At 39.8% G+C, this 57,671-nt stretch carries 50 protein-coding genes, 8 tRNA genes, 3 rRNA genes and 1 pseudogene (2 of these 62 cut by a window edge); 52 read left to right on the top strand and 10 right to left on the bottom strand.

The genetic code is table 11. The annotated features are described in order from the left end of the window. Positions 1-525 carry the 3' portion of a GRP family sugar transporter gene (locus P3G65_RS11100; RefSeq protein WP_019292788.1) on the top strand. 372 nt of this gene lie to the left of the window's left edge, so 525 of the gene's 897 nt are visible here — the last part of the coding sequence; its start codon lies beyond the left edge, outside the window; it ends in the stop codon at positions 523-525. A gap of 41 nt (positions 526-566) precedes the next feature. After that, the gene (locus P3G65_RS11095; RefSeq protein WP_019292789.1) at positions 567-1,955 is read left to right on the top strand and encodes an APC family permease; all 1,389 of its coding nucleotides are present in this window, start codon (positions 567-569) and stop codon (positions 1,953-1,955) included. A gap of 29 nt (positions 1,956-1,984) precedes the next feature. Here P3G65_RS11095 and P3G65_RS11090 read toward each other — a convergent pair whose 3' ends face one another. Next, the gene (locus P3G65_RS11090; protein ID WP_019292790.1) at positions 1,985-3,271 is read right to left on the bottom strand and encodes a serine hydrolase; all 1,287 of its coding nucleotides are present in this window, start codon (positions 3,269-3,271) and stop codon (positions 1,985-1,987) included. 297 nt (positions 3,272-3,568) lie between these two features. Between P3G65_RS11090 and P3G65_RS11085 the strand changes: the two genes are divergently transcribed. The 8 genes from P3G65_RS11085 (at position 3,569) to P3G65_RS11050 (ending at position 11,656) form a co-directional block, all read left to right on the top strand. After that, the gene (locus tag P3G65_RS11085) at positions 3,569-4,189 is read left to right on the top strand and encodes a helix-turn-helix domain-containing protein (RefSeq protein WP_019292791.1); all 621 of its coding nucleotides are present in this window, start codon (positions 3,569-3,571) and stop codon (positions 4,187-4,189) included. A 313-nt stretch (positions 4,190-4,502) separates the two neighbouring features. Then, a complete protein-coding gene (gene rpsL, locus P3G65_RS11080; protein ID WP_003133552.1) occupies positions 4,503-4,916 on the top strand; it encodes a 30S ribosomal protein S12 in 414 nt (137 codons plus the stop codon). 19 nt (positions 4,917-4,935) lie between these two features. Further along, complete coding sequence (rpsG, locus tag P3G65_RS11075; protein WP_003133550.1) at positions 4,936-5,403, top strand: 30S ribosomal protein S7; 468 nt, start codon at positions 4,936-4,938, stop codon at positions 5,401-5,403. Positions 5,404-5,617: 214 nt separating this feature from the next. Next, entirely contained in the window at positions 5,618-7,558 is a 1,941-nt protein-coding gene (locus P3G65_RS11070) for an OPT/YSL family transporter (RefSeq protein ID WP_003133548.1), read from the top strand. Continuing rightward, positions 7,551-7,922, top strand: coding sequence for a PqqD family protein (locus P3G65_RS11065; RefSeq protein WP_003133546.1), 372 nt, complete (start codon positions 7,551-7,553; stop codon positions 7,920-7,922). The genes P3G65_RS11070 and P3G65_RS11065 overlap by 8 nt, the downstream gene beginning before the upstream one ends. A 169-nt stretch (positions 7,923-8,091) precedes the next feature. Next, on the top strand, positions 8,092-10,182 hold the full coding sequence (gene fusA, locus P3G65_RS11060) for an elongation factor G (protein ID WP_019292792.1): 2,091 nt from the start codon (positions 8,092-8,094) through the stop codon (positions 10,180-10,182). A 180-nt stretch (positions 10,183-10,362) separates the two neighbouring features. Continuing rightward, the gene (purR, locus tag P3G65_RS11055; protein WP_019292793.1) at positions 10,363-11,178 is read left to right on the top strand and encodes a pur operon repressor; all 816 of its coding nucleotides are present in this window, start codon (positions 10,363-10,365) and stop codon (positions 11,176-11,178) included. After that, positions 11,165-11,656, top strand: a complete 492-nt coding sequence (locus P3G65_RS11050; RefSeq protein WP_040087894.1) for a DUF2127 domain-containing protein — start codon at positions 11,165-11,167, stop codon at positions 11,654-11,656. The genes purR and P3G65_RS11050 overlap by 14 nt, the downstream gene beginning before the upstream one ends. Positions 11,657-11,670: 14 nt before the next feature. Here the strand turns inward: P3G65_RS11050 and lepB are convergent, their stop codons facing one another. Beyond that, complete coding sequence (gene lepB, locus P3G65_RS11045) at positions 11,671-12,345, bottom strand: signal peptidase I (RefSeq protein ID WP_019291501.1); 675 nt, start codon at positions 12,343-12,345, stop codon at positions 11,671-11,673. A gap of 10 nt (positions 12,346-12,355) precedes the next feature. After that, positions 12,356-13,234, bottom strand: coding sequence for a ribonuclease HIII (gene rnhC / locus P3G65_RS11040; protein ID WP_019291500.1), 879 nt, complete (start codon positions 13,232-13,234; stop codon positions 12,356-12,358). A 180-nt stretch (positions 13,235-13,414) separates the two neighbouring features. On the opposite strand from rnhC, the gene rplM reads away from it, so the two are divergent. Both rplM and rpsI read left to right on the top strand, forming a co-directional pair. Beyond that, positions 13,415-13,861 (top strand): 50S ribosomal protein L13, encoded by a 447-nt coding sequence (gene rplM, locus P3G65_RS11035; RefSeq protein ID WP_003133539.1) that lies wholly within the window; start codon positions 13,415-13,417, stop codon positions 13,859-13,861. Positions 13,862-13,877: 16 nt separating this feature from the next. After that, entirely contained in the window at positions 13,878-14,270 is a 393-nt protein-coding gene (rpsI, locus tag P3G65_RS11030) for a 30S ribosomal protein S9 (protein WP_284071204.1), read from the top strand. A 239-nt stretch (positions 14,271-14,509) separates the two neighbouring features. On the opposite strand, the pseudogene P3G65_RS11025 reads toward rpsI, so the two are convergent. Next, a pseudogene (locus P3G65_RS11025) lies at positions 14,510-15,180 on the bottom strand (MgtC/SapB family protein). A gap of 260 nt (positions 15,181-15,440) precedes the next feature. Here P3G65_RS11025 and cls point away from each other — a divergent pair. From cls to P3G65_RS10970, 11 genes are all read left to right on the top strand, one after another. Then, the gene (gene cls, locus P3G65_RS11020) at positions 15,441-16,889 is read left to right on the top strand and encodes a cardiolipin synthase (RefSeq protein WP_019291487.1); all 1,449 of its coding nucleotides are present in this window, start codon (positions 15,441-15,443) and stop codon (positions 16,887-16,889) included. A 302-nt stretch (positions 16,890-17,191) separates the two neighbouring features. Continuing rightward, positions 17,192-18,740 (top strand): 16S ribosomal RNA (locus P3G65_RS11015). Positions 18,741-18,850: 110 nt separating this feature from the next. Continuing rightward, positions 18,851-18,923 (top strand) — tRNA-Ala (locus tag P3G65_RS11010). 166 nt (positions 18,924-19,089) lie between these two features. Then, positions 19,090-21,989 (top strand): 23S ribosomal RNA (locus P3G65_RS11005). Positions 21,990-22,073: 84 nt separating this feature from the next. Continuing rightward, positions 22,074-22,189, top strand: a 5S ribosomal RNA gene (gene rrf, locus P3G65_RS11000). The 16S, 23S and 5S rRNA genes sit together here with 7 tRNA genes alongside, the layout of an rRNA operon. A 4-nt stretch (positions 22,190-22,193) precedes the next feature. Beyond that, positions 22,194-22,266 (top strand) — tRNA-Val (locus tag P3G65_RS10995). Between the two features lie 39 nt (positions 22,267-22,305). After that, positions 22,306-22,386, top strand: a tRNA-Tyr gene (locus P3G65_RS10990). Positions 22,387-22,393: 7 nt separating this feature from the next. After that, positions 22,394-22,464, top strand: a tRNA-Trp gene (locus P3G65_RS10985). Between the two features lie 11 nt (positions 22,465-22,475). Continuing rightward, positions 22,476-22,548: transfer RNA gene (locus P3G65_RS10980), tRNA-His, on the top strand. Positions 22,549-22,555: 7 nt separating this feature from the next. Continuing rightward, positions 22,556-22,627 (top strand) — tRNA-Gln (locus P3G65_RS10975). A 30-nt stretch (positions 22,628-22,657) separates the two neighbouring features. Continuing rightward, a tRNA-Leu gene (locus P3G65_RS10970) sits at positions 22,658-22,741 on the top strand. A 92-nt stretch (positions 22,742-22,833) separates the two neighbouring features. Here P3G65_RS10970 and P3G65_RS10965 read toward each other — a convergent pair. Further along, on the bottom strand, positions 22,834-25,440 hold the full coding sequence (locus P3G65_RS10965) for a cation-translocating P-type ATPase (protein WP_019291464.1): 2,607 nt from the start codon (positions 25,438-25,440) through the stop codon (positions 22,834-22,836). Between the two features lie 128 nt (positions 25,441-25,568). On the opposite strand from P3G65_RS10965, the gene P3G65_RS10960 reads away from it, so the two are divergent. The 6 genes from P3G65_RS10960 to P3G65_RS10935 all read left to right on the top strand — a co-directional run bounded on the left by P3G65_RS10960 (position 25,569) and on the right by P3G65_RS10935 (position 31,142). Continuing rightward, positions 25,569-26,045 (top strand): DUF536 domain-containing protein, encoded by a 477-nt coding sequence (locus P3G65_RS10960; protein ID WP_284071203.1) that lies wholly within the window; start codon positions 25,569-25,571, stop codon positions 26,043-26,045. Between the two features lie 217 nt (positions 26,046-26,262). Then, a complete protein-coding gene (gap, locus tag P3G65_RS10955; RefSeq protein WP_003133076.1) occupies positions 26,263-27,273 on the top strand; it encodes a type I glyceraldehyde-3-phosphate dehydrogenase in 1,011 nt (336 codons plus the stop codon). Between the two features lie 141 nt (positions 27,274-27,414). Then, positions 27,415-28,368: a DUF6287 domain-containing protein gene (locus tag P3G65_RS10950; protein WP_019291466.1), complete on the top strand. Its 954-nt coding sequence runs from the start codon at positions 27,415-27,417 to the stop codon at positions 28,366-28,368. A 48-nt stretch (positions 28,369-28,416) separates the two neighbouring features. Continuing rightward, the gene (locus P3G65_RS10945; RefSeq protein WP_003133078.1) at positions 28,417-28,758 is read left to right on the top strand and encodes a zinc ribbon domain-containing protein YjdM; all 342 of its coding nucleotides are present in this window, start codon (positions 28,417-28,419) and stop codon (positions 28,756-28,758) included. Positions 28,759-28,846: 88 nt separating this feature from the next. Continuing rightward, positions 28,847-30,853: an ATP-dependent DNA helicase RecG gene (gene recG, locus P3G65_RS10940; RefSeq protein WP_284071202.1), complete on the top strand. Its 2,007-nt coding sequence runs from the start codon at positions 28,847-28,849 to the stop codon at positions 30,851-30,853. 34 nt (positions 30,854-30,887) lie between these two features. Then, the gene (locus P3G65_RS10935; protein ID WP_019335734.1) at positions 30,888-31,142 is read left to right on the top strand and encodes a hypothetical protein; all 255 of its coding nucleotides are present in this window, start codon (positions 30,888-30,890) and stop codon (positions 31,140-31,142) included. 40 nt (positions 31,143-31,182) lie between these two features. On the opposite strand, the gene mnmE is transcribed toward P3G65_RS10935, so the two are convergent. Further along, a complete protein-coding gene (mnmE, locus tag P3G65_RS10930; protein WP_019291469.1) occupies positions 31,183-32,547 on the bottom strand; it encodes a tRNA uridine-5-carboxymethylaminomethyl(34) synthesis GTPase MnmE in 1,365 nt (454 codons plus the stop codon). A 130-nt stretch (positions 32,548-32,677) separates the two neighbouring features. Here mnmE and P3G65_RS10925 point away from each other — a divergent pair, with 130 nt between their 5' ends. From P3G65_RS10925 to rpiA, 4 genes are all read left to right on the top strand, one after another. Next, on the top strand, positions 32,678-33,388 hold the full coding sequence (locus P3G65_RS10925; RefSeq protein ID WP_019291470.1) for a pseudouridine synthase: 711 nt from the start codon (positions 32,678-32,680) through the stop codon (positions 33,386-33,388). 2 nt (positions 33,389-33,390) lie between these two features. Continuing rightward, entirely contained in the window at positions 33,391-34,107 is a 717-nt protein-coding gene (locus tag P3G65_RS10920) for an ABC transporter ATP-binding protein (protein ID WP_019291471.1), read from the top strand. Further along, on the top strand, positions 34,097-35,188 hold the full coding sequence (locus P3G65_RS10915) for an ABC transporter permease (protein ID WP_029346083.1): 1,092 nt from the start codon (positions 34,097-34,099) through the stop codon (positions 35,186-35,188). The genes P3G65_RS10920 and P3G65_RS10915 overlap by 11 nt, the downstream gene beginning before the upstream one ends. Positions 35,189-35,264: 76 nt before the next feature. Next, complete coding sequence (rpiA, locus tag P3G65_RS10910; protein ID WP_195917768.1) at positions 35,265-35,936, top strand: ribose-5-phosphate isomerase RpiA; 672 nt, start codon at positions 35,265-35,267, stop codon at positions 35,934-35,936. Positions 35,937-35,960: 24 nt separating this feature from the next. Here rpiA and P3G65_RS10905 read toward each other — a convergent pair whose 3' ends face one another. Further along, positions 35,961-36,413 (bottom strand): NUDIX domain-containing protein, encoded by a 453-nt coding sequence (locus P3G65_RS10905; RefSeq protein WP_019291474.1) that lies wholly within the window; start codon positions 36,411-36,413, stop codon positions 35,961-35,963. Positions 36,414-36,532: 119 nt separating this feature from the next. On the opposite strand from P3G65_RS10905, the gene mreC reads away from it, so the two are divergent. The 6 genes from mreC (at position 36,533) to P3G65_RS10875 (ending at position 42,767) form a co-directional block, all read left to right on the top strand. Beyond that, complete coding sequence (gene mreC, locus P3G65_RS10900; RefSeq protein ID WP_019291475.1) at positions 36,533-37,390, top strand: rod shape-determining protein MreC; 858 nt, start codon at positions 36,533-36,535, stop codon at positions 37,388-37,390. A gap of 2 nt (positions 37,391-37,392) precedes the next feature. Beyond that, on the top strand, positions 37,393-37,899 hold the full coding sequence (mreD, locus tag P3G65_RS10895) for a rod shape-determining protein MreD (protein WP_019291476.1): 507 nt from the start codon (positions 37,393-37,395) through the stop codon (positions 37,897-37,899). 141 nt (positions 37,900-38,040) lie between these two features. Then, positions 38,041-39,411 (top strand): CHAP domain-containing protein, encoded by a 1,371-nt coding sequence (locus tag P3G65_RS10890; protein ID WP_019291477.1) that lies wholly within the window; start codon positions 38,041-38,043, stop codon positions 39,409-39,411. A 179-nt stretch (positions 39,412-39,590) separates the two neighbouring features. After that, the gene (locus P3G65_RS10885; RefSeq protein WP_019291478.1) at positions 39,591-40,826 is read left to right on the top strand and encodes a CHAP domain-containing protein; all 1,236 of its coding nucleotides are present in this window, start codon (positions 39,591-39,593) and stop codon (positions 40,824-40,826) included. 211 nt (positions 40,827-41,037) lie between these two features. Next, positions 41,038-42,168, top strand: a complete 1,131-nt coding sequence (dnaJ, locus tag P3G65_RS10880) for a molecular chaperone DnaJ (protein ID WP_029343495.1) — start codon at positions 41,038-41,040, stop codon at positions 42,166-42,168. Positions 42,169-42,239: 71 nt separating this feature from the next. Beyond that, positions 42,240-42,767, top strand: a complete 528-nt coding sequence (locus P3G65_RS10875) for a YqeG family HAD IIIA-type phosphatase (protein ID WP_019291480.1) — start codon at positions 42,240-42,242, stop codon at positions 42,765-42,767. A gap of 174 nt (positions 42,768-42,941) precedes the next feature. On the opposite strand, the gene zwf is transcribed toward P3G65_RS10875, so the two are convergent. Both zwf and P3G65_RS10865 read right to left on the bottom strand, forming a co-directional pair. Further along, the gene (gene zwf, locus P3G65_RS10870) at positions 42,942-44,429 is read right to left on the bottom strand and encodes a glucose-6-phosphate dehydrogenase (RefSeq protein ID WP_019291481.1); all 1,488 of its coding nucleotides are present in this window, start codon (positions 44,427-44,429) and stop codon (positions 42,942-42,944) included. Between the two features lie 23 nt (positions 44,430-44,452). Further along, on the bottom strand, positions 44,453-44,632 hold the full coding sequence (locus P3G65_RS10865; RefSeq protein ID WP_019291482.1) for a hypothetical protein: 180 nt from the start codon (positions 44,630-44,632) through the stop codon (positions 44,453-44,455). Between the two features lie 109 nt (positions 44,633-44,741). Here P3G65_RS10865 and P3G65_RS10860 point away from each other — a divergent pair, with 109 nt between their 5' ends. The 5 genes from P3G65_RS10860 to P3G65_RS10840 all read left to right on the top strand — a co-directional run bounded on the left by P3G65_RS10860 (position 44,742) and on the right by P3G65_RS10840 (position 47,236). Next, positions 44,742-45,587, top strand: a complete 846-nt coding sequence (locus P3G65_RS10860; protein WP_019291483.1) for a sulfite exporter TauE/SafE family protein — start codon at positions 44,742-44,744, stop codon at positions 45,585-45,587. Continuing rightward, entirely contained in the window at positions 45,584-45,952 is a 369-nt protein-coding gene (locus P3G65_RS10855) for a DUF1634 domain-containing protein (protein WP_019291484.1), read from the top strand. Before P3G65_RS10860 ends, P3G65_RS10855 begins: the two co-directional genes overlap by 4 nt. Before the next feature lie 47 nt (positions 45,953-45,999). Beyond that, positions 46,000-46,082, top strand: a tRNA-Leu gene (locus tag P3G65_RS10850). A 52-nt stretch (positions 46,083-46,134) separates the two neighbouring features. Next, a complete protein-coding gene (locus P3G65_RS10845; protein ID WP_019291485.1) occupies positions 46,135-46,341 on the top strand; it encodes a hypothetical protein in 207 nt (68 codons plus the stop codon). 10 nt (positions 46,342-46,351) lie between these two features. Then, on the top strand, positions 46,352-47,236 hold the full coding sequence (locus P3G65_RS10840; protein WP_040086946.1) for an NAD(P)-dependent oxidoreductase: 885 nt from the start codon (positions 46,352-46,354) through the stop codon (positions 47,234-47,236). 38 nt (positions 47,237-47,274) lie between these two features. Here P3G65_RS10840 and argS read toward each other — a convergent pair whose 3' ends face one another. Continuing rightward, on the bottom strand, positions 47,275-48,963 hold the full coding sequence (gene argS / locus P3G65_RS10835; protein ID WP_019291972.1) for an arginine--tRNA ligase: 1,689 nt from the start codon (positions 48,961-48,963) through the stop codon (positions 47,275-47,277). Positions 48,964-49,337: 374 nt separating this feature from the next. Between argS and argR the strand changes: the two genes are divergently transcribed. From argR to ruvB, 8 genes are all read left to right on the top strand, one after another. Continuing rightward, positions 49,338-49,784, top strand: coding sequence for an arginine repressor (argR, locus tag P3G65_RS10830; protein ID WP_019291971.1), 447 nt, complete (start codon positions 49,338-49,340; stop codon positions 49,782-49,784). Further along, positions 49,774-50,115: a YlbF family regulator gene (locus tag P3G65_RS10825; protein ID WP_019291970.1), complete on the top strand. Its 342-nt coding sequence runs from the start codon at positions 49,774-49,776 to the stop codon at positions 50,113-50,115. The genes argR and P3G65_RS10825 overlap by 11 nt, the downstream gene beginning before the upstream one ends. 109 nt (positions 50,116-50,224) lie before the next feature. Then, entirely contained in the window at positions 50,225-52,732 is a 2,508-nt protein-coding gene (gene mutS / locus P3G65_RS10820; RefSeq protein WP_284071201.1) for a DNA mismatch repair protein MutS, read from the top strand. A gap of 69 nt (positions 52,733-52,801) precedes the next feature. Continuing rightward, the gene (locus tag P3G65_RS10815) at positions 52,802-53,467 is read left to right on the top strand and encodes a hypothetical protein (RefSeq protein ID WP_019291968.1); all 666 of its coding nucleotides are present in this window, start codon (positions 52,802-52,804) and stop codon (positions 53,465-53,467) included. 170 nt (positions 53,468-53,637) lie between these two features. After that, entirely contained in the window at positions 53,638-55,524 is a 1,887-nt protein-coding gene (mutL, locus tag P3G65_RS10810) for a DNA mismatch repair endonuclease MutL (RefSeq protein ID WP_019291967.1), read from the top strand. Between the two features lie 19 nt (positions 55,525-55,543). Then, a complete protein-coding gene (locus P3G65_RS10805) occupies positions 55,544-56,506 on the top strand; it encodes a glycosyltransferase (RefSeq protein WP_019291966.1) in 963 nt (320 codons plus the stop codon). Further along, a complete protein-coding gene (gene ruvA / locus P3G65_RS10800; protein ID WP_019291965.1) occupies positions 56,506-57,096 on the top strand; it encodes a Holliday junction branch migration protein RuvA in 591 nt (196 codons plus the stop codon). Before P3G65_RS10805 ends, ruvA begins: the two co-directional genes overlap by 1 nt. 37 nt (positions 57,097-57,133) lie before the next feature. Next, positions 57,134-57,671, top strand: partial view of a Holliday junction branch migration DNA helicase RuvB gene (ruvB, locus tag P3G65_RS10795; protein WP_019291964.1) — the 5' portion only. Its footprint extends 461 nt past the window's final position; 538 of the gene's 999 nt are visible here — the first part of the coding sequence; the start codon lies at positions 57,134-57,136; its stop codon lies off the right edge, out of view.

Raw genomic sequence — 57,671 nt, 5'->3', positions numbered from 1 at the left:
TTAGCTTTAATCGTTGGTTTCTATTTTTCTGCAAAAAGAGATCCTGAAAATACCATTGCTGTAGAAAAACATCACTATGTTAGAGGTTTGATTTGTTTAGCTTACTCGACTTTAGCTTATGTATCTTATGTGATTTTGTTTAATAATTTATCCGCTCTGTGGTTCAATATTCATTTTGATACATTAACAATTATTTTTCCAATGTCAATCGGAATGGTTGTAGGTGCTTTTGTTCTTTCTGGTGGTGATATAAAAATGGAAGCAGTTGTTTTTAAAAATATTTTTGTTGGACTAATGTGGGGCGTGGGTAATGTTTTTATGTTACTCGCAGCTTCACTGGCAGGGAATGCTATTGCTTTTTCCTTCTCCCAATTAGGAGTAATCATTTCAACAATTGGAGGTATTCTCTTTTTAGGCGAGAAAAAAACAAAAAAGGAGTTAGCCTACATTACTATAGGTACAGTATTGTTTATTATTGGAGCAATCTTACTTGCTATTGTCAAAGCAAAAGGTATCAATAATTGATGTGCTGAAGAAATGTAAAAATATGATGATAGAGGAGTGATATGAACATTTTTCGTAAAAGAGTAGTTCAAGAAAAAAGTGAAATGAAACGTACTCTTAATTCGATGGACTTAACTTTATTAGGTCTAGGATCAATGGTGGGAGCAGGTATTTTTACTTTTACTGGTGTTGGTGTAGCCCTGATTGCTGGGCCTTCGCTTATTATATCCATTATTATTGCAGGGATTGCTGTAGGGTTGTCAGCTCTAATCTTTGCTGAGTTTGCTTCACGTGTACCAAGCCGAGGTGGGCCTTATGGCTACATTTATGCTGTTTTTGGAGAATTTCCTGCTTGGATCGTAGGCTGGCTTTTGGCAATTGAATTTTTTACAACAATTGCAATCGTTGCAAAGTCATGGAGTGGTTATTTCAAAGGCTTGCTGCATTTGCAACTTCCTTCCAGATTTGAAGGCTCATTTGGCCATACTTCAGGTTTTTCTATTGATTTAATTCCAATGTTGGTAGTGGCTGCCATAACGGTGATGATTTTCTTAAACACCCGAACAGTGTCACATTTGAATAATACTCTCGTTGTTTTAAAATTTTCAGCATTAATTGTTTTTGCTATTGTTGGTCTTTTTTATCTGGAACCTGCAAATTGGTCTAACTTTGCACCTTTTGGCTTGGGTTCCTTAATCGGTGGTCAATCGGGTATCTTACCAGGTGCTTCGATGCTCTTTATTGCCTTTATTGGTTACGAAACAGTGTCGACAGCGGTAGATGAGGCTGAAAATCCCCGTCGAAATATTCCTTATGGCGTAATTAGTTCACTTTTTGTTGCTGTAGTCTTTTATATTATTGTGACATTGGTGCTTACAGGAACAGTGCCTTATTATAAGCTAAATGTCACAAACTCTATTGCATTTGCTCTTGCTTATCTTGGAGTTGAGTGGGCAGCGACTTATATTTCTATTATAGCGGTGATTACTTTGCTCAGTGTTGCTCTCACCATGTCCTATGCCTTATCACGCTTACTTTACTCTATGAGTCGTGATGGGCTTTTACCTCCAAAGCTCAGTAAAATTTCAGCTAAGCACCAAACACCAATTAATGCTACACTCGTTATTGGAGGTACTTCAATGTTGATAGCTGGCTTTGTTCCTATGTCTTATCTCAGTCAGTTTTTGAGCTTATCTACATTGTTATATCTGATTGTATTAGCTCTTGGTTTGTTAAAGCTTCGTAAGGAACAAGGGTTGCCACAACCTCATGAGTTTAAAACTCCACTAGTACCTTTGATTCCTATCTTATCAATTATTGTCAATGGCTTTTTAATCGTCCACTATCATACCCAAATATGGCTTTTTCTTCTAATTTTACTTATGTTTGCAGCTGGTTTCTACTTTGTTTACAGTTATCGTCATTCTAAACTAGAAAATTCTATAAAATAAAAAACTTTCTTGTACAAGAAAGTTTTTTATTAGAGTTTTTCGTTTACAAAACGGACGAATTTATTCCACATCACGACAAAGACATTTGCACGTTCCACATCTGTCTTAGCTGTAAGAGGAAAATGATAACCTGAAAAACCTGGGAGATAGCCGAGCTTATCTTTTTGTGTAGCTGTAGCCTGAACTAACTCTTCTCCTTTTTTGATGGGAGCCTCGATATTTGTTTTAGGATCGCGATCAAAGGTAATTTCAATTGCATTTATGTCGGCTGTACCATTTTTTAAGGGGACTACAGCGGAGAAGTTATCTTTAGCTATAAGATCAATACTGTTTTTCTTTCCGTCTCGTACAGGAAGTCTAGCGAAATCGCTGAGTTGCTCATCCTTACTAATAATATCTGCATTTGTCCAAGAAGCATAAACTTGGTTCATAAGATCATTAGTGAGTGTAAAAGGTGTTGAATTATCTACAGAAGGGTCTTTAGCTTCTAAAATAACCGTAATAATACGGAACCCATTTTGAACTGTTGTAGCAGCAAAGCAGTCGACATAAAATGAAGTTGAACCAGTTTTAAGGCCATCTACACCGGCACGTGTTGTTGTAAACCCAGGCAACATTTGATTAGTATTTGCTAAAGTAGTTTCAGATTGACCTCCCTTATCAAATGGAAGTTCTGTTTTTTCGGTGATTTTCAATATTTCGGGATAATCTTTGAGGAGATGTGTACACATGATGGCAACATCTTGAGCACTCATTGTATTGGCATCATTTTCAGTAGATCCTGGATAAATATTTTCACCGAGCTCGCTGTTTGGGAGGCCAGAAGAAGTATAAAGCTCAGCATCTGTAATGCCCCATTCTTTCAATTGAGCCATCATCATATCAACAAATTTCGGTTCCGAACCAGCAATTTTTTCTGCCAAGGCTATAGCAGCGGAGTTAGCTGAGGGTAAAAGCAAGGCATTAAGTAAATCTTTAACCGTGACTTCAGTTCCCTCAGCAAGTGGGATATTACTTGCGTTGCTGTTCATTGTTAAATTATAAGCATAGTCAGAAATAGGTACTTTTGTATCCCAAGCAATTTTTTTCTCATCGACACTCTTATAAACCAAGTAGGCCGTTAAAAGTTTAGTGATTGAAGCAATGCGCGTGCTTGAATCCGTTGCATTTTGGCTATAAAGGATTTTGCCACTGCTTGCATCTACGGCGATAGAAGATTTTGCTGCCACAGAAAAATCCTCAGCTTGAGCATTTATAGTAGCCAAAGGAGAGAATAAAAGCAGTAAGGAGAGGAAAGTGATTACGATTTTTTTCATGTTTCTATTTTATCATACCAGCGAAATAAGGTCTAATGTATTTCAAAAATAATATGTGTTAAACTCACACTAATAGATGCTTCAACAGCGAGTCAATGGTTTCACGTAAAACATTTCTTCTCTTTTAGGAAAATCTATGCAAATATTTATTATTTTACAGAAGTAAATGAAGTTTACAGTATCGGTAAACTTCATTTACAATAGCTCTTTTTACCCTCTTAGATAGGCATGCAAGAAATATTTGCTAGACATTCTATTCTTTTTAATATATCATGATGGGGCATGAAAGGAGTAAAGATGAATTTAGCCACTATTTTAGTAGAGGAACGGAAGAAAAAAGGAGAAACGCAACAAAAAGTTGCTGATACACTCTATATCTCAAGACAATCCCTTTCCAACTGGGAGAACGGGAAAAACTTTCCAGATGTTCCGATGCTGATAGAACTAAGTAATTATTATGATTTTTCACTTGATATTATTAAAGGAGACCCGCAGTTTATGAAGAAAGTTAAGAAGGATTATGAGTTAATCAATACGAAGAAAGCGAACAAGAAGTACTCAATACTATTGATTATATTGACCAGCCTTATCCTCCTCTTATCATTATTACTCATTCCTTTATCTCAGAACAACGTAACTTTACTAAATGGTATTACAATAATTATCTTCCTCCTCTGCATTCTCCTTTTACATGTGACTGTAAGCTTTAATAAACTTGCTTATCAGCATTATAAAGGAATAATGGGTTCTCCCCTTTGGGTGCCAAAAGTATTCGGTTATGGCCTCAGTATTAATCCCTATAATAAGATAGGGCGTATACTGACTATTGTTCTCGTAATTTTTTTAGATTTTTTATTTGTTGCCCTAATTATCGCTATTTTATTTTTCGGTTATCCTGCTACATCATTTATTCATTAACCCAGATATGAGGCAATTAAGCGCGCGTGTCAGTATAGAAAATGCAAAAAAATTTGTAAAGAAATACTTTTCTCTAATAATATGCAAAATAAAGTTGACAGAGTGTTGAAATTTTGATATGATATTAAACGGTACTTTTTATATTTGGTCCTAATAAGGAGAACTTGTATAAGTTGCCAAACTTCTTGTCAGAACTTGGATTAAGCGACCATATACTGACATTCCAACTTTATAAAAAAACAGAAAGGATTGTTTATTCGTTTTATTTCGCTTTGCGGTTCTCCGTAAATAAAAGGGATAAGCAGACAGAAAAATGCCTACTATTAACCAATTGGTGCGTAAAGGTCGTCACTCTAAAGTGGAAAAATCTAACTCACCTGCATTGAACATCGGCTATAACAGTCGTAAAAAACTCCAAACTAAAGTAGCAAGCCCACAAAAACGTGGTGTTGCAACTCGTGTTGGAACAATGACTCCGAAAAAACCTAACTCAGCGCTCCGTAAATTCGCTCGTGTACGTTTGTCTAACCTTATCGAGGTTACAGCATACATCCCAGGTATCGGTCACAACTTGCAAGAACACAGCGTTGTACTTCTTCGTGGTGGTCGTGTAAAAGACTTGCCAGGGGTACGTTACCACATCGTTCGTGGTGCACTCGATACAGCTGGTGTAACAGATCGTAAACAAAGCCGTTCTAAATACGGTACTAAAAAACCAAAAGCGTAATTGAAAGGAGATAAGAAGAATGCGTAAAAATCGTGCCCCAAAACGTGAAGTTTTGGCAGATCCAATGTACAACTCAGTAGTAGTAACACGTCTTATCAACCGCGTTATGCTTGATGGTAAACGTGGCGTTTCTACAAATATCGTTTACGGAGCTTTCAAACAAATTGAAGAAGCTACTGGAAACAACCCACTTGAAGTTTTCGAAACAGCTATGGAAAATATCATGCCTGTTCTTGAAGTTCGCGCTCGTCGTGTTGGTGGTTCTAACTATCAAGTCCCAGTTGAAGTTCGTCCAGAACGTCGTACAACTCTCGGACTCCGTTGGTTGGTAACAATCGCTCGTAACCGTGGTGAACACACTATGCAAGACCGTCTTGCAAAAGAAATTCTTGATGCTGCAAACAACACAGGTGCTGCAGTTAAGAAACGTGAAGACACACACAAAATGGCAGAAGCAAACCGTGCGTTCGCTCACTTCCGTTGGTAAGAAGATGACCCTTGGTCATTATTCTAGAAAAAGCTTGACTTTATGGTCAAGTTTTTTTATTTTCAAAGATAAGAAAATAAAAAAATATACACATTTACATAACAAAAATATGAGAAAAAAGCTACAAAAAACACTTAAACACCTTGCAGATTTGATGAATTTGTAGTAAAATAAGGCGAAAACACTTTCAAACTTAAGGAGTATATTACACAATATGAAAAAATTGTCTAAAACCGCCTATGGCGGTGTCGCAGGGAAAGATTACCTCCCTTATGAAGATGGACGCAAAAAGAGTGCTGGCAACCCAGTTGTAATTGTTATTGGTATTATTTTGGCCATTCTTTTCGCAGCATCTACTGCCTATTCAGGAATGCGTGCTGGTTTAACAGTAGCTGCAGGTATCCCAGGGGCTATTCTTGGTTCAGGACTCTTGTCAATTTTTATCCGTAAAAATAACTTCCTGATGAAGAATATCCTCCAGTCAATGGCAACTGGTGGTGAGTCAATTGCCTCAGGTCTTATCTTTGTCTTACCAGCAGTTATCCTTATCGGACAACAAGTCTCTTTCTTTGAAGGTGTAATTGTTGGTGTTTCTGCGGTTCTTGTATCTCTTGGTATTTTGTCATTTGTTCAAGACTATCTCTTAGTTGAAGAACATGGCACACTTGTTTATCCCGAAGCAATGGCAATTTCGGAAACGCTTGTTGCTTCTTCAACAGGTGGTAACTCACTTAAATACATGGGTATCGGTTTCGGTGTTGGTGGTCTTATTACTGCATTCACTTCAGCAGTTTTTGGTGTTGTGAACAACGTTGTAAGCTATACAAACGAAACATTCTATAAATGGAAACTTGAAATTGAAGTAAATCCAATGCTTGCTGCCATCGGCTTTATTGTTGGGCTTGAGGTTGCAGTAATGATGTTTGCTGGTTCAATCCTTGCTAACTTTGGTATCGCTCCATTGATTGGTTACTTCTCAGAAATGGCTGGAAACGGTCATCATGTTTGGAATGACCCATCTACTCCAATCCAAGCTATGAATTTTGCCGCAATCTCTGGATCATATGTTAAATACATTGGTGCGGGGATGATGATTTCAGGTGGTATGATTGGGGCAATTCGTCTTATCCCAACAATCATTAACTCTGTTAAAGCAACACTCGATGGACGTAAAAATGCCGAAGCTGGAGAACGTGATTCACTTGGTATCTTTGCTATCCTTATTGGTATTGTTGCAACATTTGTTGTTGGCTTCATTATCTCTGGTGGGAACATAGCCATGACTTTCCTTGCTGGTATTCTTTCAATCGTTCTTTCAATGTTATTCATCATCGTTGCAGGACGCTTGACAGGTACAATCGGTACATCTAACTTGCCAGTATCTGGTATGACAATTGCCTCTCTTGTTATCCTGACTCTTGTTTTCTTGACAATGGGTTGGACATCAAGTGCAGACCTTAAATCACTCTTGCTCTTCGGTACCTTCATCGTTGTAGCGATTTCAGTAGCTGGTGGTTATACACAAGCTCAAAAAGTTACTTTCATCACTGGTGGTAATAAATATGAAGTACGTCGTTTCTTCCTTGTTGCTGCTGTTCTTGGTGTTGTAGTGGTAACAGGTGTTATCGTATTACTTCGTGATCAATTAGCTTTAACGGGTGATGCAGCTCAGTTCGCCTTACCACAAGCAAACTTGATGGCAACTTTGACTGATGGTATCATCGGTGGAGAACTTCCATGGCATATGATTATTGCTGGTATCGTGTTTGGTATTATCCTTTACATGATTAAAGTTCCAGTTATGACATTTGCGATTGGTTTCTACCTTCCAATTTCAACAACGTCAATTATTCTTATTGGTGCTTTAGTTCGTATTTTGGTGGAAGTTCTTGGTAAAAAAGATACAGAAGCTGTTCAAGAAGAACGTATGTCATCAGGTGTCTCTTTATCGTCAGGTTTAGTTGCCGGTGCATCAATTATTGGTTTGTTGGGTATTATCCTTCAAGTTTCAGGAGTCGTAACTCCAGGAACACCTACGGGATTTGTAGGTTCTAACGCCATGGCTTGGGTACTCATGGTTATCTTAATCATTGCGATTGTAGCACCATTGATGTCAATCAAGAAAGCTCCGGCTGCCGAGAAGTCAGATGAGTAATAAAAAGAAAAAAGATGATATTTCAGATGAAAATCTGAATATGATTTTCCGGAAAAAAGATAAAGTGTTATTTGAATGGCACGAAGGTCGGATTCGGATTTATAAAGATCAAAAACATTGGACACAAAATCTTATGCGTAAGATGGGGGCGAAAATACCTCAACGTACGTACATGTCTTTGGATGAATATGGTACACTTGTTTTTAGCATGATCGATGGTAAAACAACTGTAAAGGAAATAGGAGAAGCACTAAGTGCACAGCACGAGGAAGCCTCTCAACAACTCTATGAGCGTCTTTTCCTGTACCTTAATCATTTAGAATCTGTCGAAAGATGGATTGAGATTGTTGAAAAAGGGGAATAGTCTCCTTTTTCTTTTTTTGATAAAAATTTTTCATGAAGAAGAAGTAAGTCTTTTTGAAAAAAGCTTAAATTTTATTTAAAAATAGTTGAAAGATAAAAATAGAACTATAAAAACCTTTATTATTATGATATAATGGGGTGTAAAACTAAAAATTAATTAGGAGAAAACTATGGCTCGCGAATTTTCACTTGAAAATACTCGTAATATCGGTATCATGGCTCACGTCGATGCCGGTAAAACAACTACCACTGAACGTGTCCTTTACTATACTGGTAAAATTCACAAAATCGGTGAAACTCACGAAGGTGCATCACAAATGGACTGGATGGAGCAAGAACAAGAACGTGGTATCACTATCACTTCTGCTGCGACAACTGCCCAATGGAAAGGCAACCGTGTAAACATTATTGATACACCAGGTCACGTGGACTTCACAATCGAAGTACAACGTTCACTCCGTGTTCTTGACGGTGCAGTAACTGTACTTGATGCTCAATCAGGTGTTGAACCACAAACTGAAACAGTTTGGCGTCAAGCAACTGACTATGGAGTTCCACGTATCGTTTTTGCTAATAAAATGGATAAAATCGGTGCTGACTTCTTCTATTCACTTTCTACATTGCACGATCGTTTGGGCGCTAACGCTCATCCAATTCAAATCCCAATCGGATCTGAAGAAGACTTCGTGGGTATCATTGACTTGGTAACTATGCGCGCAGAAATCTATACTAACGACCTTGGTACAGATATCCGTGACGAAGAAATCCCAGCAGAATACATGGAACAAGCTGAAGAATGGCGTACAAAACTCATCGAAGCTATCGCTGAAACAGACGAAGACTTGATGGAAAAATACTTTGCAGGTGAAGAAATCACTGAAGCAGAGTTGAAAGCCGCTATTCGTAAAGCAACAATCAACGTTGAATTCTACCCAATGCTTGCAGGTTCTGCCTTCAAGAACAAAGGTGTTCAAATGATGCTTGATGCGGTTATTGATTACCTCCCAAGCCCATTGGACATCCCTGCAATCAAAGGTGTTAACCCAGATACAGACGAAGAAGACGAACGCCCAGCATCTGATGATGCTCCATTTGCGGCTCTTGCCTTCAAGATCATGACTGACCCATTCGTTGGACGTCTTTCATTCTTCCGTGTTTACTCAGGTACATTGGATGCTGGTTCATACGTCTTGAATACTTCTAAAGGTAAACGTGAACGTATCGGACGTATCCTCCAAATGCACGCGAATACTCGTCAAGAAATCCAAACAGTTTATGCTGGCGATATCGCCGCTGCTGTTGGTTTGAAAAACACTACAACTGGTGACTCATTGACTGACGAAAAAGCACGTATCATCCTTGAGTCTATCGAAGTTCCAGAACCAGTTATCCAACTTTCTGTTGAACCTAAATCAAAAGCTGACCAAGATAAAATGGGTGTTGCCCTTACTAAATTGGCTGAAGAAGATCCAACATTCCGCGTTGAAACAAACGTTGAAACTGGTGAAACAGTTATCTCTGGTATGGGTGAGCTTCACCTTGATGTCCTTGTTGACCGTATGAAACGTGAATTCAAAGTTGAAGCTAACGTTGGTGCACCTCAAGTATCATACCGTGAAACATTCCGTGCAGCTACTCAAGCACGTGGATTCTTCAAACGTCAATCAGGTGGTAAAGGTCAATACGGTGACGTATGGATCGAATTCACACCGAACGAAGAAGGTGCTGGTTTCGAGTTTGAAAATGCTATCGTCGGTGGTGTGGTTCCACGTGAATTCGTACCAGCCGTTGAAAAAGGTTTGGTAGAAACTATGGCTAACGGTGTCCTTGCTGGTTACCCAATGGTTGATATTAAAGCTAAACTTTATGATGGTTCATATCACGATGTCGATTCATCAGAAACTGCCTTCAAGGTTGCGGCTTCACTCGCTATGAAAGAAGCTGCTAAGACTGCACAACCTGCAATCCTTGAACCAATGATGAAAGTTGTTATCACAGTTCCTGAAGAAAACCTCGGAGATGTTATGGGTCACGTAACAGCTCGTCGTGGACGTGTAAACAGCATGGAAGCACATGGTAAATCACAAATCGTTAATGCATTTGTACCACTTGCTGAAATGTTTGGTTATGCAACTACTCTTCGTTCATCTTCACAAGGTCGTGGTACATTCATGATGACATTTGACCACTACGAAGATGTACCTAAATCAGTACAAGAAGAAATTATCAAGAAAAACGGTCGCGGTGGCGATGCTGAATAATCTTTGATTATTTCAACTAATAAAAAAGCAATATCTTTAAGGTATTGCTTTTTTTATTTTGAATTATTCGAAAATATATCCCAGATACTGTAATTTTTATGATTAAATTTGAATGCTTTGCTTGATTGTTCGGTTTTTCTACGTTATAATTAAACCAACAAAAAGAAAAGGGTGATTAATATGAAAAGAAACGAACGTTTAGTGGACTTTACTAATTTTTTATTGAACAGACCCAATAGAATGTTGAATCTGAACGAAATTAGTAAACGCTATGAAGTAGCCAAATCCTCGATTTCTGAAGACCTTGTTTTTATTAAGCGTGTCTTTGAAGATCAAAATATTGGAATTGTCGAAACTTTTCCTGGAAGTTTAGGAGGCGTACGTTTCACACCCTATATATCTGATGAAGTTTCTCGGGATCGTGCGTTGGAACTTGCGGACCTTTTGCGTGAAGAAAACCGTATTTTACCTGGAGGTTATATATATCTTTCTGATATTTTAGGTCACCCTGCTAATCTAAAAAAAATTGGTCAAATTATTGCTCATGAGTATTGTGATAAACAAATTGATGTCGTGATGACAATTGCGACAAAAGGGATTCCGATTGCACAGTCTGTAGCGGAAATTTTAGATGTTCCTTTTGTTATTGTTCGACGTGATCCTAAAGTTACAGAAGGGGCAACTTTGAACGTGAATTATATGTCAGGTTCAAGCAGCCGTGTTGAAAATATGACACTTTCTAAGCGGAGTTTATCGATTGGCCAAAGTGTATTGATTGTAGACGACTTTATGAAAGGAGCTGGAACGATTAATGGCATGAAGAGTCTTGTTCACGAATTTGATTGTTTCTTATCTGGTGTGGCTGTCTTTCTGGAAGGGCCTTTCAAGGGAGAGCGGTTGGTAGATGATTATAAATCAATCCTCAAGGTAGATCAGATAGATGTTGCCCAGCGGACAATTGAAGTAGAGCTAGGTAATATATTTGAAGAGAAATAAAGCAAACAAGCAAGGTGTTATTGATTTAAGCTTTGATATCGTATTGTTACTAAAGTCACTATTTGCCTTAGGCGAAGTTCTTGGTGGTATTTTTCTTTTCTTTATTACACCTGAGCGCATGTCTGGTATTGTGGGCTGGTTTACTCGAGGAGAATTAAAAGAAGATCCAAGCGACTTTATAGCTCATTTCCTATTAAATTTGGGGTATCATTTTACTGTTAGTACACAATACCTTGCTGCTGTTTATCTTCTAGTACATGGTTTAATCAAGCTTGTGACTTTGGTGCTTTTATGGAAAAAGATTCTTTGGGCGTATCCATTATTAATTTTGGTTTTTTTATGCTTTATTGTTTACCAACTGACGGATTATTTGCAATATCATTCTAATTTTATGCTTTTTGTCTCAGTTTTTGATGTTTTGCTGATTCTCCTTACCTACCTAGAATATAAAAATATGAAAAAAACTTTGTCTATCTAGACAAAGTTTTTTTATTAGTTAAGGGTAGAAATTTTATTAATTGGCCACACACGGAACATGGTTCGACCAACAATATCAGAACGTTTAAAGGTTCCTACTGCTCGACTGTCTCTCGACACAATACGGTTATCCCCTAAGAGAAGATACTCTCCCTCAGGTACTTTAATCGTAAAGGTTGGATTGCCTGTTGCATCCGTGGTAAAGGCTTGAGCTTGTTGCGCAAGTTGAACAAAGTAAGCGCGATTGGCTTCAGAGAGTTCAGAAGTCAAAGCGTAATTTTGATAAGTCTTTTCGAGTTCATTATTAGAAAGCTGTTTTTTAAAGTCTGCCAAGTAAGGCTCATCAGTTTTCTTTCCATTGATGTAAAGTTGATCTTTATCAAATTTAATCTCATCACCCGGCATACCAACCACACGCTTTACAACGTCTTTTGTTTCGGTTTGCCCATTTACTGTTTCTGTTTCTTTAGCAACTACGATATCAAAGCGGTTAATGCTTGCAGTTTTAATAAGAACCAGGCGTTGTTTATCAGCTAAGTTTGGATCCATTGAATGACCATCAACAACGACAAGTGACCAGATAAAGATACGTGAGAGGATTGCGATAGTGATAATTGCGATAAAGATGCCCCATTCTTTAACGAATCGTGTGAAGGCATTGGGTTGTTTGTTTTGTGTGGTATTTTCCATATTTAACTTTCTATATTTGAGCTATGTTTATTGCTTTCTTCGTGTTAGCAAAATGTAATTTTGCATATCTTTTCAAGGACTCAGAACCGTTTTGACGTATTAGCTTTGCAGCTACTTGGTCAGAAGCTGCTCCGGCGCCGCTTGGTAACTTATACCCTGCTTCTAGAGAAAGAGCTTTGAGATTTTCTAGAAAGAGGTAGCGGGCAATAATAGAGCTGCAAGCAACGGCTAAGAATTGGTCTTCAGCCTTAGGTAAAAGGGTAACTTTACCGTTCACTTTATTTTGCTCGGCTAATAAATATTTTTGGTAATTTTTTTCAGTCGTAAAGGCATCAACAATTATATATTCAATACTTTCTGAAACACGTTTTTCGAGGAGATAAATAGCTTGGTTATGCAAGGCTACTTTGATACTTACAGCATTGTAACCTGAATCAATGACTTGGTTATATTTTGTGGGTTCAACAATCAAAGGCACATGTGTGATATTCTCCATTAATTGAGGAGCAATTTGATAGATTTTTTCATCGGTAACTTTTTTAGAATCGGCGACACCGAGCTTCTTTAATAAAAGTACATCTTCAGTATTGACAAAACTTGCCACAACGACTAAGGGACCAAAATAAGAACCATTGCCGACTTCATCGGTACCGATTATGTTCTCTTGTTGCTGTGGACGTGATGAAGCAGTATGCCCAAATTGTTGAGCGATACGTTCAGCATCCTCTCCTTGAAAGACAACTTTTCCTGACGTATATACAGAAATAGTAGCTTTAGGTAGCTTTGCATAAAAAACAATATATTGGTTTTTTGATGCCTTCTTATATTTGTCGAACTTAAGAATAAGTCTATCTAACATTTTGGAGTCTAAAGTAAGAACTACATTCATGGTAATAGTTTAACATAAAAGCAAAAAAATTAAAAATGAATCTTGACAAGACTTGACATATGTGGTATTATGATAAACGGTATTGTTTACCCCATTTTTGTGGCCCCGGAAACCCAAAAATATTTGCAGGACTCTTACACCTGCCGTAAACAAATTCTAAGTAAAGGAAACTTAACCCAAATGATGAAAACAACATTCATGGCTAACGCTTCAAACGTTGACCGTAAATGGTACGTGGTTGACGCAACTGATGTACCTCTTGGTCGTTTGTCAGCTGTAGTTGCTAGCGTGCTTCGCGGTAAAAACAAACCAACTTTCACTCCTCACACAGATACAGGTGATTTCGTTATCGTTATCAATGCTGATAAAGTAAAACTTACTGGTAAAAAAGCAACTGATAAAGTTTACTACCGTCACAGCCTTCACCCAGGTGGATTGAAATCAATCACTGCTGGTGAACTCCGTGAGAAAAACGCTGTACGTTTGATTGAAAAATCAGTTAAAGGTATGCTTCCACACAACACTCTTGGACGTGCTCAAGGCATGAAACTTAAAGTGTTTGTTGGTGGTGAACACACACACGCAGCACAAAAACCTGAAGTTCTTGATATTTCAGGTCTTATCTAAGGAGGGAACGCACTAAATGGCACAAGTACAATATACTGGCACAGGACGCCGTAAAAATTCAGTTGCTCGTGTACGTCTCGTACCCGGCACAGGTAAAATCGTAATTAACAAACGTGATGTAGAAGACTACATCCCACAAGCAGCACTTCGCCTTGTTATCAACCAACCATTTGCAGCTACACAAACTGAAGGTAGCTACGACACACTCGTAAACGTAAACGGTGGTGGTGTATCAGGTCAATCAGGAGCTATCCGTCACGGTATCGCTCGTGCATTGCTTGAAGTGGATCCAGACTTCCGTGGTGCTTTGAAACGCGCTGGCTTGCTTACACGTGATGCTCGTATGGTTGAACGTAAAAAAGCTGGTCTTAAGAAAGCCCGTAAAGCTTCACAATTCTCAAAACGTTAATCTGTTTCAGATATATCAACGTTTCGAACAATTATTTGGTGGAGATTGGTGTAACATTCAATCTGCCTCATATAAATATCAAAAAGACACCAGAGTTTTACTGGTGTCTTTTTGGTATTTATTGTAGCAGCTCCATTTAAGCAATATTTATCATAAAGACCGTCTTAATACGAATACTAAGAGCGGAGTAAGATTTCGAAGAGTAAAAGTACCCCTAGGAAGGGGCTCTATTTTTAAGATTAGTATTCAATTGATTTAATCTTTTCGTTTGACTCTAAAAGAGTTACCAGTGATGCAAGTTCATAAGTTTTGGGTAAGCTCAGATATAGATCAGTTTTCAAACAATTATTTGATTTTTTTCAACTTTTATACTCAGGATTTTGATATGTTCATTTTTCATTTGTTTTTGCAACAGGCGAAGACCTTCAGTATCTTCTAATTGAACAATAAGATGATTGCTTGTTGCTGTTTTTATCCACCGATAATTTTGATGTAAAATAATTTGAAAAAGTAAAATGAGTAAAGTAGCTACAATACCTATAAAATATAATCCAGAACCAATAGCCATACCAATACCAGAAGTTGCCCAAATGCCAGCAGCGGTGGTTAAGCCTCGAACTGATTGATTGTGAACAAAGATCAGTCCTGCTCCTAAAAAACCAATTCCGCTTACAATTTGAGCAGCAATTCTGGAAGGATCAAGATTGATCCCATGAGTGCTAATGATGTCCATAAAGCCGTATTTTGAGACGATAATCATCAAGGCAGCACTCAAAGCAACAATTAAATGAGTACGTGTGCCAGCATTTTTATAACGGCTATTTCTTTCATAACCAATAGCATAGCCACAAATTCCTGCTAATATTAAACGAATCAACCAATCAATTTGTGTTAAGAAAGTAATTTGCATAAAAATTCCTCCTTGTCATTTAAAACCTACCTTACATTATATCGCTATTTTAATAAGAAAAACAGTAATTTTTATAAAAAATGGATAACTTATATTGGACTAAATATATATAGTATATTCTCTGTAGAGGTGGAAAGTTCAAGCGTTTTTTTACACAATAGTAAATTAATGTCTAGCACACGTTCAATATTCAATCAATTTTGGTATAATTGGATGAACAATATTATTTTATAGAGGATTATTTTAGGGAGAAATATTTTATGTCACTTGCGACAATTTATAGTTTTATTGGAACACTGATAACGATTAACACGGTGCTTGCCCTTGTGACGATTTTTCGTAAACCGAGGTCTATTGCCAGTATTTTGGCTTGGTTTATGTTCTTAGTTTTTTTACCAGGTATTGGATTTCTTGGCTATCTTTTCCTAGGACGAGGACTTGATCGAACAACAACACGTCGTTTTGAAGAAGAAAACAAATACAACCTGTCCATTCTTGGCCAAAGAGTTCATGAAAACAATGAAAAATTTGGGCCCAAAGATATGACCCCCCACGAAAAATTACTTAAAAGGTATTTTAATAATATGGAGCGAACACCGCTTTGTCGTGGGAATAATGTACAATTTTATCTAAATGGCGAAGATAAATTTTCAGCTTTGTTTGAAGATATAAAAAATGCCAAAGACAATATTCATGTAGAATACTATGCATTTTTTAATGACAAAATTGGAACTGCTTTTCGTGATCATTTGATTACGAAAGCTAAAGAAGGTATTGAAGTAAGGGTGGTTTACGACCCGTGGGGAGGAAAAACGAAAAAAGATTTCTTTAAACCATTAGAGGAAGCCGGCGGGAAAGTTACAGCCTTTATCACTTCGCGTAATGCACTAATGAAAACGCGGCTTAACTATCATTTACACCGTAAAATCGTAGTGATAGATGGTCAAATTGGCTGGACTGGTGGTTTTAATGTTGGTGATCAATATATTTACAATAGTAAAAAGTTTGGTTTCTGGCGTGATACACATGGCAGAATTGTTGGTACAGCAGCTTTCGGTCTTCAAGAAACGTTTATTCGAGATTGGAATGTTTCCGTTAAAGACCCTCGAGAGAAACTTGAACGAAAAGATACATATTTTGTGGTACCAGAAGAAGAGGGGAACATTGATATCCAGATTGTGGCTAACGGTCCAGAAAATGATAATAAAACCTTAAGAACAGGTTTTATTAAAATGATTATGGATGCAGAAGACTATATTTGGCTTCAATCGCCTTATTTGATACCTGACGACTCTATGATAACGGCACTTATTGCAGCGGCGAATTCTGGTGTTGATGTAAGGATAATGATTCCCGATATGCCTGATCATCCATTTATTTTTCGAGCAACGCAGTATTACGCAAATTATCTGCATAAACAAGGCGTAAAAATATACAATTATACAAATGGCTTTATACATTCTAAAACTCTTGTAATGGATGGAAAATTAGGTGTTTTTGGTACAACTAATCAAGATATACGCAGTTATGAATTAAATTTTGAGATAAGTGCTTTTTGCTATGATGAAGGAGTAGCAGAGGAGATGAGAAAGACTTTTGAGGCAGATTTGAGAGATTCAAGTCTACTTACAGATGAAGAAATTGCTCAACAATCCCTCTGGCTTAAAATCAAGCAAAACTTTTCACGATTACTGAGTCCAATATTATAGAATAGAAAACCAGCCCCCAAAGTGTCTGGTTTTTTTATAGTCTTTAAACGTGACAACGGCGGGGTTTTCCGAACGAGTGTAAAAAAAAGGGAGAAAAATCACAGTTTATTCTTGACAGAACAAAGTGAGTTTGATAGAATATAATAGTTGTCGCGAGAGAGCGTATCTCTTACGAGAGCGATAGACCTTTGAAAACTGAATAAAGTAGAATGACTATATGCGAGAAGTTAACTTCTTGTATACCAACTGTCAATTCAATAATGAAAGACAAAACAACAGCCAGTTCATTTGATGAACTAAATTTAAATGAGAGTTTGATCCTGGCTCAGGACGAACGCTGGCGGCGTGCCTAATACATGCAAGTCGAGCGATGATTAAAGATAGCTTGCTATTTTTATGAAGAGCGGCGAACGGGTGAGTAACGCGTGGGAAATCTGCCGAGTAGCGGGGGACAACGTTTGGAAACGAACGCTAATACCGCATAACAATGAGAATCGCATGATTCTTATTTGAAAGAAGCAATTGCTTCACTACTTGATGATCCCGCGTTGTATTAGCTAGTTGGTAGTGTAAAGGACTACCAAGGCGATGATACATAGCCGACCTGAGAGGGTGATCGGCCACACTGGGACTGAGACACGGCCCAGACTCCTACGGGAGGCAGCAGTAGGGAATCTTCGGCAATGGGGGCAACCCTGACCGAGCAACGCCGCGTGAGTGAAGAAGGTTTTCGGATCGTAAAACTCTGTTGTTAGAGAAGAACGTTAAGTAGAGTGGAAAATTACTTAAGTGACGGTATCTAACCAGAAAGGGACGGCTAACTACGTGCCAGCAGCCGCGGTAATACGTAGGTCCCAAGCGTTGTCCGGATTTATTGGGCGTAAAGCGAGCGCAGGTGGTTTCTTAAGTCTGATGTAAAAGGCAGTGGCTCAACCATTGTGTGCATTGGAAACTGGGAGACTTGAGTGCAGGAGAGGAGAGTGGAATTCCATGTGTAGCGGTGAAATGCGTAGATATATGGAGGAACACCGGAGGCGAAAGCGGCTCTCTGGCCTGTAACTGACACTGAGGCTCGAAAGCGTGGGGAGCAAACAGGATTAGATACCCTGGTAGTCCACGCCGTAAACGATGAGTGCTAGCTGTAGGGAGCTATAAGTTCTCTGTAGCGCAGCTAACGCATTAAGCACTCCGCCTGGGGAGTACGACCGCAAGGTTGAAACTCAAAGGAATTGACGGGGGCCCGCACAAGCGGTGGAGCATGTGGTTTAATTCGAAGCAACGCGAAGAACCTTACCAGGTCTTGACATACTCGTGCTATCCTTAGAGATAAGGAGTTCCTTCGGGACACGGGATACAGGTGGTGCATGGTTGTCGTCAGCTCGTGTCGTGAGATGTTGGGTTAAGTCCCGCAACGAGCGCAACCCTTATTACTAGTTGCCATCATTAAGTTGGGCACTCTAGTGAGACTGCCGGTGATAAACCGGAGGAAGGTGGGGATGACGTCAAATCATCATGCCCCTTATGACCTGGGCTACACACGTGCTACAATGGATGGTACAACGAGTCGCCAACCCGCGAGGGTGCGCTAATCTCTTAAAACCATTCTCAGTTCGGATTGCAGGCTGCAACTCGCCTGCATGAAGTCGGAATCGCTAGTAATCGCGGATCAGCACGCCGCGGTGAATACGTTCCCGGGCCTTGTACACACCGCCCGTCACACCACGGAAGTTGGGAGTACCCAAAGTAGGTTGCCTAACCGCAAGGAGGGCGCTTCCTAAGGTAAGACCGATGACTGGGGTGAAGTCGTAACAAGGTAGCCGTATCGGAAGGTGCGGCTGGATCACCTCCTTTCTAAGGAATATAAAAAAAGATGTTGTTCTACTTTATTCAGTTTTGAGGGGTCTATAAAGACCAAACAAGCAGTCTTTTGATGCAAGATAGAGAAGATTGCGTTGAGAGAAGGGGCCTTAGCTCAGCTGGGAGAGCGCCTGCTTTGCACGCAGGAGGTCAGCGGTTCGATCCCGCTAGGCTCCATAAGATACGACAGTATCTTGTCAACGAAGACGTTAAAATAGGAATTGATCATTGAAAACTAAATAACAATATCTTATAACGATAAATAAACCGAGAAATGGTAAAACATTTCTGTAAAGCTGCGAATTATTTTAAATAGTTCGAAAAAACTTATACTTGTTTTAATGGCAAAGTTAATAAGGGCGCACGGTGGATGCCTTGGCATTAAGAGCCGAAGAAGGACGTGACTAACGACGATATTCTAGGGGGAGCAGTAAGTACGCATTGATCCCTAGGTCTCCGAATGGGGAAACCCACTATGTTATGCATAGTATCCGTAAGTGAATACATAGCTTACGAGAAGGTAACGCAGAGAACTGAAACATCTAAGTACCTGCAGGAAGAGAAAGTAAAAACGATTTCCTAAGTAGCGGCGAGCGAACGGGAAACAGGCCAAACCAAGAAGCTTGCTTCTTGGGGTTGTAGGACTGCAACGTGGACTTAAAGTCTATAGAAGAATTACCTGGGAAGGTAAGCCAAAGAGAGTAATAGCCTCGTATTTGAAATAGACTTTATACCTAGCAGTATCCTGAGTAGGGCTGGACACGCGAAATCCAGTTTGAATCCGGGAGGACCATCTCCCAAGCCTAAATACTCCTTAATGACCGATAGTGAACCAGTACCGTGAGGGAAAGGTGAAAAGAACCCCGGGAGGGGAGTGAAATAGCACCTGAAACCGTGTGCCTACAAGAAGTTCGAGCCCGTCAATGGGTGAGAGCGTGCCTTTTGTAGAATGAACCGGCGAGTTACGTTATGATGCGAGGTTAAGCTGAAGAGGCGGAGCCGTAGCGAAAGCGAGTCTGAATAGGGCGCTTTAGTATCATGATGTAGACCCGAAACCTAGTGACCTATCCATGAGCAGGTTGAAGGTGCGGTAAGACGCACTGGAGGACCGAACCAGGACACGTTGAAAAGTGTTTGGATGACTTGTGGATAGCGGAGAAATTCCAAACGAACTGGGAGATAGCTGGTTCTCTCCGAAATAGCTTTAGGGCTAGCGTCGCAATTTAAGTGTATTGGAGGTAGAGCACTGTTTGGATGAGGGGCCCATCTCGGGTTACCAATTTCAGATAAACTCCGAATGCTAATACACATGTGCGGCAGTCAGACTGCGAGTGCTAAGATCCGTAGTCGAAAGGGAAACAGCCCAGACCACCAGCTAAGGTCCCAAAATATATGTTAAGTGGAAAAGGATGTGGGGTTGCACAGACAACTAGGATGTTAGCTCAGAAGCAGCTATCATTCAAAGAGTGCGTAATAGCTCACTAGTCGAGTGACCCTGCGCCGAAAATGTACCGGGGCTAAACATATTACCGAAGCTGTGGATTTAATATTAATTAAATGGTAGGAGAGCGTTGTAATCAGCGATGAAGGTATACCGTGAGGGGTGCTGGAGCGATTACAAGTGAGAATGCCGGTATGAGTAGCGCAAGATAAGTGAGAATCTTATCCACCGTAAGACTAAGGTTTCCAGGGGAAGGCTCGTCCGCCCTGGGTTAGTCGGGACCTAAGGCGAGGCCGAAAGGCGTAGTCGATGGACAACAGGTTGATATTCCTGTACTAGTATTGTTAGTGATGGAGGGACGCAGTAGGCTAAAGGGAGCCAGTTAATGGATTCTGGTCTAAGCAGTGAGGTGTGGAATGTGTCAAATGCATTTTCCTTTAACATTGAGCTGTGATGGGGAAGCAACTACGGTTGCGAAGCCCTTGATGTCACACTGCCAAGAAAATCTTCTAGCGTTTAATTCAATACTACCCGTACCGCAAACCGACACAGGTAGTCGAGGCGAGTAGCCTCAGGTGATCGAGAGAACTCTCGTTAAGGAACTCGGCAAAATGACCCCGTAACTTCGGGAGAAGGGGTGCTGTAGAAATACAGCCGCAGTGAAAAGATCCAAGCAACTGTTTATCAAAAACACAGCTCTCTGCTAAACCGCAAGGTGATGTATAGGGGGTGACGCCTGCCCGGTGCTGGAAGGTTAAGAGGAGGGGTTAGCTTAGGCGAAGCTCTGAATTGAAGCCCCAGTAAACGGCGGCCGTAACTATAACGGTCCTAAGGTAGCGAAATTCCTTGTCGGGTAAGTTCCGACCCGCACGAAAGGCGTAATGATTTGGATACTGTCTCAACGAGAGACTCGGTGAAATTTTAGTACCTGTGAAGATGCAGGTTACCCGCGACAGGACGGAAAGACCCCATGGAGCTTTACTGCAGATTGATATTGAGTACCTGTGAAGCATGTACAGGATAGGTAGGAGACTTTGACCTTGGGACGCTAGTTTCAAGTGAGTCGCTGTTGGGATACTACCCTTGCTTCATGGTTGCTCTAACCCACACGCATAATCGGCGTGGGAGACAGTGTCTGTCGGGCAGTTTGACTGGGGCGGTCGCCTCCTAAAGAGTAACGGAGGCGCCCAAAGGTTCCCTCAACATGGTTGGAAATCATGTGTAGAGTGTAAAGGTATAAGGGAGCTTGACTGCGAGAGCTACAACTCGAGCAGGTAGGAAACTAGGGCTTAGTGATCCGGTGGTACCGCATGGAAGGGCCATCGCTCAACGGATAAAAGCTACCCTGGGGATAACAGGCTTATCTCCCCCAAGAGTTCACATCGACGGGGAGGTTTGGCACCTCGATGTCGGCTCGTCGCATCCTGGGGCTGTAGTCGGTCCCAAGGGTTGGGCTGTTCGCCCATTAAAGCGGCACGCGAGCTGGGTTCAGAACGTCGTGAGACAGTTCGGTCCCTATCCGTCGCGGGCGTAGGAAATTTGAGAGGATCTGCCCTTAGTACGAGAGGACCGGGGTGGACTTACCGCTGGTGTACCAGTTGTTCCGCCAGGAGCACCGCTGGGTAGCTATGTAGGGAAGGGATAAGCGCTGAAAGCATCTAAGTGCGAAGCCCACCTCAAGATGAGATTTCCCATTCTTTATGAATTAAGAGCCCTGAGAGATGATCAGGTTGATAGGCTGGAAGTGGAAGTCCTGCGAGGGATGGAGCGGACCAGTACTAATAGCTCGAGGACTTTACCAAGTAATAGAACATATGAGTTCAGCTTTACTTATTTATCAAGAGATTGTTATTTAGTTTTGAGTGTTCAATACATTCAGACCATGATTTGGTATTCATTGCATAGGAGATACACCTGTTCCCATGTCGAACACAGAAGTTAAGTCCTATTACGCCGGAAGTAGTTGGGGGTTGCCCCCTGCGAGATAGGGTAAATGCCAAGTGATTGGGAGTTTAGCTCAGCTGGGAGAGCATCTGCCTTACAAGCAGAGGGTCAGCGGTTCGATCCCGTTAACTCCCATTGAATATGTTATAATATATTCAATGACAATTAAATATCGGAAGGGTAGCGAAGAGGCTAAACGCGGCGGACTGTAAATCCGCTCCTTCGGGTTCGGGGGTTCGAATCCCTCCCCTTCCATAGTTTTACGGGCATAGTATAAAGGTAGTACAAAGGTCTCCAAAACCTTTGGTGTGGGTTCAATTCCTGCTGCCCGTGTTTGTATTATGGCGGATGTGGTGAAGTGGTTAACACACCAGCTTGTGGCGCTGGCACTCGCGGGTTCGATTCCCGTCATCCGCCCTTTTAATGGGGTATAGCCAAGCGGTAAGGCAAGGGACTTTGACTCCCTCATGCGTTGGTTCGAATCCAGCTACCCCAGTTCAAATATTTTATTTGAGAAAAGTCTGTTGCCGAAGTGGCGGAATAGGCAGACGCGCCAGACTCAAAATCTGGTTCCTTCACGGGAGTGCCGGTTCGACCCCGGCCTTCGGCATAAAATAAAAGATCTAAGTATTCTTAGGTCTTTTTTGTTTTTATCTAAATGTAAAAACCACTTTCATAACAAGTAAAAGTGGTGTAATATGTTTAGGCAAGAAAAGTTTTGTTGAGTTTTTTGATAATGAACTTTTCAATTTCTATCACGATGAAAATCACAAGAGAGAGGAGTATAGCGATAAGCCAGTGTGTTGTTGTGAGAGGCACTACATCAATGAATGTTCGTAAGGGTGTAAGTGTGAAGACAAAGGTTATGATTAAGGATATAATGGTTGTCCAGAAAATTGTTTTATTTGAATATAAACCATCTTTAAATATAGAATCGTTACTCCGAGCATTAAAGATATGGTAGGTTGAAGCGAGGGCAAGAACGAGAAATGTCATCGATTGTCCGACTTGCATACTTGGAGTAGTTCCCGCTATCTCTACAAATCTACCAATATAGAATCCGATAAGTGAAATAATGATAAAGGTTGTGGAGGATGTGAGAATACGTTGTGAAACACCTCTAGAGAAGAGACTTTCGTTTACATCGATTGGTGGTTTTTTCATAATATACTTATCAGAGGTTTCTCGACTTAAGCCAAATCCAGGAATACCATCTGCGAGAACATTAATATAGAGAAGCTGCATACCTGTAAGTGGCAGACCCCAACCAATAATAGCTCCAAATAGCATAATAAGGATTTCGGCAACATTGGCAGAAAGAAGATAATAAATTGTTCTTTTAATATTAATGTAAACACGGCGGCCTTCAGCAATTGCACTAACAATAGTTGCAAAGTTATCGTCGGCTAAGATGATGTCAGAGGCATTTTTGGCCACTTCTGTTCCGGCGATTCCCATTGCGGTTCCGACATCTGCTGCTCGTAGAGAGGGAGCATCATTGACACCGTCACCGGTCATGGCAACTATATGTTTTTTATCTTGCCATGCTTTCACAATCCGGAGCTTGTCTTCAGGCGAGACACGTGCATAGACTGAAATTTTTTCAATCTTTTCCTTGAGCTCCTCATCCGTCATGTTTGCCAAGGTAATTCCGTCTACGACCAAGTCTCCTTCACGATAAATATCAAGTTCCTGTGCGATTGCTTTAGCAGTTAAGGCATGATCCCCTGTAATCATTACAGGAATGATTCCAGCAGTACGGGCTTCGGCTACAGCATGTTTACTTTCGGGTCTTGGAGGATCAATCATTCCAATTATTCCTAAGAATGTTTGGTCTTCTTCCAAGCTTTGATGGTTTTCTGGAATCTCTTCAATTACTTTGTAGGAAAGAGCGAGGACACGCAAGGCATTTTCTGCAAAGGTGTCGTGAATATTATGTGCTTTGCTAAAGTGATTAGGGACAAGCCGATCAAAGGCTCCTTTTGTAATAACCAGGTAGCCCCCGCTTTCGTTAGATACAACAACCGTCATTTTTTTTCTGGTCGAATCAAAAGGAAGTTCTAAGAGACGCGGGGGATTTTTATCAGGATGATAAGAGTTATGTGCGATAAGGAAGTTGATGATGGCTGTTTCTGTTGGATCGCCGTGTGTGACCCATTTCCCCTCATCTTTTACGGCTGTTGCATTAGATACTAAACCAAACTTGTAAATTAAATCTTTTTCCTTATCAGAGAGTTGGTCCTTATGCCAAATCTCTTCTCCTTGTACCCAGAGTCTTTGAATAGTCATCTGGTTTTGAGTAAGTGTTCCTGTTTTATCGGAAGCAATGACCGAAGCATTTCCCAGGGTTTCAACTGCAGGAATGTTACGAATAATGGCTTTTTTATATGCCATATTTTCTACACCATAAACGAGTGATAAGGTCACGATGACAGGAAGAGTTTCCGGCACGGCAGCAATACCAAGAATAACAGCCGTCATCATATTTTCACTGAAGGGAATGCCACCGTGCAATAAGTTGACAATAAAGATGATTGCCCCTGCACCAAAAGCAATTGCAGCAAGGCGTTTTGCCAGAGAATCAATACGTTTTTGTAAAGGTGTTTTCCCTTTAACCTGGTCTTCTAAAAGTTGGGCAATTTGTCCCATCTGACTTTTCATTCCTGTAGCTACAACAATGCCCTGAGCTGTACCGTTAAGCACATTTGTTCCCGAGAAAACCATGTTCACTTGGTCTCCCAAAGGCACATCTTCGAGGTTCTCACGTGAAGCATCTTTTTTTATTGGTTCAGACTCCCCTGTTAGGGAGGATTCATCGACTTGTAAGCTATTTGCTGAAAGGAGACGAACATCAGCACCAACCTGTTCTCCAGCGCTCAGTTGAAGCAAATCACCGACAACCAATTGCTCAGAAGGAATTGTGCTGAGCTTCCCTTCACGTATAACCATAGAATTTGGAGCCGATAATTTCTTGAGGGCGGATAAGGCGGTTTCGGCACGTTCCTCTTGCATGTGGGCAACGATGACATTGATGACCACGATTAACAGAATAACGATTGGTTTGGTGAAGTTCCCAGTATCCATCGATAGGTAAAAAGCAGGAACTGAGACAATGATTAAAACAAGATTCATTACCTCAAGTAGATGTTTCAAAAGCTTTTGAAAAATACTTTTTTCTTTGGCTTCTTGAAAAACATTGCTGCCGTATTTGGCTCGGTGAGCAGTAACTTGTTTTTTATTTAAACCCTCTGAAGCGCTTGTTTTATAGTACTCTTTAATCTTTTTTATATTACTTTTCTTATAATTCATAAATCCTCTATTCTACTTTTGTCATATTTATAAAATATTTTATAATAGAATTATAATATTTTTATCATTTATTACAAAACGATTTAGCATTCAGAAAAAGCTGTATAAATAGCTAAAAATGTGGTATTATGGTAGATATGGAAACGAAAACAGTAAGTGAACTTGCAGAACTTTTTGGTGTGACTCGCCAAGCGATGAATAAACGCATCAAGCAGCTAGACGAGCAATATGTAGAGAAAAATGAAAAAAATGTTACTGTAATTAATGAAGGCGGTATTCATGAACTTGAACACCTTTATGGCAAAGTTGTGACAGCGCAGGCGGAAGTTGTTGATGGTAAAGATGAAACACAAGAACTTTCAACAGCGCCAACGGACACAGCTGTTTTTGAGTTGGTTTCAAACCTGATGAAAGACAAGAATGCAGAAATTGACCGTCTAAATCAGCAATTGATGGCCAAAGATGCACAAATTGCAGAAAAAGATAAGCAAATCAACCGTCAACAAGAACTGATGGAAAAATCTTTGAGTGATAATAATCAGTTTTTACTTGAAATGAAGGCTGAATCAGAAAAAGGCTTCTTTGCCAAACTTTTCGGAAAATAATAACAGTGGCAAAACTGTTATTTTTTTATTAGAAATATAAGGAAGTAGACAAATGTAAACGTTTTCCTCTTCGTTCCCACGGTTGTGCCTATTTTCCGGCTTTTATGTTTGCAAAATCTCAAAAAAGTGTTAAAATGTAAGAGTAAGTTAAATGATTAACTTAGTGATAGAGAATTTCTCTATAAACAAAATTTTAAACCTATAAGGAGACTTACTCATGGTAGTTAAAGTTGGTATTAACGGTTTCGGACGTATCGGTCGTCTTGCTTTCCGTCGTATTCAAAACGTTGAAGGTGTTGAAGTAGTAGCAATCAACGACCTTACAGATCCAGCAATGCTTGCTCACTTGTTGAAATATGACACAACTCAAGGTCGTTTCGACGGTGAAGTTGAAGTTAAAGATGGTGGTTTCGAAGTTAACGGTAAATTTGTAAAAGTTACTGCAGAAGCTAACCCAGCTAACATCAACTGGGCTGAAGATGGTGCAGAAATCGTTCTTGAAGCAACTGGTTTCTTCGCAACTAAAGAAAAAGCTGAACAACACTTGCACGCTAACGGTGCTAAAAAAGTTGTTATCACAGCACCTGGTGGAAACGATGTTAAAACTATCGTTTTCAACACTAACCACGAAATCTTGACTGGTGAAGAAACAGTTATCTCTGGTGCATCATGTACTACTAACTGTCTCGCACCAATGGCTGATGCTTTGAACAAAAACTTCGGTCTTAAAGTTGGTACAATGACAACTATCCACGGTTACACTGGTGACCAAATGACTCTTGATGGCCCACACCGTGGTGGTGACTTCCGTCGTGCACGTGCTGCAGCTGAAAACATCGTACCTAACTCAACAGGTGCTGCTAAAGCTATCGGTCTTGTATTGCCAGAATTGAATGGTAAACTTCAAGGTCACGCACAACGTGTACCAGTTCCAACTGGTTCATTGACAGAACTTGTATCAGTTCTTGATAAAGAAGTTACTGTTGAAGAAGTTAATGCAGCTATGAAAGCAGCATCTAACGAATCTTACGGTTACAACGAAGACGAAATCGTTTCATCTGATATCGTAGGTATCTCTAACTCTTCACTCTTTGACGCTACTCAAACTGAAGTTACTACAGCTGACGGCGTTCAATTGGTTAAAACAGTTGCTTGGTACGATAACGAAATGTCTTACACATCTAACCTCGTTCGTACACTTGAATACTTCGCTAAAATCGCTAAATAATTCTGTTATTTAACGTTAGAAACAGAGAAGCTTAGCTCCTCTGTTTTTTTGTTGTCTTTATTTTTTTAGAGCGTCTTTGAGATTTTTTTCATAATATAGTACACTATAGGGAGTAGTGGTTGAGAAAGCAGGAATTGGATTATGGATAAAAATTCGAAAAAGCGAAGAGTTATTTTTGGAAGTATCCTTACGGGTCTTTTACTTGTTGGCATAGCTATATTCCTGATTGTTGTTGTCTATTCAACACCTAAAAAAGATACCTCGCGGGCTTTAAATCATCATAAAACTTCAGAAAGTTCAATGATGAAGATGAGTTCAACTCAAGGGAGTAAATCAGATCCGATACAGACAGCTTTAACGGAATGGAAGAGTTTAGCTCTTAACCAACAAATTGCTTTATTGGCTCAGTCCTATGCTAAATTAAATCCTCAGTCCACAATTTTATCATCGGACCATATGGCAATGACAGGGGATATTGATGATGGTACAATAGAGTGGTATGATTCAAACAAAATTATCCATAAGGTTAATGTGAAAATTAACCAAACGATGATTAAATATAACTACATCAATGCTGAAACATGGGAAACAGAAGAGCAAGTAACAAAGATAGATACGGTTCTTGCAGATTATTTTGAAACCCCCACAGCTAAACAAGTTACTGAAGAAATAGCTGCCAGGCTAATCGATTCTGCCAGATTGACAAGCTTAAATGCTGAGATGAATTTAGAACAAATTGCTCAAGGAGATTATTCAAGTGTGCAAGGCACTTGGAAAAATTTGGCAGGCAGCACACTAACTTTTGAAACTAATCAGTGTTACATAGTGGAGGGTGAACAGAAAACCAGACTTATTCTGACTACTCTATCAGCAGATAATCCGCAAAATCAAGGATTCCTTATGGTAAATAGCAATCCTGAAGGCTCTCCTGCTGGAGCGGGACTCTCCTTTATTCCAACAGGTTATGATTGGGCGGATACAGACAAAGCGAAACCTCGTATTTGGTTGTCCAACACTTTTGGTCCTAGTGCGCAAAGCCTTCCAGAGAGACAAAAATTAGCAGTACAAAAAGCAATTTACTATAAAGTAGATTAAACACATAATAAACACTACCAACAATTAAAACCAAAGAATGGAGAAATAATGGAAACACCTAAATGCCCAACTTGTTCAAGTGAATATACTTATGAACTCTCAGACACGACATTTGGATGCTCAGAATGCGGCAACGAATTTACACAAGCAGATTTAGAAGCAGATAAATTTGTTGTGCTTGACAGTGTCGGACAACCTTTAGCTGATGGGGATGCTGTAATTATCATACAAGATCTTCCAGTAAAGGGAATGCCAAAGCCCATTAAAAAAGGTACAAAAGTTAAAAACATACGTATCAATGAATTTGGGAAAAATGAACACTATATTGATTCAAAAATTGATGGTTTTGGGGCCATTGGATTGAAGGGATCTGTTGTCAAGAAAGCATAAGCAATAGAAAAATGACCTTCTGGTCGTTTTTTTTTATTTGAGTATAAAGGAGAAGGTAGTAAAACAGCTTTTCTGCTATAATGAACTTATGAAACTAACAGACAGTATACAATACCTGAAAGGTGTTGGACCTAAATCTTTTGAAAATTATCAAAAGCTTGGCATTTCCACAATACAGGATTTATTGCTTTATTTTCCTTTCCGTTATGAAGATTTTGCTGGACGCTCCATTTTTGAGTTAGTAGATGGAGAAAAAGCAACGGTGATTGGTGAAGTGGTAACACCCGCTAATGTCCAGTATTATGGATTTAAACGCAATAGACTTACTTTTAAACTCAAACAAGGGGAAGCTGTAGTTGCTGTGAGCTTTTTTAATCAGCCCTATTTAGCGGATAAGATTGAGGTTGGAAAAGAGGTTGCGGTTTATGGCAAATGGGAACAAAAAAAGCAGCAACTGCTGGGCATGAAAATATTAACACAAGCAGAAGATGGCTTTTCCCCCGTGTATCATCTTACCGCAGGGATGAAGCAATCCAGCTTGGTGAAAACAATTCAAATGGCTTTTGAGAGTGGGCTTTTATCGGAATTAAACGAGAATCTGCCAGACTATTTATTGAAAAAGTACCGATTGATGCCCCGGCAGGAAGCGGTACGTGCCATGCATTTTCCAGATGATATGGAGATGCACAAGCAAGCTTTAAGGCGCGTGAAGTTTGAAGAACTCTTTTACTTTCAACTGAAGTTGCAGGCTTTGAAACATAAAGAGAAAGCACAACGCTTTGGACGAAGGGTTATTTTTGACCAGCGGTTGATGGAAGAAAAAATTAAAAATCTTCCTTTTGAACTGACAGGAGCCCAACAAAAATCCTTAGACAAAATTTTAGCAGATATGTCTTCAGCTTACCATATGAACCGTCTTTTACAAGGTGATGTCGGTTCAGGTAAAACAGTTGTTGCTAGTTTAGCAATGTATGCAGCAGTTTTATCTGGACTTCAAGCTGCTATAATGGTTCCGACTGAAATTTTAGCGCGACAACATTTTGCTAACTTACAAAATCTTTTTCCTGAACTAAAAATTAGTCTTCTTGTTTCGGGATTAAAAGTTGCGGAGCGAAGAGCGATACTAGAAAGTTTAGCAAATGGTCAGACGCAAATGGTTGTGGGAACGTACGCTTTAATTCAGGAAGGGGTTGATTTTTATGATTTGGGGCTGGTCATTACCGATGAACAACATCGCTTTGGGGTTAACCAACGGAAAGTCTTACGCGAAAAGGGTCAAAATCCTGATGTACTTATGATGACTGCGACACCAATTCCTCGGACCTTGGCGATCACAGCTTTTGGTGATATGGATGTCTCCATTATCGACGAATTACCTAAAGGGCGGCAACCGATTACGACCAGATGGGTAAAACACGAGCAACTTCCAGAGGTCTTGAAATGGATAAAAGAAGAACTGGAGCAGCAGGCACAAGTCTATTTTATTTCACCACTTATTGAAGAATCAGAAGCTTTAGATTTAAAGAATGCTGTAGCTCTTTATGAAGAACTAAACCAATACTTTGGCGAAGAAACAGGCATAGGTTTACTGCACGGGAAAATGAAAAATGAAGAAAAAGACCAGATCATGCAGACCTTTAAAGCAGGGGATTTGTCGGTTCTGGTTTCCACAACGGTTATTGAAGTTGGTGTGGATGTGCCAAATGCAACGATTATGGTGATTATGGATGCGGATCGTTTTGGTCTCTCTCAGTTGCATCAGTTAAGGGGCCGTGTAGGACGGGGGAGTAAGAAGTCCTATACGATTCTCGTTGCCAATCCCAAGACAGAATCAGGTAAAAACCGGATGAAGATAATGTGTCAAACGCAGAATGGTTTCCGTTTAGCTGAAGAAGACCTGAAGATGCGCGGCTCCGGAGAAATATTTGGCGTACGTCAATCAGGGTTACCAGAATTTCTAGCAGCTGATATAGTGAATGACTACAATATTTTAGAAGTGGCACGTCAAGAAGCGCAGGAAATTTTTAAAACACCTGACCGTCCAGAATATCAGATGATGCTTGCAGACTTGGATGTTGACGGTGGTTTTGATTAACGTTTCAATTATGAATTCAAGAAAGGATGATAAAATGGGACTTCTCTTAGCATTTCTAGGTGGTGGACTCTCTTTGCTAAACTTTTCTGCCGAATGGCGGTTTCTTTCCTTGCAGCTTATTTTCACTCTCCTTTCCTTAAGCAGTATGTTTGCCTATAAAGGAAAGCGCACAAGAAGATCCTATGAAGGAGATGGCACAAGTATCTTCACCTTTGGCTTTGCCTTGTGTTTCCTTTCATTTATCGGATCAGCATCGATTCTTCTGGCCTTATTCATGGGCTGGCAGTGAATAAAAAAACATAAGTAGAATATCTCCTACTTATGTTTTTTTATTTTCCTAAGCAGAACTGACTGAAAAGCTGAGTAATCAGTTCATCCGGTGCAGCTTCTCCAGTTATTTCACCAAGCAATTGCCAACAACGTGTGATATCTACTTGGATGAGGTCCACAGGAAGTCCCATTGCCAAACCTCTATTTGCTTCCTTCAAAGCATCTAAAGCTTGTTCGACTAGGCCGATATGACGCGCATTGGAGAGAGTCGTTGCATCTTTTGCTTCAATTTCCCCAGAGAAAAATAGCGCGCGTATTTGTTTTTCGACGGCATCAAGATTTTCATTTTTTAAGGCAGAAATTCTGATAAAGTATTTAGGGAGTTTTTCGAGCTCAATTTTTTCTGGTAGATCGGTCTTATTTAGCAAGACGATACGGTTTGTCGAAGAAGAAAGTTCCAACAATTCCAGATCTTTGGGAGTTAAAGGTGACGAAGCATCAAGCACAAGTAAGACCAAGTCGGCTTCTTCTAAGGCTTTTTGACTACGCTCAACACCGATCTTTTCGACGATATCCTCAGTTTCTCGTATACCAGCAGTATCAATTAACTCAAGGGGCACACCACCAATATTGGCAAACTCTGTGATAACATCACGTGTTGTTCCGGCTATGTCGGTAACAATGGCTTTTTCCTCACGTAAAAGTTGATTGAGCAAACTTGATTTACCAACATTTGGCCGGCCAATAATTGCTGTTCTCAAACCTTCACGCAGAATCTTACCGCGTTTAGCTGTGGCAAGAAGTGTTTCCAGAAGTTGCTCAAAATGGGCTGTTTTTTCCAGAAGCATTTGACTTGTCATCGTTTCAACGTCATCATATTCGGGATAATCAATATTGACTTCCACTTGCGCGAGCGATTCTAAAATTTCTTGACGAATGTTGTTAATCAAGTTAGAGAGGCTTCCATCGAGCTGTTTTACAGCAATATTGGCTGCCTGATCTGTTTTAGCACGAATCAAATCCATTACGGATTCGGCTTGCGCCAAGTCAATACGTCCATTTAAAAATGCACGTTTAGTAAATTCACCTGGTTCAGCGAGGCGAGCGCCAGAGCGCAGCAGGAGTTGCAAAATTTCTTGGGTGACAGCAATTCCGCCGTGTGTGTTAATTTCCACAAGATCTTCACGCGTAAAGGTTTTTGGAGCTTTCATTACAGAGAGCATAACTTCATCAACGAGACGGTCCTCGTCAAAGATATGACCATAGTTGATGGTGTGTGAAGCAACTTTATCGAGATCTTTCCCTTGAAAGACCTTTTTAGCGATTGAGACAGCATCGCTACCAGACAATCGGACGATAGCAATTGCTCCTTCACCTAAAGGTGTGGAGATGGCTGCTATAGTATCAAATTCTTTTGTTATCATATTTTTATCCTAATTACTAATTTCAGTATGCCTTATTATATAACAAGTCGTCATAAAAATAAAGATTCGTCAACTCTTTCTTAAAGGTTTATCTTATCCATATTAAGCAAAATTCTAGTAAAATAAGAGTATGAGATTGGATAAATATTTGGCGGAAGCCGGGCTGGGATCACGTAAAGAAGTTAAGGTGATTCTCAAGACAGGAAAAGTGACAGTGAATGATCAGAAAGTGAAAGACGGCAAACTACATGTTGAGCCAGATAAAGATTCTATAAATTATGATGGGCAACCCATAGGTTATCAAGAATTTTATTATTACCTCCTTAATAAACCCGCTGGTGTTGTTTCGGCAACGAAGGATAATAAGGACAAAACAGTTGTCGAATTATTACAGGGAAAAGATTTTCGCGAAGATCTTTTCCCTGTAGGGCGCTTAGATAAAGATACAGAAGGCCTTCTGTTGCTAACAAATGATGGGCCACTGAGCCATAATCTTCTGAGCCCTAAAAAACATGTAGAAAAAGAATACTTTGCTCAAATCCAAGGCCAGGTTACACAAGAGACTGTTCGAGAATTTGCAGCAGGTTTGACCTTGAAATCTGGAGAAAACGTCAAACCAGGTCAACTTTTTATTGAGAAATCAGAGGAGAATAAAAGTGAAATCCGCCTGATTGTTCATGAAGGTAAATTTCATCAGGTCAAACGAATGTTTGAAGCTGTAGGGATGAAGGTAACTTATCTCAAACGGTTACGTATGGGAAGTTTAAGATTGGATCCGGAATTAACTAAGGGAGCATACCGTCCGCTCACAGAAGAGGAAATTTTAAAACTCAAGGAGTAGCTATGGAAGAAATAGTTTCTGTAAAAAATCTAAGTGTCCAATTTGAAAAAGAAGAGATTTTAAAAAAACTATCTTTAAGTCTCTTTGCAGGAGAAATTGTTGGACTCATCGGTCCTTCAGGTTCGGGAAAGTCAACTTTTATGAATGCATTACTCGGGATTGTTGCTCCTAATAGTGGAGAAATCAAACTACTTGATATCTCGATTCCTAACCGCAAAGTGTTGTGCAAAATTGGCTATATGGCACAGTCGGATGCCTTGTTTACAGAACTTACAGGGAAACAAAATATGGAATTTTTTGGAGCCTTGCAAGGAAAAATAAGTGAAGAGGAGCTGCTCAAAGCTGCTCAAACCGTTGGGTTAACATCAGCTTTGTCCAAGGCTGTTTCGAAATATTCTGGCGGAATGAAGCGTCGCTTATCTTTAGCAATTGCTCTCCAGACGGGTGCTCCTCTCTTATGCCTAGATGAGCCCACAGTTGGTATTGATCCAGAACTTCGACAGGAAATATGGACAGAGCTTAAGCGACAAGCAGAGATGGGCAAAGCTATTCTATTGACGACACACGTAATGGAAGAGGCAGAGCGGTGTGATCGAGTTGTTTTATTAAGAGACGGGCACTTTGTGGCCCAAGGTAGTCCTGAAGCCCTTAAATCCCAGTTTCATGTTACTACTGTGGAAGAGGCCTTTATTCAAGCAGGTGATTATGATGAGAATTAAAGCGATTTTTAAACGTATACTGCTACAAAGGTTGAGAGATAAACGAAGCTTGGCTTTACTTTTCTTTGCTCCCCTTGGCATTATCAGTCTTTTATATTTTCTTCTTCAAGTTCCTTCGGATATAAAATATCGTGTAGGTCTACAAGAAAACCAACCTGTTTTAGCACAAGTTCTCAAGCAGAACGAAAAACTAAAAGTGATTGAAATAGGAGAAACGTTAAACACTCGAGAAATAGTAAATACTCACAATTTAGATGCTCTGATACAGCTGGTAGGAAATGAAATAGAAGTAACTTATGCAAATAGAGATACGTCAAAAACACAGGCACTTACTCAGATGATTGGACAAATTGCTCAAAAGATCCCAGCGAGTATGCGAGAAAACCAAGCAAAAAGTTCTGCAGAAAAAGTGCCGCAAGACTCGTTAGAAACACTAGCTCTGAATATAAAAAGTCATTATCTTTATGGTGACAGTTCCCTGAGTATGTTTGATAATCTAGCGCCACTGCTGGTAAGTTTCTTCGTTTTCTTCTTTGTCTTTTTAATATCAGGCATTTCACTTGTTAATGAACGAAGCAGTGGTACACTTATGCGAATGCTGGTTACACCTGTAAGACGTACTGAAATTGTGGCAGGTTATACTTTAGCCTACGGTTTCCTCGCACTACTTCAAACAAGCTTAATTGTACTTTGGACACGTTATGTTTTACAAATGCAGATTTTGGGGAACTTTATATTAGTCTTGTTGATTAATTTATTGATTGCTCTGATTGCGCTGTTGATTGGACTTTTGTTGTCTGCCCTTGCGAAAACTGAATTTCAATTTATTCAGTTTGTTCCGATAGCTGTCGTACCACAATTCCTTTTTTCAGGTATTATTAATGTCGACACAATGGCAGCGCCCTTACGCTGGATTGCACATCTTATGCCTCTGTATTATGGCGTTGATGCACTTCAAAAAGTAGTGAAACAAGGCGAAGGTTTCTCTCAAATTGGAAACAACCTGTTTATTTTAGGAATGCTTGCTCTTGTATTTTATGTAGCTAATGTAGTGGCTTTGAAAGGTTTAAGAAAAACTTAGATATTCAAATAAAAAGCGAGTTATTTTCGCTTTTTTGTTATAATGATTGAGAAGAGTATTTGAAGGGATTTTACAAATGGAAAATTTAAAAAAACAAGTAGGTATAAAAGCAGCTGAGTACGTGAAGTCTGGTATGATTGTTGGATTGGGAACAGGTTCAACGGCAGCTTTCTTTGTGGAAAAATTGGGGCGCCGTGTTAAAGAAGAAGGTTTAGATATTGTTGGAGTAACGACGTCAAATGTAACCAGTCAGCAAGCTGCAAGTCTTAATATCCCTTTAAAATCAATTGATGAAGTGGATTATGTTGATTTGACAGTAGACGGTGCAGATGAAATTGATACTGACCTTAATGGTATTAAAGGTGGTGGTGCGGCCTTGCTGATGGAAAAAATCGTTGCAACATATTCTAAAGATTATATTTGGATTGTTGATGAAAGTAAACTTTCAGAAAATCTTGGCAGTTTTAAAGTTCCTGTCGAAGTTATCCCTTACGGATCAGAGCAGTTGTTCCGAAAATTTGCAGCGGCTGGTTATGCACCAACATGGCGGATGAATGCCCAAGACAAGCTCATCACTGATATGCAACATTATATTATTGATTTGCATATTGAGAAGATTACTGAGCCAGAAAAGCTGGCTGAAGAGCTTGATTTAACAGTGGGAGTTGTCGAACATGGTTTGTTTAATAACATGGTCAAAAAAGTTATTGTTGCAGGACAAGGCGGAGTTAAACTTATAGAAAAATAAAAAGAAGGAGTGTGCTCCTTCTTTTTATTTGTTCTTAAGCCATTGTTCTACGCCCCACTTATGAGAACCGCGCTTGAGTTTAACCAAAGCAGTCGGAACGTCAAACCAGAAAATTTTATTGAAATCCTCAAGAGGAGCCTGATCAAAATGAACTTCCAAAGTCTCGTAGATATAAGCAGGATTGCAAAAATATTTATCCCGATGTGAGCTATAAAAATATTCGTCGGCCTGTCCGAAATAACGTCCTAAAGTCGCAGTCGCACCTAACTCTTCCAGAAGTTCTCTTTCTAAGGCGCGAGCATGGTTTTCATCTGCTTCAATTTCTCCACCAGGGAGAAAAAAGGCTCCGTTTGGTGCTTGCACAAGACAGATTTGGCTCTTGTTTTCACGTGAAACAATACCATACACTCCATAGCGGTATTGGTAATCAACTCCGGCAATTTTTTCACCGAAGACTGGAATTTCTTGTTGTGTCATATTTACGGACCTCCGATATAATTTTATAGAAGAAAATTTAATTATATTCTATCAAAAAGTTGACAATTTTGATAAAATAAAGAGGCTAAACAAAGCTCTTGCGAAGGGAAATATGAACAGTGAAAAAATTCAATCTTAGTAAAATGATTATTATCGCCTTAATTATTGTTATTTCAGCATTTACAGCAATCTTCATCTCGGCTGATAATTTTAAAAATAATAAAAATCCATCAACGATGACACAAATTATTAATGATGGTACAGGAACCATAGACAGAATCATTGGTGCACCGATCCGCTTTGTTCAAGACAAAGCCAATCAAGTGGGCAATCTTTTTGATACATACAAGCAAAATCAGTCCCTAAAAACGCAGGTGGCAGACTTAAGTAGTTCAAAAAATAACCAAGAAAGTCTAGAAGTTGAAAATAAAGAATTAAAAGAAGCATTGAAGCTTCAAGAAACATTAACAGACTATAAGAGTATTTCTGCAAATGTGATTACCCGTAATCCGGCCAGTTGGGCAGATACGCTCGTAATTGATAGCGGCAGTAAACAAGGCATCAAAAACCGTCAACTCGTCATGGCTAATGGGGGTGTTATTGGGCGTGTAAGTCAGGTAAACGAAAATTCCTCTAAAGTTTCCTTGTTGAGCTCCGATAAAGGTATTGACGCTAAAATCCCCGTTCGCCTTGGTAGCCCGAGTGATCCAGTAAATGGACTTCTTGCGAGTTATGATGATGATCAGAATGCTTATGTTGTCACTTCTTTAGTAGGGGAAGGTAATATCGAAAAGGGAAGCCAAGTTGTTACTAGCGGTCTTGGAGGTGATTCGCCGCGTGGTCTCTTGCTTGGAACCGTAATTGATGTTAAAGAAACAGATCAAGGCTTGAACCGTAAAGTATATGTGAAACCTGCCAGCAATTTGTATGATATCCGGTTTGTCTTTGTGATTCAAGGCATGATTGGAGGCAACTAAATATGAGTCGTTTTAGCTTCCAGTTTTTTAGTCCCTTATTTCTTTTTTTCCTACTCTTGCTTGATGGGCAGCTGACGCATTTCTTTACGGCTTTGTCTGGTGGAAGTATTATGCCTGTAAGCCACTTGTTGCTCATTTTTATGGTATATACTGTGACACAGCACCGTCATAGCTATGTTCTTATCGTAGGTGTTCTTTTGGGAATTATCTATGACAGCTACTTTTTGGGAATTTTTGGTATTGCAAGTTTGATTTTACCTCTTATTGCTCTTTTCGTTTATCAAATCCAAACGGTTGTCTTTACCAATCGTTGGACACGTTTATTTACAGTGATTATCATTGTTTTTGCTTTTCAAGTTTTAAGTACGCTTATTGTTAACTTAGTCGGTGTTGTCAATGTCAATTTTGTCTCATTTATCGTTAGGCAACTTGCACCAACGTTAGCCCTAAATATTGCCTTTGCAATACTGCTGCAATGGCCTTTAGAAAAGATGTATCGCCTTCGGTGAACATCTTTTTGTAATCAAAGGGTAAAAAAAGTATTCTTAAAGAAATTAAATTGACTTGATTAAGTTATAAAAGAGTGTTATACTTGGGACTATCTTGGCGTTATATTTATAAATTATAGAAAACGGGAAGAAAAGAAAACTATGAAAAAGAAACTTATCACAGCATTGATGTTGTCGACAGTCATTTTATCTTCGGGTGCAAGCCTTGGAGCGGTAAAAGCGGACAGCACAGACGATCAAATCGCAAAGCAAGATGCAGCAATCAGCGCTGCTAAAAGTTCTTCTGCTGAAGCGCAAGCAAAAGTAGATGCGATTCAATCACAAGTAAATAGCTTACAATCTAAAAAAACTTCAACAGCAAATGAAGTAAATAAATTGATGAAGGAGCAAAAAGAACAATCAGCAGAGATTGCTCGTTTGCACAAAGACATCAAAGAACGTAACACAGCTCTTGAAGCACAAGCACGTAGCGCTCAAACAAGCGGTTCAGCGACAGACTATATGTCTACTATCTTGGATTCAAAATCTTTGACTGATGCAATTCAAAAAATGACAGCGATGGCAACCGTTTCTGGTGCTAACAAAGCCATGCTTGAAAAGCAACAAGAAGATGAAAAAGCTATTCAAGCTAAGTTGAAAGATAATGAAGCAAAATACGCTAAAGCTACAAAACTTCAACAAGAGTTAGAAACACAAAGTAACGAGTTGGCAAGCCAAGAAGCCGCCCTCAAAGTTGCTCAGTTAAATTATCAAACAACAATTGCTAACTCTGAGAGTAAAAAACAAAGTTTGATTGATCAAAAAGCAGCTGCAGTAGCTGCCCAAGAAGCTGCAGCTAAAAAAGCTGCAGAAGTGGAAGCTCAACAAGCTAAAGCTGAACAAGCTGCTCAAGCTGCTCAAAAAGCACAAACAGAACAAGCTGCAGCATCTAAGAGCGAAAATAAATCAGATGCAAGTACAGTAAATACAGAAACAGTACCTGTTGTTACAGCACCTGTTGAGACTACTCCAGCGGCTTCTGCACCAGCAGCATCAACGCCAGCTGTAGAAGAAAGCAAACCAGCATCAAACAACAACACAACAACTACGAATACTGGTTCAAACTCAACTACAACTACTGATACTGGTTCAAATAATACTAACAATAATAATGTATCTGGTGGTTCAGGTTCATCAAGTACTCCAGGAACAAGCTTGAGCAATCCTTACCCTTGGGGACAATGTACTTGGGGTGTTTGGGAATACTTCGGTGGAAGTATTCCTACTTACGCTGGTAACGCCGGTGACTGGGTAGTTTACGCAAATAGTGGACCAGCAGTTGGTACAATTGCGGTATTCCCTCCAGGTAACCAAGGCGCAGGTGGCGTAGGTCACGTTGCTGTGGTCACAGCTGTAAATGGTGATAAACTTACTGTCTCAGAAACAAACTTCTCAGGTCCTAATGGTGGAGGCCTCGGTATCCGCACAACTCGTGAAGTTTCAGCTGCAGGTGTAAGTTTCATCCGCCCATAAGAAATAACTCAAAACAAGTAATGAAATATTGCTTGTTTTTTTGTGCATTGATAAAAAACAGAAACCGACAGAAACAAACTTAAATGTAACTGTAATTGATTTGTTACAAAACAGGTGAAGGCACATGATACAATATACTATATTCACCGAACTACCTAGGGAGGCAAATTTAAAATTTTATGAAGAAAAAACTTATTACAGCATTGATGCTCTCGACAGTCGTGCTTACGGCTGGCGCACCTTTTGCTGCCGTAAAGGCTGATTCAACAGATTCAAAAATTGCACAACAAGATTCAAAAATCGCTAATGCAAAGAATGAAGCTGCTAAAGCGCAATCACAAGTTGATTCAATTCAATCACAAGTAAGCACTTTAAAATCAAAGCAAACATCAATGACTAAAAAAGTTAATGAGTTGATGGCTCAACAAAAGGAACAATCACAACAGATTCAAAAGTTGAGTGAGAGTATCAAGGAGCGCAATACTGCCCTTGAAGCTCAAGCACGTAGTGCACAAACTGATGGTTCAGCAACAAACTATATGTCTGCTGTACTAGACTCAAAATCTTTAACAGATGCGATTCAAAAAATGACAGCAATGGCAACTGTTGCTGGCGCTAACAAGTCAATGATTGAGCAACAACAAGCTGACCAAAAAGCTATTCAAACGAAGTTAGCTGATAACCAAAAGAAATATGCTGAAGCAACAAAACTTCAACAAGAGTTAGACGCACAAGCTAATGAGTTGGCGACACAAGAAGCTGCTCTCAAAGTTGCTCAGTTAGACTACCAAGCTACAGTAACTACTGCAGAAGGCAAAAAACAAGATTTATTGAGCCAAAAAGCAGCAGCAGAAAAAGCAGCAGAAAAAGCAGCAGCAGCAGAAAAAGCAGCAGCAGCGAAGTCTGTAGTAGCTCAACAAGAAAAAGCTGTAGCTGCAGCACCTGCAGCTTCTAATCCAGCTCCAGCTGCTAATAATACTGCTGACAATAGCAATTCGTCTACACCATCTACTGGAAATAATACAGGTGGCAATGGTAATTCTTCTAAACCAACGCCAACACCAGATCCAACTCCGATACCAACACCAGATCCAGATCCAGACCCAGGACACAGTGGTACTAACCCTTATCCAGCTGGTCAATGTACTGCATTTGTTTGGGACTACTTTGGTGGTAACATGCCAACATACATGGGAAATGCTGGTGACTGGGTGGCTTATGCAAACAGTGGACCTGCAGCAGGTACAATTGCTGTATTCCCTCCAGGTAATCAAGGCGCAGGCGGCGTAGGACACGTTGCAGTTGTTCTTTCTGTATCTGGTTCAAAAATGACAGTTATTGAAGGAAACTTCAACGGCGGTTGGGGAACAACACGTGAATGTTCAACAGCTGGTGTAAGTTTCATTCGACCATAATTAAATAAAATTTAAATACAAACTACGGTTTGTATTTTTTATCTCTAGGATTTAGCACTCTTTATATAAGAGTGCTAATTTTTTTGCCAAAAGTCATAAAAAATGCTAAAATAGATTATGGTAGAAGTGAATATAGTCTACTTTTAGAGAGTAAGTGGTTGAAAAACCAAGTAAATCTCTAAAAATTCCATGTCAAGAAGGTTTAAATCATATGAATAACACAGAATTTTACGAACGCCTAGGTGTGGATAAAAATGCCAGCCAAGACGAAATTAAAAAAGCTTATCGAAAGATGTCTAAAAAGTATCACCCAGATATTAATAAAGACCCGGGTGCAGAAGACAAGTACAAAGAGGTTCAAGAAGCTTATGAAACTTTAAGTGATGAACAAAAACGTGCCAGCTACGATCAATATGGTGCTGCAGGTGCTAATGGTGGTTTTGGCGGAGGTCAAGGTGGTTTCTCTGGCTTTGACGGTTTCCAAAGTGCAGGCGGCTTTGGCGGTTTTGAGGATATTTTCTCAAGCTTCTTTGGTGGAGGCGGTGGCCAAGCTGATCCAAATGCACCACGTCAAGGAGATGACCTACAATATCGTATCAATTTGACATTTGAAGAAGCTATTTTTGGTGTTGAGAAAGAAATCAAATACCATCGCGAAGAGCTTTGTCACACTTGTGCAGGTTCAGGTGCCAAACCAGGTACTCATGCTGAAACATGTCATAAATGTCATGGACGAGGACAAACACAAGTTATTCGCGACACTCCATTAGGGCGTATGTCAACAAATGTCGTCTGTGATGTTTGTCATGGTACAGGTAAGGAAATCAAATCTCCTTGTCCAACATGTCACGGTACAGGTCACGAAAAATTGGCACACACAGTTAAGGTAAAAGTACCGGCTGGTGTGGAATCAGGTCAACAAATGCGCCTCCAAGGTCAAGGTGATGCTGGGACAAATGGTGGCCCTTACGGTGATCTCTATGTCCGTTTCCAAGTTGCTGCAAGTGATAAGTTTGAACGTGATGGTAGCGAAATTTATTACAAGATGCCATTGAACTTTGTTCAGGCAGCCTTAGGGGATGAGATTGAAGTTCCAACTGTTCACGGTAATGTGAAGTTGAAGATTCCTGCTGGTACGCAAACAGGTACTAATTTCCGACTTAAAGGTAAAGGTGCACCTAAATTACGTGGTAGTGGTCAAGGTGATCAACACGTTGTGATTAATATTGTAACACCAGAAAAATTGAATGATGCTCAACGTGATGCTTTGCGTGAGTTTGCAAAAGCTAGCGGACAAAATGTATCAGAACAGAAAAAAGGATTTTTCGATAAATTTAAATAAAAAAGCTGTCGTTAGACAGTTTTTTTGTTTATCAATTAGGTAAATGCTGCTGTATTTGGTATAATGTTTTTATGAAACTTGTGAATTATAAACCAGACTATCTTCTAGAAGCTGTGTATAACTTGGATGTGGAAAACTTAAAAAAGCGAGATATTCGAGGAATTATGGTGGACTTAGATAATACACTTATTGCTTGGAATAATCCCGATGGAACACCCGAATTGCATCAATGGCTACAAACAATGCGTACAAATGGTATAAAGGTTATTGTTGTCTCAAATAATAAACATGACCGTGTCAAACGTGCGGTAGCTAAGTTTGATGTTGATTTTGTTTCGCGTGCGATGAAACCTTTTGCTTGGGGAATAAATAAAGCCTTAGTTAAACTTAACGAACGACCGGACCATGTCATTATGGTTGGTGACCAATTAATGACAGATATTCGAGCTGCACACCGTGCTGGGGTTCGCAGTATTCTTGTGAAACAATTGGTAGAGTCTGATGGTTGGAGTACCAAGTTTAACCGCTGGCGTGAACGCCGTGTGTGGAAAAAGTTGATTCGGAAATACGGCTATCCTAAATGGAATACAAGATTATAACTCTGCAGAGGCAGAGTTATTTTCTATTATTGGACTTTTCCTGAGGTTTTCCACTGTATTGTTCTACTTATCCCAAGTTTTCCACAGTTTTACACACCTTATTCACAAAAATGTGGAAAACTGTGAATAAATGTGTGGAAAAAAAGAAACCTCAATGAAGTTTCTTTTTTTTATTTACATTAAACCGCGTTCTTTATACCATTGATCAGGTTGCCAGATCCACTGTCTTCCATCTTTTTTGAGAAGTTCAAAGGCTTCCTGTGGTCCCATGCTTGCTGCTGGGTATTTCGGAAGATCTTGATGCGCTTCATCCCATGCTTGGCGGATAACATCAATAAGTTCCCAAGAACGGGAAACTTCTTCCCAGTGGGAGAAGTTAGTGCCATCACCATGTAAAACGTCAAGCAAGAGTTTTTCATAAGCTTCAGGAGAATTTCCTAAAATTGCTGCATCATGACGGTAGCCCAATTTGATAGGCGCGATATTGAATCCTTGGCCAACTTCTTTCCCATTAATTGTAAGGGAGAAACCTTCAGTAGGTTGGATATAAATGGTAAGGATGTTTTCCCCAAGATCTGTATCAAAAATATTATTAGGGTCTTGTTTGAAAACAATGTTAATTCGTGTTCCTTTTTCTGTCAGACGTTTTCCACTACGTACGTAGAAAGGAACACCAGCCCAACGGTCATTATCAATAAGGAATTTTCCAGCGACAAAAGTTTCTGTGTTAGAATCTGGAGCTACAGAGGGTTCAGAACGATAATCTACAAAGTTCTTACCGTCAATCTTACCCTCAATATATTGTCCAGGGATGAAAGCTTCAAGCGCTTCTTGTTTGGAATATTTACGAATGCTATGAAGGGCCTTAACCTTTTCGTTCAAAATGTTTTTTTGTGTAAAAGTTTGAGGCTTTTCCATAGCCAGTAAAGCCAAAACTTGAAGCACATGATTTTGAATCATATCCTTGAGCGCGCCGCTCGTTTCGTAATAACCACCGCGATCTTCAACGCCAATACTTTCAGCAAAAGTAATCTGTATATTATCGATGTGGTCCTTGTCCCAGATGGATTCAAACATTTGGTTGGCAAAGCGGATAGCCGAAACGGATTGAATCATTTCTTTTCCGAGATAGTGGTCAATACGGAAGGTTTGATCTTCTGAAAAGACATCTTTAAGTGCAGTATTCAGTTCTTGAGCTGTTTCCAAATCACTTCCGAAAGGCTTTTCGATAATCACACGTTCAAAACCTTTACCTGTCAGAATCTTTTCTGATTTGAGGTGGTTAGCAATGATTGAGAAAAATTGTGGCGCCATAGCCAGATAGAAAACTTGGTTGCAAGCAGTATTATACTTTTCTCGGAGTTCATCTCCGAGCTCCTTGAGGGCATGATAGTGACTGCTGTCATTTACATCATGGCTTTGATAGTAGAAGTGGCTCGAGAAGTCATTGAGTTCTTCTTGGTCACTGCTTAAACCAGCTAAAGATTCCATAACGATTTGGCGATAATACTCATCGGTCCATGGGCGACGAGCAGTACCAATCACTGCAAAATTTTCTGCAATTTCGCCTTTTTTATAAAGTTGGAAAAGGGCGGGATAAAGTTTCCGTTTTGCGAGGTCACCAGTAGCCCCGAACATGGTAAAAAGTACTTGTTTACTCATAAGTCTCTTCTTTCTATTGATTATCAAACATCATTTTCAGCATAGTCGATATAAGTATCAACATAATCCAGATAGTCTTTATTTAACTGGGTCTTTATATCTTGATACTCAGCTTCAGTATAATCACGCTCAGCAATTTTAGCACGATAAAAAGGTAAGTTTAATTCTTTTTGAAGTCTCTCTTCAAGCTCTTTACGATTCATAATGATTTCCTTATATGAGAAAAATTTACTACTAAGAAAATTATATCACAAAAATATCTTTGCGCCCTCCAACTGAGATTCTTTCGAATGAAAGTGATAGAATAGGAATATGTCTTTATTAACTTTTACACTTTGCATGCTCATACTTGGCGTTGTTGCCGGTATTGTAGGAAGCATTTTAGGTCTCGGTGGTGGAATTATCATCACACCGATTATTACCTCTTTTTTTGGGGTTGATATAAAATATGCAATCGGTGCAAGTATTGTCGCTGTTATTGCAACGAGTTCAGGTGCTGCCATTTCTTATTTGAAAGATGATCTGGTTAATGTTCGGGTCGCCATGTTTTTAGAAATTTTTACCACAATTGGTGGATTACTAGGAGCGATTTTGGCCGGACTGTTTAATGCTGCGGTATTAAATATACTTTTTGCTTGTTTATTGATTTTTCAAGCCTATAATATGTGGCGTAAGCTACATCAAGGTGAAAAAGTCTTGCAAAATGTTACCTCAGACAAATGGGCAGAAAAGATGAAGCTTAATTCTTCTTACTTTGATAAGCAAACAGGAAAAGAGGTCGCTTATCAAGTGGAAAAAGTCCCAGCTGGTGCATCGATTATGTTTGGTGCAGGAATAGCTTCAGGACTTTTAGGAATAGGTTCGGGGGCATTTAAGGTTTTAGCTATGGATACAACGATGAAAATGCCATTAAAACCGTCAACTGCAACCTCAAATCTCATGATTGGGGTAACTGCAGCAGCTTCAGCGACGGTCTACTTCTTTAACGGCTATGTTGATCCGTCCTTAGCAGGACCTTTAGCGATAGGAATTGTAGCTGGCGCAGCTATTGGTTCGCGTATTATGCCACATTTGCCTGCTCGGACGATTCGCTTGATATTTATTCCTGTAATTGGTCTTATGGCTTTACAAATGATACTTAAAGGACTTGGTTTATGACGGAAGAAAAAGAAAAATTACTTGAAATTGAACTCAGAATAGGAAAAATTTTAAGAGCGGGTGTATTTATTAGCTCGGCAATTATCATTATTGGTTTAATTATGTTTGTTTTCACGGGGCATTCTGGTTACCCAGGGACGACTTATCCTCGAGGCTTGTCGGAAATTGCAGAGGGGCTTGTCGCTTTTAAAGCCTTCGCTTGGCTTATGACTGGTCTGTTTCTTTTGATTTTAACACCTGTCCTTCGGGTAGTTGCTTCTATTTTTGCCTTTGCAAAAGAAGGTGATAAAATGTATGTCATTATTACGATGATGGTACTCGCTGTATTGATTATAGCTATCCTTTTAGGGCATACAGGTGCGTAAGCTATTTCTTGCAAAACACTATTGAAACTGGTATTATAGGTAGTGCTGGGGGAGTGGTGGAATGGCAGACACGCATGCTTCAGGTGCATGTGCTCGTAAGGGTGTGGGGGTTCAAATCCCCTCTCCCCCATAACCAGTTACAATCTCGCTTAGGCGGGATTTTTTATTTAAGAGGTGAAGATATGGCAAGAAGATTGACAAAAGAAGAGCTACAGGAGCGTATAGATGAAAATCCCCTCCGTGCTCTAGCAAGTATAGGAGAGGAAGTGGGTTTAACACGTGTTGGGATTGAAAAATTGCTGAAAAGCTATAAATTAGAAGATTATCGTAATCAAAAGATTAAAGCCTTACGTCGAACAGTAGCAAGGCAAAGAAGATTGAACAAATAAAGGAGAAATCATGGCAAAAATCGGATTTATCGGTACAGGAGTAATGGGCGCAGCAATGGCAGGTCATCTACTTGATGCAGGCAATGAACTGTATGTTTATAATAGAACAAAAGCAAAAACTGATTCTTTAGTAGCGCGTGGAGCAACTTACTGCGCGACACCGCAAGAAATTGCAGAAGTAACGGATATTGTTTTTTCTATTGTAGGCTATCCCAAAGATGTTCGCGAAATTTATTTCGGCGAAAAAGGTGTATTTAAGGCAGATGTACACGGCACGTTTTTGGTGGATATGACGACATCAGAGCCGGCTTTGGCTCAAGAGATTTATCATGCTGCAAAAGAAGCGGGAGCTTCGGCTTTAGATGCTCCGGTATCGGGAGGTGATATTGGGGCAAAGAATGCCAGCTTAACAATTATGGTAGGTGGTGAGGAAGAAGCCTATGAACATCTCTTGCCTTACTTTGAAGCTATCGGCAAAACGATTACACGTCAAGGAGCAGCAGGAGCGGGTCAACATACCAAAATGGCCAACCAAATTGCTATTGCAGGAACGATGACTGCAATGACAGAGCTGATGGTTTATGCAGATAAAGCTGGTTTAGATGTGGAAAAAGTTCTTCAAACAGTAGGAGGAGGCTCGGCAGCTACTTGGTCAATGACTAATTATGCACCGCGTATTTTACGTGAGGACTTTAGTGCGGGTTTCTTCGTTAAACATTTTATTAAAGATTTAGGAATTGCTTTAGCTGAGGCTGAAAAAATGGGAATTGAACTTCCTGCCACAGCAGGAGCGAAAAAACTTTATGATCGTTTAGCAGAAGAAGGATATGAAAATGATGGCACTCAGGCGCTGATTAAACTTTGGTGGCCAGAAGGCGTGAGACCGAATAAATAAAAAAATAGACCATGTGGTCTATTTTTTTATTTGAAAACTTACATTTCCTCTGGTGCTTCCACACCAAGCAGACGCAATGCTTCTTTTAAGACAAGAGAAGTTGCATTAGCAAGTGCTAAACGTGCTTGAAGCCCTTCGTTGTCCTCAAGGATACGTACATGTGCATAATATTTGTTAAAAGCTTGTGCCAAGGAAATTGAGTATTTCGCAATGATAGAAGGTTCATACTTATCGGCAGCACGTTTAACAATGTTACCAAAGTCTTGGAGTAGCTTCACAATTTCCCAAGCTTCAGCTGGTGTCTCTTCAACATTGACTGGTTGCGGTACATAGTTTGCTTTACGTAAGATTGAACGGATACGTGCATACGCATATTGTACGTAAGGGCCAGTCTCACCTTCAAATGAAACCATTTCTTCAAGGTTGAAGTCATAACCATTGTTACGGTCGGTTTTTAAGTCGTAGAACTTCACGGCACCCACCCCAACTTGTTGTGCAACACGCTCTTTGTTTGGCAAGTCAGGATTTTTATCGTTGATTTGCTTCAAAGCACGTTCTACCGCTTCGTCAAGTGTTGTTTCTAACTTAACAACGTGACCTTTACGTGTTGAGAATTTTTTCCCGCCTTGCGTTACCATACCGAAGGACACGTGTGTCATGTTGTCTGACCAGTCATAACCGGCTTCCTTGAGTACTGCCTTTAATTGTTTGAAGTGGTTTTGTTGCTCGCCACCAACAACATAAAGTGATTTTACAAAATCAAAAGTTGCTTTACGGTACATTGCTGTTGCTAAGTCACGTGTAATGTATAATGTTGCACCGTCAGTTTTTTTAATCAAGGCTGGGTTGAGGTTGTATTTTTCGAGGTCTACAACCATCGCACCTTTAGATTCGTGCATTAAGCCTTTAGATTCTAGGTCTTCAACAACGGCATCCATCTTATCAGAGTAGAAAGATTCACCTGTAAAGTGATCAAACTCAATGCCTAATTTACCGTAAATACGGTTAAATTCAATCAAGCTGACATCAGAGAACCATTTCCAGATGCGAAGGGCTTCCTCGTCACCTTGTTCCATTTTAAGGAACCAAGCGCGACCTTCTTCGTCTACCGCGGGATCTTCTTTAGCTTCGGCATTGATTTGTACATAAAGCTTCAATAACTCATCGATTGGATTGGCAGTAATTGTCGCTTCATCACCGTATTTTTTATAAGCAGTGATCAAGAGACCAAACTGTTTGCCCCAATCTCCCAAGTGATTGATTTTGATTGTATTGTAACCAATCTTTTCATAAATTTTTGAAAGCGAGTCTCCGATAACAGTTGAGCGCAAATGACCAATAGAAAAAGGCTTGGCAATATTTGGAGCCGACATGTCAATAGGAACATTAGCACCATGACCGATATTTTGGTCGCCATAGTCTTCTTTTTCAGTGATAACTTCGTTGATAACTGCTGTGGCAACAGCTTTTTTGTCAAGGAAGAAATTCACGTAAGGACCGGTAGCAACTACTTTATCAAAGCCAGTAGCATCAATGTTCTCAGCGATTTCACCAGCGATGATTTGTGGGGCTTTGCGCAAAGTCTTGGCTAAACTGAAAGCTGGAAATGCGATATCGCCCATTTCTGATGATTTTGGTTTTTCAAGCAAATTTTCGATTTGTTCGAGTTCAAGCGCACCATCGAGTACGGCGAACAAAGATTTTGCTGCTAATAGTTTTTCATTCATGGAATAATTATACCATAATAGAAATAAAAAAGTATAGTGCTTATTGTGTTAAATTTTAAGCTTTATGAGTGAAGTGAGCCAAATAAATTATAGGATAAGGAGCATTCTTTTTTAGAGATGTTTTTTTGTGTGATGTGTTGAATTTACGGACTGAAAAAATTATAAAAGATATATTTTGTATTTTTATACACTTTTGATTAGAAAGTGGAATGGTTGAAGCAAGGAAGAGGTCTCTTTATTCATTGGTGTTATGGGGATAGGTGCATATATTTTTATCCTAAGAGGTAAAATATGTATAAATAATAATTTAAAATAATGACAAATGTACCTTCATTCCTGTATTTTGTTGAGTATTTTTATGCTATAATGAGACTATGAAAAGAGAAGAACGATTAAATTTAATTAAACAAATTATCTCTGAAAATAAGATTGCGACACAGGAAGAGCTTCAAAGTGTCCTAGAATCTAGAGGGGTAAAGATTACGCAGGCGAGTCTGTCACGTGATATTCGTGAGCTGCATATTATTAAAAAGCGTGAAGACGGTAAGAGCTTTTATGTTTTTTTGACAGAGCTTAACTCGCCTTCACAATCTTTGCTGCAACAATATCTGACTAACTTTGTACTGAAAGTTGATGTTGCCAGTGTTAATGTAGTTGTACACACGCATCTGGGTGAGGCAGATCTTTTGGCGAATGCTTTTGATGATGAGCAACGCCCAGAAATTTTAGGGACTTTGGCTGGTGCAGATACTTTACTGCTCATTTGTAAGGATGAAGCGGCTGCAGAAAGCTTAGCCTTGGAGATTGAAGATGCCTTATAATGCAAGTAAAGAAAAATTGATTGCACATATTCTTGATTTGGATTATGTTAAGGCTTTTCAAAAAGCAGAAAATACCTTACAGGAAGAAAGAGAGCTGTTTGAGCAACAAAGTAAAATGAAGGAGCTGCAGAAGGAAGCCGTTCTCTATCAAAAAATAGGTAAAATACAGGCCTTTAAAGAAACATCTAATGCAGCACAAAAGATACACAAGTCTTTAAAAAACGATCCCTTAGTTGAGGATTATCTTTTAAAAATGCAGCCTGTTGATGCTCTTTTGAATCATGTAACAGGTGAAATTGAAAGTAAAGTTAATGAAGCTTTAGGACATTAGGTCGCTAGGAGAAGGATCTTGTGTCCTTTTTGTTTTTACCTACAAGCTTAAGCTGGCTTTTTGTATGTTATAATAGAAGCAAACAATTTTCAAAAGAAAGAAGAATTATATGTCTGAAAAAATTTCACCAGGAATGCAGCAATATCTTGATATCAAAGCTGATTATCCGGATGCTTTCTTGCTCTTTCGTATGGGAGATTTTTACGAGCTTTTTTATGAAGATGCGGTGAATGCAGCCCAAATTTTAGAATTGTCTCTGACTTCGCGCAATAAGAATGCAGAAAATCCGATTCCGATGGCAGGTGTTCCTCACCATTCAGCAGATCAATATATCGAGCAGCTTGTGAATTTAGGCCATAAAGTTGCCGTGGCAGAGCAAATGGAAGACCCTAAAACAGCTGTCGGTATTGTCAAACGTGCCGTCACTCAAGTTATCACACCAGGAACAGCTGTTGATGTGGGCTTAACAACGGAAAATAACTTTTTGGTGGCCTTGGATAAAGCTTCTGAAACATTTTCCTTGGCTTATATGGATCTATCTACAGGCGAATTTAAAGCAACACAGTTCTCTGATTTTTCAGCAGCCCTCAGTGAGATATCATCTCTAAAGGCACGTGAGATTGTCGTCGGTTATGAGCTATCAGATGATGACAGGAAAGTCTTTGAAAAACAGTTGAACGTGATGGTTTCAGAGCAATACGAGTATGAAGACGTTGCTTCCACACTTACTCCTTTGGAAAATCAAGTGGCTTCAAAGCTCTTGGCCTATGTTAATCGCACTCAGTTACGGGATTTAAGTCACTTACAGGAAGTGGAACACTATGAAATAAAAGACTTTCTGCAAATGGACTTTGCAACGAAATCTTCTCTAGAGTTAACCGCAAATAAACGCGAAGGAAAAAAACATGGGACACTCTATTGGTTGCTTGATGAAACCAAAACAGCTATGGGCACACGTTTACTCCGTAACTGGGTAGATCGTCCGTTGATTTCTGCCAGCGCAATCAATAAACGTGCGGATATTGTACAACTTTTCGTGGACAATTTCTTTGAACGGGCAGATTTGATTGAGGCTCTAAAGGGAGTTTACGACCTTGAGCGCTTGGCTTCCCGTGTGTCCTTTGGTAAAGTTCTTCCCGTGGATTATTTACAGTTAGAAAATTCCTTATCTAATGTCCCAGGCATTAAAAATGTTTTACTGACCATGAACAATCCAGCCCTAGAACCCTTGATCTCTCAACTGGATGAAATTCCAGAGCTTATCTCCTTGATACGTCAGGCAATAGATGAATCGGCGCAACGTGTCATAACTGAAGGGGGTGTCATTAAGTCAGGTTATAATGAGCAACTGGACAAGTATCGCGAAGCTTTAACAAATGGTACCTCGTGGATAGCAGAGTTGGAAGCGAAAGAAAAAGCCGACACCGGAATCTCGACATTAAGAATTGATTTTAACCGCAAAGATGGTTATTATTTCCATATTACGCAGAGGCAGCTTGGTAGTGTTCCTGACCACTTTTATCGTAAAGCCACGCTGAAAAATTCAGAGCGTTTTGGCTCAAAAGAGTTGGCTGAAATCGAAGAAATTATGCTTGAGGCACGTGAAAAATCAAGTATTTTAGAATATGATCTTTTTGCGCAAGTACGTACAGAAACTGAACAATATATCTCGCGCCTGCAGAAATTAGCAAAAGCAATTGCCAGTATCGACTGTTTGCAAAGCTTAGCGACTGTTGCCGAAAAATATCAGTATATCCGTCCAATTTTTACTCCAGAACGTAAGGTTAACATTATAAAAGGGCGTCATCCTGTGGTTGAGAGCGTTCTTGGGGCACAAGAATATGTCCCCAATGACATTAAGTTACCGGACCAAACCGCAATTCAACTCATCACTGGGCCAAATATGTCTGGTAAATCAACTTACATGCGTCAATTTGCGATGATTGTTATTATGGCACAGCTAGGTTCTTTCGTACCAGCTGAGGTTGCTGAACTTCCAATATTTGATGCGATTTTTACACGTATTGGTGCAAGTGATAATCTAATCTCAGGAGAGTCGACCTTTATGGTAGAAATGATGGAAGCCAATCATGCTATACAACATGCTACGCCGCATTCTTTAATTATTTTTGATGAACTTGGACGAGGCACTGCAACCTATGACGGAATGGCTTTGGCGCAGTCGATTATTGAGTATATTCATGATAATATTCATGCTAAAACACTCTTTGCGACGCATTATCATGAGTTGACGGAGTTGGCAGATAATCTTAAGGAGTTAGAAAATGTTCACGTTGCCACCTTAGAAAAAGGCGGTGATGTGACTTTCCTGCATAAGATTACGGAAGGACCAGCAGACAAATCCTATGGTATTCATGTGGCTAAAATTGCAGGATTGCCAACAAAATTACTTGAACGTGCCGATATTATTTTACAAAAGTTGGAGAATAAGCCTGTGATGAGCAAGGCACCCGAAGTTGAAAAAGAGCAATTGAGCCTTTTCACTTTTGAAGATAACCATCAAGAGTTGATTGAGATGCTAAAAGAAACGAATGTCGATAATATGACAGCACGCGAAGCTTTGAACTTTTTATGGAATCTCAAAGACAGGCTGTAAGATTTGGTTTTTAATAGTAAAATTGTTAGAATAAAGTGAATAAATATAGAAGTGTTAAAAGGAGAGTGTATGGCGGAAGATAAAGATAAAATCGTAGAAACACCTGAAGTCCCCGAAGTTGAAACTATGGAAGAAGATGGTGTTGGCGTAACTCCTGAAGGTAAACAGGAAGAAACACTTATAGTATCAGAAATAGAGCGCTCTGTCTCGCCTGTTTCGGAGCCTGTGGAAATCGTGGAAACTACAATTGAAGAAGAGGTTGCAGCTCCCGATGTAGCATCCAAAGACGAGATTCTTCCTGAAAAAGAAGAAACTGAAGCACCTCAAGTTTCTCCATTTGATTATGCAGATGAGCCATTTTTGGCAGACAACCGTGTCAAATCAGGAATAACTCCAAAATGGAACTGGGGTGCAATGGCTATGCCCGTCTTCTTTGGTGTAGCTAATCGCTCTTATCTCGGTTTGCTCAGTTTACTTGTATGTATTCCTTGGCTTGGCTGGATTTTTGGTATTGTTTGGGCTATTGTTTTCGGTATTAATGGAGAACGTTGGGCTCTACAAAATCCAGACAATCGCTACCGTGATGAAGAAGAGTTTCGTAAGGTTATGGACGGTTGGAATCGTGCCGGATTAGTTGCCTTTATCATTGGTGCAGTAGTTATCGTACTTCTCTTGCTTTTCTTTATGATTCTTGGCGCAGCTATATTCAGTAACATGGATCAGCTTCAGTATTAAAATAGATTAATGAAGTGATAATATGAGAGACCTCTCCGGTGTATTTCAGGAGAGGTTCTCTTTGTTGTCAAGAAACTCTTCAGCTTTCAAATTTCTCTCTTTAAAATATGCTATAATAAGTACTGACTATGAAAAAGAGAAACAGTCGCTTGATGCGGAGGTCTGAATAAGTGGGAAAAATAATCGAACTTGATGAATCACTTGCTAATCAGATAGCAGCTGGTGAAGTGGTAGAACGGCCTGCTAGCGTTGTAAAAGAATTAGTAGAAAACTCAATTGATGCCGGTGCAACGCGTATCATTGTGAAAATTCAAGAGAGTGGTTTACGACTCATTGAAGTGATTGACAATGGAACGGGGATTGAAAAAGAAGATGTTGCTAAGTCTTTGAAGCGGCACGCAACCAGTAAAATCAAAAATAAAGCGGATTTGTTTAAAATCCGTACTCTTGGATTTCGGGGAGAAGCGATGCCTTCAATTGCTTCAGTCAGTGAATTTTCTATTGAGACAAGTGTGACAGATGAAGAGTCAGGCACACGCTTGATTAGTCATGGTGGAAAAGTGGACACATTAGAAGCAATTGCCCAAAGAGAAGGGACCAAGGTTACTGTACAAAATCTTTTCTACAATACGCCGGCACGCTTAAAATATATTCGTTCCTTGCAAGCAGAACTTAGCCACATTACGGATGTCATTAATCGTCAAAGTATGGCTCATCCCGAGATTTCTTTCACACTGATCAATGAAGGCAGAGAATTGATGAAAACGGCGGGAAATGGTGATCTACGTCAGGTTATTGCCAGTGTTTACGGCCTTTCAACTGCCAAAAAAATGTTAAAAGTAGAAGCGGAAGATTTAGATTTTACGATTTCGGGATACGTGAGTTTGCCTGAGCTAACACGCGCTAACCGTAATTACATTACCTTGATGATAAATGGCCGCTTCATCAAAAATTTCTTGCTAAACCGTGCAATCCTTGAAGGATACGGTAACCGTTTGATGGTGGGGCGTTTTCCTATTGTTGTGCTTTCTATTGAGATTGATCCGCAATTAGCCGATGTTAATGTGCACCCGACGAAACAAGAAGTACGCTTATCAAAAGAGCGTGAACTAATGCGTTTGATTACAGAAGCTATTCAAAGTGTTTTTGTAGAGCAAACTTTAATTCCTGATGCATTGGAAAACCTTAATTCACGGCGGGCGAAAGTAGAGGAACAACCAGAAGTTACAAGTGAGAGCAAAACAACAAACCTTTATTACGATAAGGTAAGTCAGGATTTCTTTGTGAATAAGACTCAGGTACATGAGGAGTACAGCATGCCTCAGGAGAAGGTTGTTCCTCCAGATGAAGCCCGCACACCTTCTATTTTCGAAGAAACTGTGATCGAAGAAAAACAACAGGCTGAAAGCCCAGAGAAAATAGAAGAAAAAACGGCCTTTCCTGATTTGGAATATCTGGCACAACTGCATGCTACTTACCTGCTTTGCCAAGCGCAAGATGGACTTTATATTATTGATCAACATGCCGCCCAAGAGCGGATAAAATATGAATATTGGCGCGATAAAATTGGTGAAGTAAGCATGGACCAACAAATTTTACTGGCCCCTTACATTTTTAGTCTACCTAAGAATGATTTTTTGATGTTTTTAGATCGAAAATCTATTTTGGAAGAAGCAGGATTGTTCCTTGAAGAATATGGAGAAAATCAATTAATTCTACGTGAGCATCCCACTTGGCTTCAAGAAAATGACTTAGAAGAAACAGTTTATGAGATGATTGATGAAATCCTTTTGACAAAAGAATTCTCAGTCAAAAAATATCGACATGATTTAGCAACAATGGTGGCATGTAAGAGTTCGATTAAGGCAAACCATCCGCTTGATGTTGAATCAGCGCGGGCATTAGTCAAAGAACTTGCTACTTGTGAGAACCCTTACTCTTGTGCGCATGGACGTCCAACAATTGTCCATTTTAATGGCGGAGACTTAGAAAAAATGTTCCGACGCCGTCAAGAAACACATCTTTCCAAAGCCGCAAGTTGGAAGAATATAAATTAAAAATAGGAAAAGAAGAAAAATGACAACTTTATACATGGTAGTCCCTTGTTACAACGAAGAATTGGTACTTGATGAAACATCACGCCGCCTTGAAGAGAAATATGCAGCTTTGAAGCAAGCTGGCAAGATTGATGAAAAAAGCCGTGTTGTTTATGTTAATGATGGTTCGCGAGACAGTACCTGGGAAAAAATTCAAGAAAAACATGCGGCCAATCCGATGTTTAGTGGTATCAATCTCTCACGCAACAGAGGGCATCAAAATGCGCTCTTGGCAGGTTTGATGCAAGTTAAAGACTTAGCAGATGCCGTTATTTCAATGGATGCGGACTTACAGGACGATATCAATGCGATTGATGCGATGCTTGAAGAGTACGAAAAAGGTTACGAAGTAGTTTATGGCGTACGTGATAATCGTGACACAGATACGGCATTTAAACGCCGTACAGCTATGGCTTTTTATGGCTTGATGAAGAAACTAGGCAGTGAATCTGTGCCCAATTCGGCAGACTTTCGCCTGATGAGCAGTCGCGCCTTAAATGGTTTAGCTGAGTATGAGGAAGTAAACCTCTTTTTACGTGGCATGGTCCCTCTTGTGGGATATAAATCAACAAATGTTTACTATAAACGTGGGGAACGTTTTGCAGGGGAAAGTAAGTACCCTCTCAAAAAGATGGTGAGTTTTGCGATTGATGGTATTACTTCAACTTCAGCAACACCGATGCGCTTTATTTTCTGGACTGGATTGACTATGTTCCTTCTTGCTTTTGTAGCTGGAATTTATGTTGTAGCGCGTCATTTCATCGGAGGCTTTCCAACGACTGGTTGGGCCTCAATCATGGTTGCTATTATTGGTCTGGGTGGAATTCAACTCTTGGCTCTTGGGATTATTGGTGAGTATATTGGTAAGATCTTCCTCGAAGTTAAAGCACGCCCACGTTTTATTATCCAAGACTTTATTAACACAGAAGGTGATGAGGACTAATGTACGAATACTTCCAAGGCAAGTTAGTTAAAATTACACCAACATATATCGTTGTTGATGTCGCAAGTATTGGCTATCTCATCAATGTAGCAAATCCTTATGCTTGGTCGCATATGATGAACCAAGAGATTAAAATATATGTGCACCAAGTGATTCGGGAAGATGCACATAGTTTATATGGCTTTATGGATGATGCAGAGAAAGCTTTGTTTTTACGTTTGATTAGTGTATCAGGCATTGGACCAAAATCTGCCTTAGCAATCATCGCTGCAGATGATAATGTGGGTCTTGTTCATGCGATCGACAACAGCGATATCAAGTATTTGACGAAATTTCCAGGTGTCGGTAAAAAGACAGCGATGCAGATGGTTCTGGATTTAGCTGGTAAGTTTGATGCTACGACTTCAGCTGAAATAGTCAAAACTACGGCTAAAAATGAAAATCTAGCTCTTATTGAAGCGATTGAAGCTTTGCAAGCCCTAGGCTATAAAGCAACCGAGCTTAAGAAAATTCAGAAGAAACTTGAAGTTGAATCTGGATTGACCAGTGAAGAGTATATCAAAGCCGCCCTTAAATTAATGATGAAATAAAATCCGTACAATACGGATTTTTGTTATAATAAAAACAATGAACGAAAACTTATCACCAACACCACTTGAAGATGAAATGATGGTTGAGAAGTCTTTAAGGCCTCAATTTTTCAATCAATACATCGGTCAAGACAAGGTTAAAGAACAACTTGAAATATTTATCAAAGCAGCAAGACTACGTGAAGAAGTACTGGATCACGTGCTTCTTTTTGGCCCTCCCGGATTAGGTAAAACAACCATGGCCTTTGTTATTTCGAATGAGCTGGGGGTGAATATCAAACAAACATCGGGACCAGCAATTGAAAAACCAGGTGACTTGGTCGCTATCTTAAACGAACTTGAGCCAGGAGATGTCCTTTTTATTGATGAAATCCACCGTATGCCTATGCAAGTAGAAGAAGTTCTTTACTCTGCCATGGAAGACTTCTATATTGATATCATGCTCGGATCTGGCGATGGCAGTCGCTCAGTTCATTTGGATTTGCCGCCTTTTACATTAGTGGGGGCAACAACGCGAGCTGGGATGCTTTCCAATCCTCTGCGTGCGCGTTTTGGAATTTCAGCTCATATGGAAT

Origin of the sequence: Lactococcus sp. bn62 (assembly GCF_029492705.2) — a bacterium.
GTDB lineage: Bacteria > Bacillota > Bacilli > Lactobacillales > Streptococcaceae > Lactococcus > Lactococcus petauri.
Note: the sequence above shows the minus strand (reverse complement) of the source record. Positions and strands in the feature narration are given on the sequence as shown.

What these genes read in the sequence shown, in the direction of transcription:
- P3G65_RS11095 (WP_019292789.1), top strand. Translation starts at nt 567, where the DNA reads ATGAACATTTTTCGTAAAAGAGTAGTTCAAGAAAAAAGTGAAATGAAA.
- P3G65_RS11090 (WP_019292790.1), bottom strand. Translation starts at nt 3,271, where the DNA reads ATGAAAAAAATCGTAATCACTTTCCTCTCCTTACTGCTTTTATTCTCT.
- P3G65_RS11085 (WP_019292791.1), top strand. Translation starts at nt 3,569, where the DNA reads ATGAATTTAGCCACTATTTTAGTAGAGGAACGGAAGAAAAAAGGAGAA.
- rpsL (WP_003133552.1), top strand. Translation starts at nt 4,503, where the DNA reads ATGCCTACTATTAACCAATTGGTGCGTAAAGGTCGTCACTCTAAAGTG.
- rpsG (WP_003133550.1), top strand. Translation starts at nt 4,936, where the DNA reads ATGCGTAAAAATCGTGCCCCAAAACGTGAAGTTTTGGCAGATCCAATG.
- P3G65_RS11070 (WP_003133548.1), top strand. Translation starts at nt 5,618, where the DNA reads ATGAAAAAATTGTCTAAAACCGCCTATGGCGGTGTCGCAGGGAAAGAT.
- P3G65_RS11065 (WP_003133546.1), top strand. Translation starts at nt 7,551, where the DNA reads ATGAGTAATAAAAAGAAAAAAGATGATATTTCAGATGAAAATCTGAAT.
- fusA (WP_019292792.1), top strand. Translation starts at nt 8,092, where the DNA reads ATGGCTCGCGAATTTTCACTTGAAAATACTCGTAATATCGGTATCATG.
- purR (WP_019292793.1), top strand. Translation starts at nt 10,363, where the DNA reads ATGAAAAGAAACGAACGTTTAGTGGACTTTACTAATTTTTTATTGAAC.
- lepB (WP_019291501.1), bottom strand. Translation starts at nt 12,345, where the DNA reads ATGGAAAATACCACACAAAACAAACAACCCAATGCCTTCACACGATTC.
- rnhC (WP_019291500.1), bottom strand. Translation starts at nt 13,234, where the DNA reads ATGAATGTAGTTCTTACTTTAGACTCCAAAATGTTAGATAGACTTATT.
- rplM (WP_003133539.1), top strand. Translation starts at nt 13,415, where the DNA reads ATGATGAAAACAACATTCATGGCTAACGCTTCAAACGTTGACCGTAAA.
- rpsI (WP_284071204.1), top strand. Translation starts at nt 13,878, where the DNA reads ATGGCACAAGTACAATATACTGGCACAGGACGCCGTAAAAATTCAGTT.
- cls (WP_019291487.1), top strand. Translation starts at nt 15,441, where the DNA reads ATGTCACTTGCGACAATTTATAGTTTTATTGGAACACTGATAACGATT.
- P3G65_RS10965 (WP_019291464.1), bottom strand. Translation starts at nt 25,440, where the DNA reads ATGAATTATAAGAAAAGTAATATAAAAAAGATTAAAGAGTACTATAAA.
- P3G65_RS10960 (WP_284071203.1), top strand. Translation starts at nt 25,569, where the DNA reads ATGGTAGATATGGAAACGAAAACAGTAAGTGAACTTGCAGAACTTTTT.
- gap (WP_003133076.1), top strand. Translation starts at nt 26,263, where the DNA reads ATGGTAGTTAAAGTTGGTATTAACGGTTTCGGACGTATCGGTCGTCTT.
- P3G65_RS10950 (WP_019291466.1), top strand. Translation starts at nt 27,415, where the DNA reads ATGGATAAAAATTCGAAAAAGCGAAGAGTTATTTTTGGAAGTATCCTT.
- P3G65_RS10945 (WP_003133078.1), top strand. Translation starts at nt 28,417, where the DNA reads ATGGAAACACCTAAATGCCCAACTTGTTCAAGTGAATATACTTATGAA.
- recG (WP_284071202.1), top strand. Translation starts at nt 28,847, where the DNA reads ATGAAACTAACAGACAGTATACAATACCTGAAAGGTGTTGGACCTAAA.
- P3G65_RS10935 (WP_019335734.1), top strand. Translation starts at nt 30,888, where the DNA reads ATGGGACTTCTCTTAGCATTTCTAGGTGGTGGACTCTCTTTGCTAAAC.
- mnmE (WP_019291469.1), bottom strand. Translation starts at nt 32,547, where the DNA reads ATGATAACAAAAGAATTTGATACTATAGCAGCCATCTCCACACCTTTA.
- P3G65_RS10925 (WP_019291470.1), top strand. Translation starts at nt 32,678, where the DNA reads ATGAGATTGGATAAATATTTGGCGGAAGCCGGGCTGGGATCACGTAAA.
- P3G65_RS10920 (WP_019291471.1), top strand. Translation starts at nt 33,391, where the DNA reads ATGGAAGAAATAGTTTCTGTAAAAAATCTAAGTGTCCAATTTGAAAAA.
- P3G65_RS10915 (WP_029346083.1), top strand. Translation starts at nt 34,097, where the DNA reads ATGAGAATTAAAGCGATTTTTAAACGTATACTGCTACAAAGGTTGAGA.
- rpiA (WP_195917768.1), top strand. Translation starts at nt 35,265, where the DNA reads ATGGAAAATTTAAAAAAACAAGTAGGTATAAAAGCAGCTGAGTACGTG.
- P3G65_RS10905 (WP_019291474.1), bottom strand. Translation starts at nt 36,413, where the DNA reads ATGACACAACAAGAAATTCCAGTCTTCGGTGAAAAAATTGCCGGAGTT.
- mreD (WP_019291476.1), top strand. Translation starts at nt 37,393, where the DNA reads ATGAGTCGTTTTAGCTTCCAGTTTTTTAGTCCCTTATTTCTTTTTTTC.
- P3G65_RS10890 (WP_019291477.1), top strand. Translation starts at nt 38,041, where the DNA reads ATGAAAAAGAAACTTATCACAGCATTGATGTTGTCGACAGTCATTTTA.
- P3G65_RS10885 (WP_019291478.1), top strand. Translation starts at nt 39,591, where the DNA reads ATGAAGAAAAAACTTATTACAGCATTGATGCTCTCGACAGTCGTGCTT.
- dnaJ (WP_029343495.1), top strand. Translation starts at nt 41,038, where the DNA reads ATGAATAACACAGAATTTTACGAACGCCTAGGTGTGGATAAAAATGCC.
- P3G65_RS10875 (WP_019291480.1), top strand. Translation starts at nt 42,240, where the DNA reads ATGAAACTTGTGAATTATAAACCAGACTATCTTCTAGAAGCTGTGTAT.
- zwf (WP_019291481.1), bottom strand. Translation starts at nt 44,429, where the DNA reads ATGAGTAAACAAGTACTTTTTACCATGTTCGGGGCTACTGGTGACCTC.
- P3G65_RS10865 (WP_019291482.1), bottom strand. Translation starts at nt 44,632, where the DNA reads ATGAATCGTAAAGAGCTTGAAGAGAGACTTCAAAAAGAATTAAACTTA.
- P3G65_RS10860 (WP_019291483.1), top strand. Translation starts at nt 44,742, where the DNA reads ATGTCTTTATTAACTTTTACACTTTGCATGCTCATACTTGGCGTTGTT.
- P3G65_RS10855 (WP_019291484.1), top strand. Translation starts at nt 45,584, where the DNA reads ATGACGGAAGAAAAAGAAAAATTACTTGAAATTGAACTCAGAATAGGA.
- P3G65_RS10845 (WP_019291485.1), top strand. Translation starts at nt 46,135, where the DNA reads ATGGCAAGAAGATTGACAAAAGAAGAGCTACAGGAGCGTATAGATGAA.
- P3G65_RS10840 (WP_040086946.1), top strand. Translation starts at nt 46,352, where the DNA reads ATGGCAAAAATCGGATTTATCGGTACAGGAGTAATGGGCGCAGCAATG.
- argS (WP_019291972.1), bottom strand. Translation starts at nt 48,963, where the DNA reads ATGAATGAAAAACTATTAGCAGCAAAATCTTTGTTCGCCGTACTCGAT.
- argR (WP_019291971.1), top strand. Translation starts at nt 49,338, where the DNA reads ATGAAAAGAGAAGAACGATTAAATTTAATTAAACAAATTATCTCTGAA.
- P3G65_RS10825 (WP_019291970.1), top strand. Translation starts at nt 49,774, where the DNA reads ATGCCTTATAATGCAAGTAAAGAAAAATTGATTGCACATATTCTTGAT.
- mutS (WP_284071201.1), top strand. Translation starts at nt 50,225, where the DNA reads ATGTCTGAAAAAATTTCACCAGGAATGCAGCAATATCTTGATATCAAA.
- P3G65_RS10815 (WP_019291968.1), top strand. Translation starts at nt 52,802, where the DNA reads ATGGCGGAAGATAAAGATAAAATCGTAGAAACACCTGAAGTCCCCGAA.
- P3G65_RS10805 (WP_019291966.1), top strand. Translation starts at nt 55,544, where the DNA reads ATGACAACTTTATACATGGTAGTCCCTTGTTACAACGAAGAATTGGTA.
- ruvA (WP_019291965.1), top strand. Translation starts at nt 56,506, where the DNA reads ATGTACGAATACTTCCAAGGCAAGTTAGTTAAAATTACACCAACATAT.